Origin of the sequence: uncultured Helicobacter sp. (genome assembly GCF_937906905.1) — a bacterium.
Classification (GTDB): domain Bacteria; phylum Campylobacterota; class Campylobacteria; order Campylobacterales; family Helicobacteraceae; genus Helicobacter_B.
Genome location: NZ_CALERY010000002.1, coordinates 57,672 through 115,342 on the forward strand (window position 1 = coordinate 57,672; position 57,671 = coordinate 115,342).

Consider the following 57,671-nt stretch of genomic DNA (forward strand, 5'->3'; position numbering starts at 1 on the left):
CCCCGGCAAACGAACCAATCCCACCAATAACTTCAGGCGAAAAAGTGCTCTGCACAAGAGGCTTTAGCGCGGAGACTAGGGCATTTCCCTCATCTATATCGACACCAGAATCTTTGTAGGTGAGTGTGTTGCTAGGCATTTGTATCCTTGGGATTTTTGCATGGCATTATAGCCAAAGCGCGATAAATATATGAAAAATCCCAGAATCTACTTTATCACCATGCTACAAAAGTGCGCTTGTATTTTTTTGAAGCTCGCAAAGCTACACTTTAATATTGAGCAAATGCGTATCATTTACATGCGCGAAATCTTGCGTGCTGGATTCTGTGCTATCCTCTTCATTAGCATCTTTGGGCTCTTTTTTGGATTCTTCTTCACCCCAGTTTTGATTGCCTTTGGAGTCTTTATCGACTTTGTTGTTTGTCTCTGTGGGGCGCACTTCTTGGATTTCTTTGAGTTTGTCTTCAAACTCTTGAGGGATCATGTCGCCCCGCTGCATGGCATTAGCATGGTTAGCGGAGGTGGTTTGCATGTTTTGGTTGATATAAGTGATATTCCCGATAGTTGAAATCGCCATGTTTGCTCCTTCCTTACGCCAAGCGATAGTGCAAGCTCTGGGCTTTGGTATAAAACACCTGCGCACCATGCGTGATTTTCACAAATTTGCGTCTTGTATAATCGACACAAAAATCCCCCTTATTAAACCCACTCACCCCCAAGAGAATCTCCCCCGCCTTATACAGCACAGATTCTGGGACTTTGTGCTTACCGCAGTGGATTATCATGTGTGAGGAGGGGACATCACGCACATGGAGCCACATATCATCTGCGCGGGCAGCTTGGAGGAGGGCTTGATTCTCACGCTCATTGCGCCCGATAGAAAGCTTGAAGCCTTGGATAAAAAGCACTTGGGATTTTGGCTCTTTGGGGGCTTTAGCAGGCTTTGCGGATTGCTTTGGAGAGAGGAGCTGGAGGGTTTCTAGGCTCTGTGTGGTGGCGATGAAATCCAGCTGATGAGCAAGGAAGTCAATCTTGCTGGTGAGATTCTGGGCTTCTTTGTAGATATTTTGGGATTTTTTAGCAAGTCTTTTAGCTTCTTTGAATAGCCCATTTATCGCGATTTGTGGCGCGGATTCTGGCGGGATCTTAATATGCTCGCCATTGACACAAACACTGCTTTGATAAGGCTTTAGCGTATGGATAACAGAGAGTAGCGCATTTGCCTGATGATAAAGCGCGCTAGATTTGGCTTCTAGCTCATGGGATTTGGGCAGAGAATCTAGCAGCTCTCTGGTGCGATCCAGGCTGCGCGAGTAGTGCGCCAGGAGTGTGGTGCGAAGCGCTTCTTTGGTGCGGTCTTGCTCGATGATATAGCGCTGCTGGAGCGCATAAGCGAAGTCGATGAGCGTAGGGTCTTGATTGGGCTCTTGCCTAGACTCCGCACTGGATTCTGGCATGAGAGATCCTCTATCTGGAGCGATGGCATATTTGGTGGCGCGTGGGTTTGGCGGCATGGGGGATAATGGCGCACCCACGCGCACAGGGCGGCAGGACTGGGCTGGGGAAATGTGGCGGAGTGCTTCTATCACAATCCCTTCGATAACTGCCGCTGATTCTGGCTGGGGTGGAGTGAGCAAAATCACATTGGTATGCTTCCCGCTAAACTCACACTGCATAATGACGCGCTCGCGTTTGTAGCTAGAAGCACGCTCAAGCTCAAGACGCAGGATTCTGTCATTATTATGCAAAGTGCTATGTATGATCTGTGCGCGCGCAAGTTTGGAGAGAGCAATATCAAATGGCGCGCCATAGCGCCTACTGCCCAAAATCTCATGGGGCGCGATGAATGCGTGGCTAGTGCTTTTTGTCATGTCAAGATATATCTCACAGACTCCAGATTCTGTGAGGATTTTAGACTCTTTTAGCGCGCGTGCGAGCCCATCACTCCCCTGCACCCCGCGATTGCCAAACTCACGCAAAGTTAGCCGTAGCACCATATCCTGCACGCGCACAACCTCATCAAGCCGCTTAAAGCTGCCGATAAATCGCGCTAGCTGTGCGATGTGGGCGATGTTCATTTCTGCTCCTGCTTTTGTGGTGCTCGCATGATTGTGGATTCCCAGATGAGTGCGTGTCGTGTGTTATAATGCCATAAATCTTATTCAAAGCCGCTTGCCATGATTGGATTCTACCGCTGTGCATTTATCGGGGATAATGTCATCGCTCTGCACGCGCTCTACGCCCTGCGTGTGTGCTACCCAGATGAGCCTATCTGTATCTATACCAATGCGGAGGGTATGCAGATTTTCCAGCCATTTGCAGTATGGCTGACAGATAAGAGTCTAGGCAATGGCAAAATCGTATGCGTAGATACAGAGACGATGAGCAAGCAAGAGCTTCTAGCACATATCAATGCGCAAGATTTTTCAAGCTTTATCCTAACCCAGCCAAACCGCTGGCGCTGCAAGCTACTTAATGCAAGCAGGGTCAAGCGGATTATCACACTTGCCACGCTTTGGAATCTCCCGCGCCCACGCTTTGAAAAGCTCTTGTTTTCACGCAGCTTCTCGCGCTTCCCCTACCAGCAAGCCTTGCTAAAGCTCGTGCGCATGATTGATAAATCCCGCTATGACAGCACGCATATCGACTTTTCACGCCTGCAATTTCCTATCGACACTACTGCGCGCAATCGTGTGCTGCATGCAATCTCCCGCGCCCTAGAATCTAATAGCATACATATTTCCATGGACCCTACCCAAGATTCTCCCCCAGATTCTCCAAAGGGATCTACGCTATTTCATGCTGGGCTAGATTCCAAGGAGAGCTCTGCAAGCCTGCCGCCAATCATCTGCTTAAATCCATTTGTGCGCTCAAGCCAAATAAATCTCCCACTTCACGCCCATATCGCGCTTGCTACTCATCTTGCCCATCGCTTCCCTACTACGCTTGTCCTCCTGCTCACACATAAAGGTGCTATGCGTATTGATATAGATTCTGGGACTTGCGCAGAATCTACAAGCTCCAGCAGCACAAAATCTCGCTGCAACCCCTTGCCCAATCTCAAAATCTTCCAAAATAACGAAAATCTCGCCAATCTCATCGAGCTACTACGCCTCTCATCGCTGTTTATTAGCCCTAGCACTGGTCCTATCCATATCGCCAATATGCTACGCATACCAATCATGGGAATCTACAACCACAAAGACGCTCGACTATGGCTTGGTGATGCTATGAAGCGTGAGTGGCTACTACTGCTAGAGACTCCCTGCGCACATCTCACTACACACCAATGCCACACCGCACTAGAATCTGCCAAATCTCTTTGTGAAAGCATTTTGCACGAGCTTGGCATACAGCCTCAAGCACGAGAGAATACCTCTGCGAACAATCCTACACATCAATCTGCGCAAGCACGCATGCTATGAGACCAATCCTAGATCCCCACTCACGCAAGCACACTGGCAAAAGCACCAATAAGCGCGCGCGCTTATCTAGTGCCTTTACTCGCCCAAGCCCGCTGGCACTCTCACGCGATTTGCATTTATTTGGGATCATGCTTCAAGCTGCTCTGCCACTGAAAGATGCGCTTGAAAATCTCTCCCACACCAGCACAAACCAAACCCTACAATCCACCTACGCCCACATGCTAGCCCAAATGCGATCTGGTGCTTCTTTGCAGGTGGCAATCGCGCCTTTTGCACATGTGTTTTCCCCACTAGGCGTGGCGCTTATCCAAGCAGGCGCAGAATCTGGCAATCTCCCCCAGATTCTCTCCGCACTCTCAAGCTATTTTGACCAAATCGCCAAAACCCGCGCAAGCTTTCTCAAAGCCCTGCTTTATCCCATATTCGTGTGTGTAAGTATTGTAATCGCATTTGTGGTGATTGCAATGTTTGTGATTCCAAATTTCGCCGAGCTTTTTGCGAGTTTTGATGTTGAGCTACCCTTTAGCACGCGCTCCTTGCTAGCAATCTCTTGGGCGATGAATGAGCTTTGGTGGGTGTGGGTTGGTTTGCTAGGGGTGCTGGCTTTGGTGCTACTTCTTGCGCAAAAATCACAAATCTTAAACGAAAATCTCAAGCGCATGGGCTTTGGCATTATCCTGCGCGCGCCACTTGTAGGGAAGCTGCTGGTGTATAGGGATTTGTGGGGGTATTTTCTGGGATTTTCTTATCTCTATAATGCACATATCGAGTTTGACAAAGCCCTGCCCATCGCGCTACTAAGCCTACAAATCCCTCCAGTGCAAAAATCCATTGCAAGCGTGAGTGATCGTATTAGCAAGGGAGAGGCGCTTGATAGGGCGTTTGGCGCGTGTGGCTATATCGATAGTAGCCTACGAAGCTTCCTTGCCACTGCGCAGAGCTCTGGCGAGCTTGGAGAGATTCTAGGGCTGTGCGCAAACTACTGCCAAAGCATGTATGAGCAGCAAATTTCTAGAATGCTCGCGCTCATCGAGCCACTCTCTACAATCGCTATCGCGCTAGTGGTGGGCTGGCTGGCATTTGGGATATTTTTGCCTATTTGGGAGCTTGGGAGTATCAATCTATGAAGCATGCCATAAACCCTTGCACAAGCCCACAATCCAAACCACCAGAACTCAAAGCCAGCCAGCACACAAAGCGCACCATTGCCATTAGTATAGGCGATGTCAATGGCGTGGGCTGTGAGATTTTGCTGCGCTGCCTTGAGTGGCTACATACACATTGTGAGCCAATCATCTGCGCCCATCAAAGCATACTAGAATCCGCGCTGCAAACGCTTCAAGCCTTGGAAGCATACTCACCTAGCTTTTGTAGCACTTGTCGAGATTTGCTTGCGCACACGCACTTCTGCCCACCGCAATCCCCAGAATCCAGTTTCGCCCCCCATACCATTGCGCCTGCTATATCTGCGCCACCTACCATAGAGATTGGGCGTGTGAGCGCACAAAGTGGGGCATACAGCTTTGCAAGCTTCCAACAAGCCATTGCACTTGCGCAATCTCGCCAAGCCCATGCTATCGTAACTCTCCCTATCCACAAAGCCGCGTGGCAAGCTGCTGGGGTGCATTATGCTGGGCATACAGAATATCTGCGCGCGTATTTCAAGCGCGATGTGCTTATGGTGCTGGGCTGTGAGCGCATGTTTGTGGCGCTTTTTTGCGACCATGTGCCGCTAGCTCGTGTGAGCGCGATGATAGAGCCTAGCACATATCGAGATTTCTTGCTCACCCTCGCGCGCACACTACCACTAGATTCTAATAGCCAAGCTCTCGTGCTAGGCTTCAATCCGCATTGCGGTGATAATGGCGCAATCGGTGGCAAGGAAGACGCGCTCATTCAAGCAGCACTTACCCAAGCCAATACAATCCTAGGGCGCGAGACATTTGTAGGGGTCTGTCCGCCAGATAGCGCATTTACTCCAGCTATGCGATCGCGTTTTAGGGTGTTTGTCGCGCCTTATCATGACATCGGGCTTGCGCCACTTAAGGCGCTGTATTTTGAAGAGTCTATCAATATCAGCCTAAACCTCCCTATCGCGCGTAGCTCGGTGGATCATGGCGTGGCGTTTGATATCGCGTATCGTGGGTGTGCGAGTGTGCAGAGCTTCAAAAACGCCGTGCTATTTCACTGCTAGAATCTATGGACTCTAGGCTAAAAAATCGTATAAATAAATGGCGCGATGGCAGAGCCTTTGGCAAGCACGATAAGCACACCAAGGAAAAGCATGACCAAAATCACTGGGAAAAGCCAGAATTTCTTACGCGCTTTGAGAAAGCTCCATAGCTCTTTGATGATACTCATTGCTGCTCCTTAAAATTGATTTCTCATACTTGCAGGCTGGGATTCTCGCACGATCAAGTAGCTATCAGCCGCCTTATCGTAGTGCGGAGCAAGCACATCGCGCTTAAATAGCCTAAATAGCAGCCCCACAGGACAAAATACCGCGACAAACAGCACAAGTAGCGTCGCCCTAGAGATACACCAGCCAAGCACGCTACCAAGCTTCACCTGCGCAATATATAGCGGCATGCTGGCTCTAGGGTAAAGCCACAAAAGCAGCGCAAGCAAAAGCCCGCAAATTGCCCAGATTCTATATGTATCGTGCAAAACCACACCACTTAGGACAAAAACCCCAAAAATCCCCGCCCAAATCCCAAGAAATACACGCAAATCACGCGTTGTGGTTGATTTGGGCTTTAATATCGCAGAATCTAAACTCATATCATTCCTTAGTCGTTAAAAATTTTGCAAGCTCTGGGGCAAGCTTGCGCGCGATTTGCTCATTTGCCAACGCATTTGGGTGCATATCGCATGGGTGTAGGGCATATTTTTCTCTCTGCGTTTTGTAGTTTTCTAGTAGCTGGCTTACCAGCAAATGTGGCAAAGAAGCAGATTCTAGCCATTTGGTAATCGCAGCAGATTCTAGGCGTTCGTTTTCCATAGATTTGGCATGCTCGTCCCAAAGTAGCAAAATCAAAGGAGAATCTAGACGAGAAGCAAGCTCATCTTGCAAAGTAGAGAGAATTGCAAAATACAGCGCATTGTATGATTGGTCATAACTATAGCTTGGTTGCAGGAGCTTGAATAAATAGCTCCTGCTTACGCGAGATAGGATCTTGATTTTTATATTTGCGCCTAGGCGCTCTAGGTGAGATTCTATGCGATTATTCCAGATGACTTTGGTGTCGCTTGGCGCGCTAGATTCTGCACTACTTACTATGGAAAACCTGGGTGCAGGTGTGCCTCTCTCCCACTCTGAAAATCCATTTGCTCGCTCGATATGCCCCGGCAAGCTTTCATATATGCTTACTATGGATTTGCACTCTTGCGCGCTGGATTGCAGCATAGACTCTACTTCGCCACTTTGGAGCAGAGCCAAGGCTTGATGAGGTCCATAGCCATGGAAGCCAAAGTTATAAATTCTCACATTTTTGTTTATGTTAGCCTTAGTGTTTAGAATCTCACCAACATAGTGTGGGAGAGTTTGAGTGTCTTCGACTCCCTCGCCAATTGTGAAGCTATCACCAAAAAACAGCACACACACTCCATCTCCTGCTTGGCTGGAATTTTGATTACTGGGTGTGATTCTCCAGCCAAATTCATCAGTGTGGTAAGTTACCTGATAGACACTATCCCCGTTTGCCGTGCGCTTATGCGCAGTTGCAGCGACATTTGGCTTTCCTTTATAGCCTGTAATAAGGCTTGGGGTGAAATAATCACTCCCATAAGTCCCCTCTGTATGCACATTGCAGGTCGTGCTAGATTCTGGATTTTTAGCTTTTGTGAGCGCATAAAATCCATACACTTCCCCAGCAGCCAAGCAAAGTGGTAACGCACTAAAATAGGCAAAAGCAAGCTTCATGCCCTGTGAATTTGAGCGCCACGCAATATAAATACATATCCCAGCACCCACAAGCGCTATCCACACAAATGGCAAAATCGTGCTAATCCCCAAGCGGTTTGCAAGCGTTGAATCAAGCTTTAGCACCGCTATACTAAATACCATAAAACCTAGAACCCACAGAATAGCTCGTATGAGCCTATTTTGCAATAATCGCTTACAAACTTCTTTCATCTCCACTCCTTTTGGTAGTTTAATCAAGCTCATATTTGTCTTTGATACCGCGATAGCGCGCGAGTAGCTGTGGATTCTGGTGCTCTTTATAGAGCAGGAAATCCTCAACCCACAGCACATCTATTTCTGTTCCCATAAAGCAGGCGAAGCTATCTAGTGGCGAGCACACCATAGGCTCTCCGCGCACATTAAAGCTCGTATTTATCAGCACAGGCACTCCTGTGCGCTTGGCAAACTCCTCTATAAGCGCGTAGTAGCGGGGATTGGTCGCAGCACTCACACTTTGGATTCTGGCGGAATAATCCACATGCGTAACGCTTGGGATCTCGCTACGCACGACATTAAGCTTCTCAATCCCAAAAAGCGCCTCTTGCTCATGAGTAAGTGCAAAGCATTTTTCACGCTTCACAGGTGCGACTAGTAGCATATATGGGCTAGGGTAGTCCAGCTCAAACCACTCTGCTATGGCGCTCTCTAGCACGCTTGGGGCAAATGGACGAAAAGACTCTCGGTATTTGATTTTTAGATTCATTGTTTTTTGCATGGTGGTGTTGCGCGGGTCGCCCAGGATTGAGCGTGCCCCAAGCGCCCTAGGACCAAACTCACACCGCCCCTGGTGAAACCCCACGACCTTACCCTGCGCCAGTAGCTCTGCTACGACTTCTTTCGCACGGCAGAATTCTATATACTCATACACAGCCCCCGCAGAATCCAAGCTTTGGCGCACCTCATCGTTTGTATAGCTTAGCCCAAGATAGCTGCCTTTCATGGAGTCATTCATAGAATTTTGCATGGAGTCTTGCGCGACAAAATTCTCTGGCACAGAGTTGCTATTTACTCTGTTTGCGATTCTTGGCTTGCCGCATTCCATATAGTAGTAGCTTAGCGCGCACCCAAGCGCACTTCCAGCATCGCCGCTGGCTGGCTGGATCCAGAGATTATCGAGTATCCCCTCTTCTACGCAGAGCTTTTGGTAGATTTTGCCATTGCCCACGCAGTTTAGCGCGACACCGCCGCTAAGTGTTAGATTGCGGCTATTGGTAAGCTTAAGTGCAGTGCGCGAGAGGGAGAGCATAATCTCCTCTGTTATAGCTTGCAGGCTCGCAGCGATATCCATATGCACCTGCGTGAGCTTAGATTCTGGCGCTCGCTGCACCCCGCCAAAAAGCCCATCAAACTTCGCATTTGTCATTCTAAGCCCATAGGTATAAGAGAAATACTCCATATTAAGCGCGAAACTACCATCAGGCTTAATGTCAATCAAATGCTGCTTAATCGTATCGACAAAGCGCGGCGTGCCATAGGGAGCTAGCCCCATGACCTTATACTCACCAGAATTTACCTTAAACCCAAGATAATAGGTGAAAGCAGAGTAAAGCAATCCTAGCGAGTGTGGGAAATGCAGCTCTTTTAGAATCTCTATGTGATTATCCATGCCTTTAGCGATGGTCGTGGTGCTCCACTCGCCTATGCCATCGAGGCTTAGAATCGCGCTTTGCGCAAAAGGACTTGGAAAAAACGCGCTGCTGCAGTGGCTCAAATGGTGCTCACAGAAATGTAGATTCTCTAGCACTTTTTTCTTAAAGGCTTTGGCGCGGGACTTGGGCGCGTGAGGGTAGAGCTGGATATAGAGAGATTCTAGCTCCCTTGCGATGGTTTCTTTCAAAAAAAGCTTGGTAGAGAGCCACACAGGGATAGCACGGATAAAGCTTAGAAAGCCTCGCGGTGCAGTGGCGAAGTAGGTCTCAAGCAAACGCTCAAATGTCAAAAACGGCTTGTCATAGAAGACAAAGCTATCAAAGCTCTCCAAACTCCACGCATTTTGACTATCTTGATTCTGGGCGAGAGATGTTTGGGCTTGCAATGTAGAATCTAATGTGGCAGAGGACTTTGGGCTAGATTGTGTGGATTTCGCAGGAGCTAGATTTTGGAGAGATGATTTGACGCAATTATTTTCGCCCCCCCCCCCGTATTGGCATTAGACACTACTTGCGAGTTAAGAAATGCGAGTGCTTTGGCGATAGAATCTCTAGGAAATGTGCTATCAGCTTTCACGCGAGAGAGCCGCTCCTCTTGCAATGCAAAAAGAATATCACTATTCTCCAGCACAGCAATCGCACTATCATGGTAGTAGGCAGAAATCCCTAGAATCCTCATACTCTCTCCTTATATTTTTAGGGGCTCGTGGTAAATATTGTCATAATAATTTGTCTTAGGTGGCGGGATTATAGCCAAGCGTGCTTAGATTCGCTTTAAGCAAGAATGCAAGTGCGCTTAGCTAGAATCCACTGCAAAATCAAGCTAAATAAGTAGGCGAGATAGTCTCGCCCCACACTACAATCACCCCAGAATCACAAGGAGCGCACATGATATTTATCGATGCAGCACTGCGTAAGCCCACACCATACACACCTATCTGGCTTATGCGCCAAGCAGGCAGGTATCTAAGCGAGTATAGAGAAAGCCGCAAGCGTGCAGGAAGCTTCCTAGAGCTCTGCCAGAATGTAGAGCTCGCCACAGAAGTAACACTCCAGCCTATCGAAATCCTAGATGTAGATGCGGCGATTTTGTTTAGTGATATTTTGGTGCTGCCTATGGCTATGGGGCTAGAGCTGGAGTTTGTCGCTGGGGAGGGACCGCGATTTCCCCACCCTACGCGCGATGCACGCGCTATCGCTGCGCTAAAAAGCAGCGTGCAAAATGAGCTAAGCTATGTCTATGACACAATCTCAAGCGTGCGTGCCAAGCTACCAAAAGATAAGGCGCTTATAGGATTCTGTGGGGCGCCATGGACGCTAGCCACCTACATGATCGAGGGACAAGGGAGCAAAACCTACACAGAGTCCAAGCGCTTGCTCTACACTGATCCGCAGCTTCTTCACACCCTGCTAGAGAAAATCACACGCGAGCTCATCGCCTATCTGCGCGCCCAGATTCTCGCAGGAGCAAATGCAGTGCAGATATTTGACAGCTGGGCAGGGGCGCTCGCACCTCGAGCGTATGTGGAGTTTGGATTTCGCTATATGTGTGATATCGCGCGCGCAGTCAAAGAGGAGTTTCCGCACATTCCTGTGCTGCTTTTTCCTAAGGGTGTGGGCGCGTTTCTCGAGGAGCTGCGCTATGAGGCAGATATGTGCGGGGCAAATTTCGATGTGTTTGGCGTGGATTGGGGTGTGGGAATGTCTCGTGCTAAACATATCCTAGGCGATCGTTTCGTCCTGCAAGGCAATCTCGAGCCAGCCCTACTCTATAATCGTATGGCTATGGAAGAGGGTGTGGAGGAAATCGTGCGTATCATGGGGAAAAACGGCGGGCATATCTTCAACCTAGGTCATGGCATGCTCCCAGATCTCCCACGCGAAAATGCAATCGCACTTGTGCAAATGGTGCGCGAGAAGACAAAACGATAAGCATTATCCGCCAGAGACAGGGCTGCTAGATTCTGTGATTTGGATTTATGGGGATAGAAGTAGAAAGTGGTGGACGCGCAGAGGATCGAACTCTGGACCCACTGATTAAGAGTCAGTTGCTCTACCAGCTGAGCTACGCGTCCGCAGGGCGCAATTATAGCAGAAATCTCAAAAATCGCACCAAAAGGGCGCGACTTACCTCCCTTTTTACTTGCCCTAGCGGATACGGAAAACATAGCTCTGGGCTGGGAGGCGGTAAGGGTTGCCATAGTTGCTTAAAGGGTGGGAGATATGGCAATCTTGCAAAAGCTTTGCCCCTATGCTCATAAGCGTGTATTGTGGGAAATAGGGGTGGTTGCTTGTTTTGAATAGTAGCTCGTGGCTAGATTCTAGCTCTGCAATCCTAGAATCTAGCACACCTACATCGCTAAGTGCTGTGATAACGAGCAAGTCGCTAGAATCTGGCGTGCGCACTTCCTTGGAGTTGAAAAAGCTTAGTGGTGATTTGGGATCTAGGGTGAAGTTTTTGCCATTTGGCTCTTTACTAGCGATGTCAAAATTATACACGCCATACACACTGGGTAAAATATTGAAAAATGCCCCATAACTCCAACTACCATAGTAAAGATCTCGCCCACGCCCAAAGCCTTCAAAGTAGATAGTCGTGTGAGAATGGTTGCGAATATAGTCTGCCAAGAAGCTCATTGTATCGTTGATATTGCGATTTTGGGCTTTATTGAGCGTTAGATAGTGAATGCCTAGTGGCACGCTTGAGGTGCAGAGAATAAAGCCTGTAAATGCTAGCACAAGATTTCTAGCGAGCTTTTCTAGGCGTGTGAAGTTGTGATTAGCAAGGAAAAAGAGCAGATAGAGAGCGGCTAAAATATTTGCAGGCATGAAATAATGAAAGCTCCCCATGCCAAGCACAAGAAATGCCCCCATATAGCCAAGCGCGATGAGTGCCAAAGAGTCCCAAAACACATTAACCTCCGCCTCGCCAGAAAGTAGCGATCGCACACGCAGCACCATAATCACAGGGAGTGCGAGACTTAGGAATGGTGCGCTAAGGAATAGCACGATGATTGTGCGAAGCGGAGAGAATACCTCGACCGCACTTGCATAGTTATTTTGCGCACCATGCGTGGCGAGTGCATAGACAAGCAAAAATACCACACCAGAGAGCATAAGCAGACTATCAAAGATAATTATGCGCTTAGAGAGTGAGCATTTCTCTAGGGAGTTTGCGCGGCGTTTCTGGGCAAGATAGGAGAGCGCTACATGCAAAAATCCAAAGCCAGAGATGATGATAAAGGACACTTCTTTAAGATAAATAACAGCATTGCCAAACACTAGCGCCAATGCACCAAGCCCTAAGATTTTCCAAGAGCGCTTGCTATCTGCGCTAGATTCTGCTTTCGCATCTAGCCGATACACTCCAAAGCAGCAGCATAAAAATAGTAGCATAAACATCGTTTGTGTCGTCTCTGGGAAGACGATTTCTACAAGTAGCTTAGTATAACCAGCACTTAGCACGATACAGATAAGCATTACCAGCGACCACCATGCCCTAGCCCCACTCATGCGCGCTAGATAGATAAAACAGAGCGAAAACACCACAAGCACGCAGGCATTGCCTAGCATAAAGGCATAGGGGCTTAGAGAAAATTGCGCGATTAAGGCGAGATTCCACCCAGCAAAGGGAAAAAATCGCTTCATATCTGTGTCAAGCCCGTGCCACGCGCTTTTGGATTCTAACAACTGCTGATAGAAAGAAATGCTATCGCCATTTAGCATAGGGAAAGCAGAGTCCGCGATGATAAAACAAGCATAGGGCAAGAGAAACAGAGCAAATACGATATAAAACCAGCGTGGGTAGGGGGCTGGATTGTGGGAGGCGTTGGAGTTACTAGGGGTATAGCTTAGGTGGGCGTTATTCCCCCCCCCCCCCTAATCGCGTTTAGTGGTGTTGTCATACTTGTCCTTTGTGGTGAGATTGAGTTATGCTATCTAGTGCGGCGTTTGCGCGTGCGAGATAGGCGGTAGATAGCACTTGGCTTATCTTCATACAGCCCCCTAGAATCTAGGGCGATAATATCAGCTACTTGCAGGGCAAACTCTAGGGAAAATGGCTCTTTGGTGCGATTGGCAGAGGTGGAGTAAAGCCCCCCAAAATAGCGCAAAAACTCCCTATGTAAAGGGTCTTTAACAACGCGGAAGGATTTTTTATTAGGCAGGATAGTGCTTATCTTGCTTGCTTGGCGGATAAAGCGTTTATGCGCGTTTGGGACTCGGCTACATCGCATAAGATCAGCAAAGCTCCCAAAGGTGCGTAGGATCTCTTGGTCTTCTTGGCGGTTTTTGGCGCGATTGAGCCTGCGCTTATCGAGTGAGAGAAAGCCCGCGGTAGTGTCAGTTTGCGCCAAAATAATTGGCGAAAAATCTCGCACTTCCTTGCTAGCAAAGTGCTTAAGCCACGCGTAAGCGAGATCTCCGCGATACCACAGGCTAAATTTAAGCGCGCAAGATAGCTCTAGCCGCACAAAGCCCCTTTGGATTAGCAGGCACTCTAGCTGCTTGCAGCTATGCGCTTTGCGCTGCCCTAGCTGACTTGGGCGTTGCGCGTATTTTTCGCGCTGCTCTGTATCTACGCTCAAGCAAAAAAATCCTGCAAGGCTCGTGGGGTGTTGATGTCATTTTGCTGGATTTCGCGGATAGATTCTGCGCCCACAAGCGCGGCGGCTATGGTGGTGAAGTATGGCACAGAGCTTTTAAGCACTTGGCGGCGGATTTCTCTAGCGTCATCTTTGGTTTGACTATCATCGCTGGTGTTTATCACAAGCGCGATGTCATTATTCATTATCAAGTCTTGGATATTGGGGCGACCTTGCGAGATTTTTAGCACACAAGTTGAGGGAATCTCTGCGGATTCTAAAATCTTGTGCGTGCCTTCAGTCGCACACACGCTAAAGCCTAGCTCAATGAAGCTTTTGGCAATCTGTGTGGCATAGGGCTTATCGCAATCTGCTAGGGAGATAAAGAGCTTGCCAGAGGTTGGGAGGGTGTTTTTACTAGCATTTTGCGCTTTGGCAAAGCTTATCCCAAAGCTTGTGGAAATCCCCATAACCTCGCCTGTGCTTTTCATCTCTGGTCCTAGCAGCAAGTCTGCGCCACTAAGCTTGTGGAATGGGAAGACAGAGTCTTTGACTGCGATATGTGTGTAGGGCTTGGATTCTAGGGGGGATTTGGTGAAGTCTATGCGCTTATGCTTGTCATAAAATTGCAAGGCTTCGCGCAAATCGCCCTGCCACATCACGCGTGTAGCGACCTTTGCTAGCGGGATTCCGCTAGCCTTGCTCACAAATGGCACGGTGCGGCTTGCACGCGGATTTACTTCGATGATATAGAGCGTGTCTTTGTGGATAGCGTATTGGATATTGATAAGCCCTACAATGCCAAGCTCTAAGGCGATTTTGCACGTGCTTTGGCGGATTTCATCAAGCAGATGCTCCGCGATACTGACACTTGGCAGCACGCTCGTAGAGTCTCCAGAATGCACCCCAGCTTCTTCGATATGCTGCATAATCCCGCCGATATACACTTCCTTGCCATCGCTTAAGGCATCGACATCAAGCTCGATAGCGTGGTCTAAGAATTTATCAATCAGCACAGGAGAGTCCTCGCTCACTTTCACCGCTTCTTCCATATATACGCGCAGCTCATCAGCATCTTGCACGATCCGCATAGCCCGCCCCCCTAGCACATAGCTAGGGCGCACAAGCACAGGGTAGCTAATCTGGCTTGCCACGCTGAAGGCTTGCTCTTTGGTATAGGCTATGCCATTTTCTGGCTGCTTTAGCCCAAGCGCATTGATAAAGTGGGCAAATTTCTCTCTATCTTCGGCAGTGTCGATGACTTTGGCACTTGTGCCGATGATGTTGGCGTGGATTTTAGTAAGTGAGTGGGCAAGCTTTAGCGGCGTCTGCCCCCCAAAATGCACGATAATGCCATCTGGATTCTCTCGCTCAATCACTGCGCGCACTCGCTCAAAATCAATTGGCTCAAAGTAGAGCATATCGCTGGTGTCATAATCGGTGCTCACGGTCTCTGGGTTGCAGTTATACATTATGCTTTGCACGCCCAAATCTGCTAGGGCGAAGCTGGCATGCACGCAGCAGTAGTCAAATTCGATGCCTTGACCGATGCGGTTAGGACCGCCGCCGATAATCATAACCTTAGCTGGCGTTGGCTGCTGCTTGGTGGATTCGGCTTTGCGCGATAAATCGGCGATTCTACGCGATTGTCGGCGGTCATTACCGCTAAGGTAACTCCCTTGCCAATCGCTTGAAAGCCCCGATTTCTCATCGCAAATCCTAGAATCCTTTGCTTGTTCGCTTAGATTTTTGTCATTGCGAGATTCTGCGCTAGCAGAATCGTGGCAATCCATACTAGAATCCACTTTTGCTGCTGCCTGCGGTGTTTTTACACCTTCAGCTTTATCGCCAGAATCTATTTTTGCATTTTTGTCAAAAGTGGATTCTAGGGCAATATTCTCGCGGAAGGATTTTTTGCTCTGTGCTTGTTCTGTGTCTGTTTGGGATTCTAAGATTTTGGAGCTAGAATCGTGGCTTTTCGAGCCGCGCGCGGAGATAAGCCTTGAGTGGCTATCGCACAAGCGCGGCGATGAAATCCGCGATTCTAGCCCAAAAGCTGAATCCATTAAGGTGAAAGTGGAGTAAAGATAAGGCGTCTTCGCTTCAAACTCCGCCGCACAAGTATCCACCTCCTCATACACCGCCCCCACGCCCATTTCTTTGCGCAAATTATACAGCTCACTCTCGCTTATCTCTAGCCGCTCCTTTTTGCCTAGCTCGTAGCAAATCATCTTATCGCTAAAGCCTTGTGATTTTAGGCGGCGCAGGGCTTTTGGGTCATTGAGCACATCGCTAGTGATAGACTCTTGCGCGGCGACTAGCTCGCTAATTTGGTGGAGAAACCACCTATCAATCTGGCAGAGACTCTGCACTTCTTCTACACTAAGCCCCAAGCGGAAGCAGTCCGCCACATAGAGTAGCCGCTCTGCATTAGGGCGGCGGCTCTCTTTACGCGCTAGGCTTAGGTCATCTGTGAGTGAGTTTAGCCCATAGTAGCCACACTCTAGGCTGCATAACGCCTTTTGCAAGCTCTCTTTGAAACTCCCGCCTATTGCCATAACCTCGCCGATAGACTTCATACTCGTGCTAAGGGTAGAATCCGCTTTTGGAAACTTCTCAAAGGTAAAGCGCGGGATTTTAGTAACGATATAATCAATGCTAGGCTCAAAGCTTGCCGGCGTGCCGGTAATGTCGTTTTGTATCTCATCTAGGCTAAAGCCCACCGCTAGCAAGGTGGCAATCTTGGCGATGGGGTAGCCTGTGGCTTTGCTCGCAAGCGCGGAGCTGCGCGATACGCGCGGATTCATCTCAATCACCGTCATTCTGCCATTTTTGGGATTTATGGCAAACTGCACATTGCTCCCGCCTGTATCTACGCCAATTTCGCGCAGGATTTTGAAGCTCGCATCGCGCATTCTTTGATACTCTTTATCTGTAAGTGTGAGTGCTGGGGCTATGGTGATAGAATCTCCTGTATGCACGCCCATAGGGTCAAGATTTTCGATACTGCATACGATTATGCAGTTGTCATTCCTATCGCGGATAACCTCCATTTCATACTCTTTCCAGCCTAGCAAGGACTCTTCGATGAGAATCTCACTAATAGGGCTTGCCTCTAGCCCCGCCTTTGCCAATGCCTTAAACTCCTGGATATTATACGCCACGCCGCTACCCCCGCCTGCTAGCGTATAGCTCGCGCGGATAATGAGCGGGAAGCCGATGTCATTAGCAGCCTTTAGGGCTTCTTCTTCTGTATAGGCATAGTGGCTTTTGGGCAGATCCATTCCTATTTTTAGCATTGCTTCTTTGAATGCTTGGCGATCTTCCCCCTTTTTAATCGCCTCTGGCTTTGCCCCTAAAAACTGCACGCCCTCTAGCAGCCCACTCTCGTGCAGCTCCATAGCGATATTAAGCGCGGTTTGTCCGCCCATCGTGGGCAAAATCGCATCGACTCTCTCAAGCTTGATAATGTTATGCACGACTTCTTTAGTAATTGGCTCGATATAGGTGCGATCGGCTAGCTCTGGGTCTGTCATAATCGTAGCGGGGTTGGAGTTAATAAGCACCACACGATACCCCAAGCTTTTAAGCGTTTTAGCCGCTTGCGTGCCCGAGTAGTCAAACTCACACGCCTGCCCTATGACAATGGGACCTGAGCCGATGAGCAAAATCGTTTTAATATCCGTGCGTTTAGGCATGGGGATCCTTTAAGTGCGTTAGGTTGATAGCCAGAGATAAAATCTGCGGATTCTAGCTAAAGTATGCTTAAAATGCCAAGATAGGCACAAGGAGCCCAGAGTATCCACAAACAGAATAAGCGCAAGTGGTAATAAATCTGGCTACAAGCTACATTTTCTTACTACGAAGCAAAATCTCGCGGCAGATGAGATTGCTTGAAAATGCACATTTAAAAGCAGGCTGGACACTAAAATCACTGGGCTCGAGTGTGAAATTCACCGATTGTCCAAGCACATTGGCGCGAAAACGATTGCGGACAAAAACTAGAGAGCAGGTATTGGATTCTAGGGAGTGGGCTTGGATAAGGGCTTGCACCGCAGCAGGATCTGGCGCACTGCCTAGCAACGCATGACGCGCATAGAGAAAAGAGAGCTGCTCTTGAATGGTATTTAGGGTATTGGCGAGCTTGATGTAGCAGGATTTCTTACCAAAATCTAGCTGCTTTGGCACCACCATAAGTAGCACCCCACACACCGCAATGACAAAGACCAGCTCAATGAAGCTAAATGCACCAGAGAACCCGTTTCTAGCGACTTTGCTGGATTGCCTGCTCAATCTTTTGTAGGACATATTGGCACGCGGTTTTAAGGAACTTTTGCCAAATGCTAGCTTGCACTGCTTGCTAGGCGAGAATCTAGTTTGGACGCTTGATGATATAGGGCACACCTTGCAAGCCAGCTTGCTGGAGATTCATGCCAATAAGCGCAAGATCTGCGTATATCTCATCTCGCTCCTTTTTCGCATCGTCATAGCGCACGGAGCTTGGTGCAAACCCTTTGTCAAACACGCGCTTTAGCACAGCTATCTGCTCTTCTTTTGATTTTGTGTTTTTGATAAGCTTGGCAAATGCAGCAGCTTTGTCCAAAGAATCCTGACGCAAAATCCCCACCACCATGATAACAAGGCTAGAATCCTTGGCGTATTCTTGGAGCTTTTCTACTTCGTTTTTGCAGTAGGGGCAGTTTGGGTCAAGCACCATGTAGATGGTGTATTTGGCAGATTTGTTTGGCAGGGTGATAGTGTTACTACTATGTGTGCTAAAGATTTTTAGCACACTATCATCGACGAGTTGTTTATTGTGCTCTTGGGATTTTTTAATGGCTTTGGCAAGATTTTTCTCCACGATGCTATCAGTGGAGAGGATCAAATCTGGCGTGGCGATGATGATTGTTTTGCCATTTTCATGCGCAAGCAGCGGGACCCAATAGCCCTCACGCTCCAAAATCACAAACGAAAAATCCTTAAGTCCAGAAGCCTCAGTAGAAATCATTTTCATGGAGACTTCTTTAGATTCTGGGGTGGATTGGAGCATCTTATTGAGCGTAGAAAACAGCTGCTTGGAATCTAGTCCATGAGCATAGAGACTTAGTAGCATGCAGAGAAGACAAGATTTTACTAGAATCTTACAAGTGTTAGTTGTGTTGCTTATCATGTTTATCCTTTGTGGTGGATTGGGCTTGTTTCTGTGCTTGGGGCTTGAGCTTGCCTTGGGCGACTAGCTCTTTTACGATTTTTTGAAATACGGGGGCAGAGGTCTGGGCACCATAGTAATGCTGCCCTGATGAGCCAAAGGTTACTATCCCTATGACATAGGTGTTCTCACTATCTTTGGCAAAGCCAAAAAACGAGCCATTGTAAGTCTCTCCATAGCCACCAGATGATGCTGCGACCCTGGCTGTGCCTGTTTTGCCCCCGACAATAATATTCTCCACTTTAGCAGCTTTTCCTGTGCCAGACTCTACGACTTTGATGAGCAGATCTTGCATTTTTTGCGCAGTAGCGCTTGAGATTACGCGTTTGGGGGCGGGAAGATTTGGCAAATATATAGAGCCATCTTGGGCTTTGAAACTTTGTGCGATATGTGGTGCAACCAGATGCCCCCCATTGACAAACACCCCATACGCGCGCAATAGCTGCATAAAAGTAACACGCACATTATAGCCATAGGAAGCAGAGGCTTTTGCCGCAGAGGATTCCCTGCTAAGCTCGCGCACAGATGGGATAAGCCCGATTTGCTCATAGGGAAAATCCACGCCTGTTTTTTGGTTAAGCCCAAAAGATTTTAGCCCATCATAAAATTCTTTCCCGCTAAAAAGCATGGAGAGCTTGACCATACCCACATTGCTCGAGCGCAGAAGAACATCTTCTATGGTAGGATTTTTGGGCATAATTGAATCATCCTTGATAATGTAGCGCCCCACGCGATAGTAGCCGCCATTTAGATCAATTGAACTAAGTGGATTTATAAGCTGTTTTTCCAAAAGCAGAGCATAGATAAGCGGCTTAATCGTGCTGCCAGGCTCAAATGACTCTATGGCACGGATTTTGAGATTAGGGACATCTTGCTTGCGTATGGCTTTGGGATTAAAACGATTAGAACTTGCAAGTGCCAAAATTTGACCATTTCTAGGGTCAAGCACACCCGCGATAACCTGCTCGGAGTCAAACTCCTTAATCGCTGTGTCCAAGATCCCCTCCACCCTCTGCTGCAATCGCAGCGATACGCCAAGCCTCACATCAAACCCATCATAGCGCAGCTGCTGCAGGGCGCGCTTATCCTGAATAATGTTAAATCCAATATCACGCCTGCCAGATACGCGACCCTGACTCACAGGGCGCAGGATATTATCATAGAACTTCTCGATGCCATCTACGCCCTCGGGCATGGTAATCCTAGAATCTAGCTCTTTTTTGGTTGTGTAGCCCACGAATGGCTCAAGCAAATCTGCGTAAGGATACTCCCTATCCACACCGCTCACTTCAATACTAAGCCCAGATTTCTGCATAAGCTTACCATCATGCTCATATTCTCTAAATACATCATATGCGAGCAATTTGGCATTAAGCGATTTGAGATTGGCAGCAGTTTTGGGGCTGATGTCATAGGAGATTGTAGTGTAGCTTGGACGCCCGAAAGCCTGCTCGATTTTGGTCATGGGGATTTGGCTGTAAATCTCTAAAAGCGTGGTAAAAAGCTCTTTTTTATCCGGGTCAATGGAGCGAGGGTTGAAGCTTAACTTGTAGAGCTTTTTGCTCCTAGCTAGTGAAAACCCCTCTTGCACACCCTCATCAGTATAAATAGCACCTCGCACAGCAACATCAGCTTTAGTAACAATGAGTGTAGGCATTTTGTCGCGCGGGAGAACGATTTTGGCATAGACTACGCCCAGAAATACAATAAATCCAAGCAGTAACAATAAGAAAAAAATAAGGATATTACGAGATTTCTCCAGCTGCATGCGCGAGAATCTAGACTTGTGTGCGGAGAATTTCTTTGTATGCGCTTAGGGCTTTGTTGCGCACCTCGAGCATAAGCTTCATGCTAGTTTCTGCTTTGCCTATGGCGATAGCTGCTTGGTGGAGATCCTTGAGCTGACCACTTGCCATATCCGCAAGCGCCTTGTCAGATGTCTCTTGGACTTGGTTTAGCTCATCAATAGACTTCTTTAGCAGTTTAGAAAACTCCCCATTCTCACCAGAGCCAGAGACACTTGGGGCTTTCATCGAGCTTGAAGAAAGCGCTTGGTTTAGCCCAACCTTTTTAATCTCATTCATTTCGCTTCTCCCGCGTAGCTTCCGCTATCTTGTATTGGTATGATTATATCGACTTTTGGTAATTTTATTCTAGTTTGTCCCAGAATCCAGTGTAAATTTTTCCCTGGAGCTGGACTAAAATCTGGCGCCCTCATATCTAGGGTAGGTCTAAGCTTGCATCATCAAAATCGCATTTCCAGCCATGGTTTTAGCACTCTGGAATGCTGCGACATTTGCCTGATATGCCCTTGTGGCTTCGATGAGATCAGCCATTTCTACCACAGGATTGATATTGGGATATGCCACATAGCCCTCAGAATTTGCATCAGGGTGATTTGGCTCATATTTCATCAGTGGCGCACGATCATCGCGCACGATTTTATCGATATACACGCCCATGATCGCAGGCTTTGGAATCTTGCCCAAATCACCCTCATTTAATGGATCTTCATACTCTGTGCCATTGGAATTTTTGGCAAGCTTTTCATTAAGTGCTTTATTGAAATCAAATGCACGGAATGAAAGCATTTGCCTCCTATAAGGTCCGCCCTCATCGGTGCGCGTGGTGTTGGCATTAGCAATGTTTGAGGAAATCATATTTGCACGGATTCTCTGCGCAGAGAGCCCATAGCCGCTAATGTCAAATGAGTTGAAAAAATTCATTTCTTATCCTTTGGTTGTTTATGTTTAGCTACTGCCACTTACCACGCTAGATGTTTTTGCCAGCTTCAATCGCGTAGTTTAGGATACCCTTGTGCTTTTTTAGTGCAGTAGTGATACCTTGATAAACGACAGAGTTTTTTCCCATTTCTGTCGTTTCAATATCCAAATCTACGCTATTGCCGTCGTTTCTGGCTAAATGCCCATCACGGAAAAACATATCGGGCTTGTGGATATGCCGTGATGTGCGGCTAGCATCAAGTGAAAAATGCATACTGCTAGTTTGTGCCATATGGAGGATTTCGGGTTTTTTGTGCTCCAGAATCTCAGCCTGCTCCTTTGCTAGCATGTCGGTAAATTCGATATCTCGTGGGCGATAGAATGGGGTATTTTGGTTGGCGATATTTCCTGCTATCAAATCCTGTCGCAATGAGCGATAGTCAAGCGCTTTGTATGCAAGGGGATAAACCTTGGACTCCACAGCAAAAGAAATCATGCACACTCCTTCACAAAATCTACGAAACTATAAGCAATATATATTCCAAATACACGCTACACTTTGAAAGTTTTTAGACAAAAGCAGTTTGTGAAAATTTCTAAGCTTTTATGAACAACCAAGAACGCTTGATAGAGTAATTTTAGCCAACAGAATGAATAAAGGATTTAGCAGAATTAAGGAAATGGCGACCCTTGAAAGATTCGAACTTCCGTGACTGCCTAGAAAGGGCAGTATCCTTGACCGCTAGATGAAAGGGTCGTATGAGCGAGAGTAGAACCCATAGAATCTAAATCTAGGAATCTTGGGAGGGTTCTACCCCAAGATTCTGTGCTATGGAATCTCCACTGGCATTGGATTTTCTTTGAAAATTTCAGCGATTTCTTCGCGGCTTGGTGCTTGAGCTTTGCTTTTGTATGGACCTAAGAGATAGCGGGTATTTGGCTTATTGTCAAAGACGACATGTTGGACTCTGTAAGAGTATTTTTTGATAAGAGCTAGGAACTCCGCACTTGGCTCTTTTTCAAACACGCCAAGCTGCCAGTAGAATCCTTGTGTAGGTGCGCTACCATTTGTAGCCGCTGGAGCTGGAGTAGTAGGCTTCTGGGCTACCATATTAGGAGCAGGCTTTGAAGCTGACTCTTTGGATTGAACGCGAGTAGATTCTGGCTTTTTGGCAGGCTGAGGTTTGGGCTCTGGCTTTTTTTGCTCGCTATCTTTTGTAGATGCTTGGGTAGCAGGCTTTTGTGTCGATGTGCTAGCGGCTGGTTTGGAAGCCTGTGCTGACTCTTTGGATTGGGCGAGAGTAGATTCTGGCTTCATAGATCCAGCAATATTGTTTAGCGCGTCATCAATTTCGCTTGTAGGGCTATTTGAGTTCTGTGGATCTTGCACGCTTTGCTCATCAAATCCCATAGTAAAATCCTGTGGCAAGCCACCATAAACATCATCAACCTTGTTATCCGGCTTACTAGATTCGTTTTGCTGGAAGTCAAACCCACCAAAATTACTACTAAATTGATCATCTGCTGGCTTCATAATCTCTGTGTCAATCGACTCGCTAGGCTTGGAGAGAGGCTCTTCTTTGCCCGAGAGAAATTTCCACATCAAAAATGCCATGATGACGATAATCGCAATCGCGGCTAACACAACAAAAACTGCCTTTTTCCCACTAGATGATCGCTTGTTGTTTCCTAGTAGAATCTCACTTAGTTCTTTTTTTTCTTCCATGATACACGCTCCTTTCTTACATATGTCGAGCCCACGAAGCTCCACGCTCTTTGGCATACACATCATAAGGCAATACAAGAATATTGAAATCTCTTGGCAAATCCATATTTGGAAAAACCCGCCACTCTAGAGGCATTTTCTGCCCGAGCTTCAGTGATAGCGTGCGAGCAAGACGCTGCCCCTCGCCCAGATCTGTATGACCTTTGTGGATATAGAGATGCAGATGACCAGGTGTTTTTGTCTTATATGCCGTAAAGTTGATAAACCCCTCATCGCGCAAAAGTAGCTGGGCTTTGTGATAGAAACGCTCGGGATTCCTGCCATTGTAGTCAAACACGATATTCTCTATCTTATCCGCTGGTAGGATCAGGCTGTGGGCGATGGTAATTTTTTTAGCAAGATGATCGCGGATAATTTGGCTTGTAAGCATGCTATTGACGCGCTGGAATTTATCAAACAACAAGCGCCCATTATAATGCACCTTTTGTCCAAGCCCATCAAGCTTTTTGAAGTAAAACGCGCTGTGCATTTTAATGAGTTTTAATTCCATTTCTGTCATATTGCAGTCCTTAAAAGATTGGTTGCTGATACACCACAAAGCCCCTATTCAGCGTCTTAATCTCCTGTTTTATGTTTGCTTGGAGTTCCGTATTAGTAATATTATCCAAAATATCTGCGATTTTATGCGCTATCCATTCAAATTCTGCTTCTTTCATTCCTCTGGCGGTGAGTGCTGGGGAGCCTATGCGGATACCGCTTGTTACAAATGGGCTTCGTTTTTCGCCTGGCACGGTGTTTTTATTGACGGTGATTCCGGCATTGCCCAGTGCTAGATCAGCATCTTTACCGCTAAACTCCCTATCCAAAAAGCTCATCAATATAAGATGATTATCTGTCCCACCACTCACAAGCTCATAGCCACGAGAGACCAGCACGCTTGCCATTTTAGCGATATTGGCTTTTACTTGCTTGGCATAGAGCTTCCACTCTGGTTTTAGATTCTCTCTAAATCCCACCGCTTTGGCTGCGATGACATGCATAAGCGGTCCGCCTTGGAGTCCTGGGAAGACACTTTTGTTGATTTTAGCAGCGATTTCTTCATCGTTTGTAAGAATCATGCCGCCTCTGGGTCCGCGCAGAGTTTTGTGCGTCGTGGTAGTAACAACATCGCAGTAGGGAAATGGATTTGGATATTCACCAGCGACGATGAGTCCCGCGACATGCGCAACATCAGCAAGCAACAGCGCCCCCACTTCATCAGCAATTTCACGGAATTTGGCAAAATCCAACTCCCTCGTGTAAGCCGAGAATCCACATACGATGATTTTTGGCTTCACAATCAGCGCTCGCTCACGCACTTTGGCATAGTCGATTCGCCCATCTAGCTCCACACCATAGAAGAAGCTTTGATACATCTGCCCTGTAATGCTCACTTTCGCGCCATGGGTTAGATGCCCACCATGACTTAGATCCATGCCTAAAATCTTATCATAGGGCTTGAGCAGCGCATTATACACTGCGCCATTTGCCTGGCTGCCAGAGTGCGGCTGGACATTGGCAAATTTGCAGTTAAAGAGCTTTTTAGCTCGCTCAATAGCTATGGATTCTATAGCATCGACAAACTCACACCCACCATAGTAGCGCTTATGCGGGTAGCCCTCGGCATACTTGTTTGTCAGCACACTACCCATAGCCTCCATGACAGAGGGAAATGTATAATTTTCGCTCGCAATCATCTCCAAATGTTCATTCTGGCGTGTGAGTTCAGCATTGATAAGCTCATAAATTTCTCTATCTGCCTGCTCTAGCACATACCCCATTTTTTCTCCTTTATATAGAATCTAGCTTGTTTCATAGCCTTGTATCCAATCATGCACACCATCTATAGGATACTTATAGCTCTCATGCCTGTGGCTTCATGGCAGGGAATAGCAACACATCTTTTATGCTTTTTTGCCCAGTAAGCAACATGACAAGTCGATCGATCCCTATACCTTGCCCAGCAGTAGGGGGCATGCCATAACCAAGCGCAGTAACAAAATCCTCGTCCATATACTGCGCTTCCTCATCACCCGCATCTTTCTCACGCACCTGGGCGAGAAACCGCTCATATTGATCAAGCGGATCATTAAGCTCGCTAAATCCATTAGCAATTTCCTTGCCACCGATAAAAAGCTCAAATCGATCGGCAATAGCTGGATTATCGTCATTTCTGCGCGCAAGAGGGCTTATTTCAATAGGGTATTGAGTGATGAAGGTAGGGTTTATGAGTTTGGATTCTACAAACTCACCAAACGCGACATCTTGGAGCTTGCCAAAATTAAGATTGGCTTCTAGCTTCACACCCCTTTGGCGCAAATACTGCTCAAGCCCCTCTCTATCTTGCAAACACTCGCGCGGGATTGCGCCGATTTTTTCTAGGCTCTCTTGATAGCCCAGCACACTCCATTTGCTAAAATCTATCTCGCTCTCCCCCTGATCTCCTTTCGCACCTTGAGTATTTGTGATAATGTGCGAGAATCCAAGCTCCCCTAGCACATAGGCGAAAAACTCCTTGGTTAATTCAATAAGATCCTCATAAGTATGATATGCCCAGTAGAATTCAATCATGCTAAATTCCGGGTTATGCGAGTGATCCATACCCTCATTACGGAAATTACGATTAAGCTCAAATACCGCTTCAAATCCACCGACAATCAGTCGCTTGAGATAGAGCTCGGGCGCGATACGCAGATACCGATCCACCGCAAGTGCATTATGGTGCGTGATAAATGGTCGAGCATTCGCACCGCCTGGGATTGGGTGGAGCATGGGCGTTTCAACCTCGAGAAAGCCCTTTTGCTCAAAAAACTTCCGCACCAAGCTTACAATCCTAGATCGCAGCACAAAAGTTTCTTTGACTTCTGGATTCATGATAAGATCGACATAGCGCTGGCGATAGCGCGCTTCGATGTCGGTTAGCCCATGAAATTTCTCCGGTAGGGGGATAATGGATTTTGTAAGGATTTTGCATGATTTGGCATGAATACTAAGCTCACCGGTTTTTGTAACAAACGCATATCCTACAACATTAACAATATCACCCACTTCAAGCAGCTTTTTGACAACCTCAAACTCCTGCTCGCTTAAGTCATTTTTAGACACATAGGCTTGCAAGATCGCACTTTCATCTTGGATTTTGATGAAACAAGCCTTGCCCATCATACGGATAAATTTCACGCGCCCGACGACTGACTCGGTTGGCATTTCAGCTTGGTCGGTGGATTCGGCTTGTAGCGATAAATCGTGGATTCTGCGCGATTGGCTGCGGTCATTACCGCTAAGGTAACTCCCTTGCCAATCGCTTGAGAGCCCCGATTTCTCATCTACAATCCTAGAATCCTTTGCGGAGTTGGCTAGAATTGGGGCGTTATCAAAAGTGGATTCTGGGGCTTGGCTAGAATCTAGTAAATGCGCATAAGTGCGCAGGAATGTCGCATTATCCATAGTGCGCGTAAGATCGTTGGAGTAAGGGTTTAGATTCTGTTCGCGGAGAGCTTGGGCTTTTTGGATACGCTGAGTAATGTAGAGATTATCAAACATACGCTACTTGCCACCTTTATCACCGATGCTTTGACTTACGATGTCTTTTGCTTCCTGCACTGCCTCTCCCACACTTGCGGCGCCAGCTTTGCCATCAGTGATATCTTCAAGATTTTGCATTGTGGCTTTGACTGCTGGGAAATGCATAATCTTTTGCGCAATTGTGATCATATTGACATACATTTGGCTTTTTTCTCTAGCGGTTTGGGCGAAATTTTCTTTGATAAATGTGATCTGCGAGACTGCATACGCAATAAAACTAAAGATAAAAAACACTTTCACACAAGCAAGCACAAAGCCCAGCCCTTTATTGATAAATTCCAAACGCAGGAACTCGACTTTTTTTGCCAGCAGCACGCCAATAAGCACAAAAAACGCCCAGCACACCAGCAGCACGATGACAAACCCGAGCGTTACATGAATCGTATCGCTACCAAAATCATAGACACCCTTAAGCCCATTGCCCACGCTATGAGCAAATATTGAGGCTAAAAACACGCCAAGCAATATCCCCGCCAAGCTACAAAACTCTGCTACAAATCCAGAAGCAAACCCGCGAAATCCAATTACGACAATAACAACAATTAACGCGACATCAATATAATTCATCTCCACTCTTTTACGCAAAATTTAGCTTAAAAAGGCTACCATTGTAGCCAAAGATACATAAAATCAAGGTAAATATTTTGAAAAATCGCTCCGCGCAGCCCGCCGCGCCCGCCACTCTCTTGGCTATTTTTTCCCCTAATATTTTCTCCCCAAGCCGTAGAATCTCCTTTCGCTCGCTACTGCGCTTAGATTCTGGCGCGCTTAGGCTTTTTGCTCTACGCATACTTTATGGCGCACTCTATGGTGCCGGATTTTGCGCATGGCTGTATGCTTTTGCGTTGCTTTGCCCTAACTTCACACTAGAATCTACTACACTAGATTCTAGCACCACGCTTCAAGTCTCCATGCGGATTCTATGCTTGCTTGGACTAAGTGTGCTTGTGTTGTGTGCATTTTGGATTTGGCTTAGTGTGCCAAAGGTGCTGCGTGCATATTTTGGATTTTTTGCTGGGATTTTGCTGTTTTATTGGATTGGACTCTCGTTTCGCTTCTCTGTCGCACCTGCACTTATGCCTGTAGTGTGGATTGGGGTTGGCACAATTTATGCGCTGCTGTGGTATGTGGGATTGTATTTTAGTAGCAAGCTTTTTCGTATTGTAAGTCTCTTTGCGCTTGGATTGTTTGCGCCATTTGGGTTTGACTGGTTTGTGCCACAATCATGGCTAGCTTATAGCATTTTTAGCGTGCAAGATTGGGCGTTTATCGCTATTCTCTGTGCGATTGGAATAATATGCAGTGGATTCTCGCATACTAGATTCTCCTATGTGCGCGTGCTATTTGGAGTGGGGATTTTGCTCGTATGCGTGGATTGGGATCAAAGCGCAAAACACACTATTACACACCCTGTATCAAGCAAAATCGCCATTATAGAAAGCTCAATCGATCAAGATGTGAAATGGAAAATAAGCATGATAGAAGCAATGCGAGATAGTGTGCTTGGTGCAGTGGATTCTGCTATTGCGCAGGGAAGAGATCTTGTCGTTTTCCCGGAGACAATTTTGCCACTTGTGTTAAATGAGCCCCAATCATTTCAGCGCGATATAATTCTAGCCCTACTAGAAAAAAGCGCACAAATCACAATCGTGCTAGGCGCTTTTAGCCAGCAAGACTCTCTTAGCTCTCCAAATGCTACTCCAGAGGTGCGCAACTCAACTTATATTTTCAGCAATGGCAAAATGCGGATTTTGCACAAAGTCATTCTCGCGCCCTTTGGCGAGAAAATCCCCCTCCCAGACATACTAGCAAAGCCACTATATAAGCTATTTTTCGGTATAGATGTGCCGCTTGGGCAAGCAGAAAAGCCACAGGATTTTGAAGCACTAGGTAGAATCTGGCGCAATGCAATTTGCTATGAGGGCACAAGCAAGCTGCTCTATACAAACGCCCCACAATATCTTATGATGATAAGCAATAATGCGTGGTTTTACCCAAGTATAGAGCCCTATCTCCAGCGCGTGCTACTTAAATACTACGCGCGTAAATTTGGCACTCTCATCGTGCATTCGGCAAATCTCTCTAACGCCATGATGATTTCGCCTATGCTTTTTGGCGATAGCAGGGAATCTGTCATACCACTTACCACCACAAGCCCATGAAGGAGCAGTGCAATGGAATACCTACTGCAAGCACACAATCTTACTCACCACTTTGAAACCTTGCTATATGAGGGCATAGATTTAGCTATCGTGCGGGGTGAGAGTGTAGCAATCCTTGGGGTCTCTGGCTCGGGGAAATCCACCCTGCTAGCCAATCTCTCCACCATGCTAGCTCCAAATGGCGGACGAGTGGAGATTCTAGGGCGTGATATTTATACACTAAAGCCAGCCCAACGCCTCCAGCTCCTGCGCCATGAGCTTGGGATAATCTTCCAGTCGCACTATCTCTTTCGCGGGTTTAGCGCATTGGAAAATCTCCAAGTAGGTGCGATCCTCGCGCAAAAGCCAATCGACATGGCACTCCTAGAGAGTCTTGGCATAGCCCACACGCTTAACCAAAACTCCGCCGACCTCTCTGGCGGACAGCAGCAACGCCTATCAATCGCACGCGTGCTAATGAAGCAGCCCACCATAGTCTTTGCCGATGAGCCTACAGGGAATCTCGACAAAGCCACTGCGCACCATGTCATGGACGCATTGCTTGAATACATCGCGCTTAAGCAAGGTGGGCTGATTCTTGCCACCCATGATGAGAGTATCGCAGCAAAATGCAGTAAAATTTACCGCTTAAAATCCCAAAGTCTCGAGCAAATCGCACTATAACCTAGCCTAAATCCATCAAGTTTAAAGGAGATCTATGCAAGCTCATTCCTCTATTTCATCATCTGCTAAAATGCCTATCTCTGTGTGGATTGGAGCTTCGATTCTGCTTAGTGCAATTGTGATTGCCGCAAACTATGGCGTGCAGTTTCACCTAGGCAATAGCCCACTTACCTTTGGTGCGCTTACTTATCCTTTTAGCTTCTTACTGCTTGATGTGCTAAGTGAAAAATACCGCCGAGCCGATGTTACAAAAGTCATAGCTCTTGCTATTTGTATCGCATTCTATCCCTCTTACACCTCCTCCACACCCCAAATTGCACTCGCTTCGATTCTAGCATTTTGCATCTCCCAGCCCGTAGATGTGGCGATGTTTTATACATTTAAGCGATTTTTTCCTAGGCTCTGGTGGCTACGCAATGGATTTTCTACGATTTTTGCCCAAGCTTTTGATACGATGATTTTCTTTGGTATCGCTTTCATTGGGGTTAAAGCCTTTAGCGAGTGTATGGAAATGGCAGCAGCAGACTATACGATTAAGGCGATTGTTGGGATTATGAATACCCCACTTTTCTATCTACTCGCCATAAAAGCAAAAAACATCTGGCGCTATCTCACATAGTGCTATAATGGACTCCTACTTAGAAAGCATTTCAAGGAGCGGCTCATGTTAATTGTCAATCTCGATACCCTCACACTTGGTGCAGCAGCGGATTTTAGTGTGCTAGAGCAGTTTGGCACCTATAAGAGCTATGATCTCACAAGCCCCGAACAAACGCTCGATCGTGTCAAAGATGCAGATATTATTCTAACCAACAAAGTCGTGCTAGATTCTACTCTCCTAGCCCAGCTACCAAACCTCAAACTAATCGTCGTAACTGCCACAGGCACAAATATCGTCGATGTAGAATACGCCACGCAACGCGGAATCCCTGTCAAAAATGCCGCAGGCTACTCCACGCTAAGTGTCGCGCAGCACACGCTCACTATGGCACTAACCCTCCTTAGCCAAATGCCCTACTATGACGCGTATGCCAAGCAGGGTGAATGGAGCAAGAGCGCGTGCTTCACTCATTTAGCCAAAGGGCGCAGGGATATTGATGGACTCGCATGGGGGATTATTGGTTTTGGCAGTATTGGACAGAGAGTGGCAACTCTTGCAAGTAGTTTTGGTGCGCAGGTTAGCTATACCTCAACTAGCGGGAAAAACACCAGCCAACCCTACCCACATTGTGATTTAGACTCTCTGCTTGCCCAAAGCGATATTGTCTCTATCCATGCCCCGCTAACCCCCGCGACAAAAGGACTAATCGACGCCTCAAAGCTAAAGCTCCTGCGCGATGAAGCTATCCTCATCAATGTCGGGCGCGGTGGGATTGTAGATGAGAGCGCAGTAGCCACTCAGCTGCAATCTGGTGCGCGATTCTCCTACGCCTGTGATGTGCTTGAGATTGAGCCTATGAGAAAGGACCACGCATTTTTGGATTCTGCTATCCAGGATCGTCTGCTGCTCACGCCACACATCGCCTATGCCTATCGCAACTCGCTTAAAACACTTGTGCAGATGAGTATCGATAATGTCGTAAATTTCATCAGGAGTGGTAAATAGTAGTGTATAGTTCCACGCCAGAGTTTCTTTGCAAATCCAGCTCCAAATACTCACTAGGAAGCGCGCATGCAGCAGCTCTACACCGCCACCGCCAGTCTCGATAGCCGCGCTATAAGCAAATATCTCCTAAGCGATGAGCTGCTAATGGAGAATGCTGCTAATGCGCTGCTAGGACTTATCGAGCGTCTCACACATAGGCAAAGTGTTGTTTGTATCGTATGTGGGAGCGGGGATAATGGCGCAGATGGCTATGCACTAGCACGCAAGCTTCAGGGAAACCATCGCGTGAGAATCTATGAGGCTAAAGAGCCCAAATCCCCACTCTGCAAGCTCCAAGCCCAGCGTGCAAGCTTGGCAGGCGTAGAGTGGAGTAAGAAAATCCTGCCTTGTGATGTGATTGTAGATTGTCTCTTTGGCTCTGGGTTTAGCGGGGAGCTTAGCCCAGAATCTAGCAAACTTATCGAGCAAATGAATAGTGCTGCGCGCCTCAATATCGCGTGCGATATCCCAAGTGGGCTAGATTTGCAGGGGCGCGTGGGCTCAATCGCCTTTCGCGCGGATTATACCATGAGCATGGGTGCGCTCAAAGCTGGGCTGTTTGCTGATAGTGCCAAAGACATCGTGGGCGAGGTGATCGTGGGCGATCTTGGGATCTCTCGCGCACTTTTTGAAGTGCAAAGCCCATTTTCTCTGCTTGAAGCCAGCGATTTACACCTGCCTGCACGCACAAAGCACAACTGCCACAAAGGGAGTTTCGGGCATGTGGCAGTTGTCTCTGGAGAGAAGATGGGCGCAGCAGAGCTGTGTGCGAGGGCTGCACTACGCATGGGTGCTGGGCTTGTAAGCATTCTAACACGCCAGAGCCTAGAATCTAGCGCGAAAAAGGTGGCAGATGCGACGCTGTTTGATGATTTTGCTAGCCAGGGCTTTATGGATTCTGGTGTGCGAGATTATGACAGACTAGAATCTTGGCATGCGCGCTTAAACACGCTAGGTTCTAGCGTGGAGATTATGCACACACACGAGATTCCAGCAAATGCCAATGTCCTATGTATAGGCATGGGACTAGGGCGCACAAATCCACATACCAAAGCCAGCAAAACTATATCAGCCACCCATCAAGCTACCCTAGCCACGCCAGACAAAAGCCCCCTAGCACTTATTGCTGCAAGACTGGATTCTGGGGAGCTTGGCTGCTCTTTGGTGCTTGATGCTGATGTCTTCTATGACAAGGCAATTATCTCACTGCTAAAGCGCCATGCCGCACGCCTTGTGCTGACCCCACACCCCAAAGAGTTCGCCTCGCTCTTGCAGCTGTGCGGACTAGATTCTCCCAATACGCTAGCAGAAATCCTAGAGCAGCGCTTCGAGCTCGCTCTAGGATTTAGCCAAACTTATCCAGAAGCTACCCTCCTGCTTAAAGGCGCCAACCCCATCATCGCCCAAGGCGGAAAGCTCTATATCAATCCACTTGGCACACCAGCTCTAGCTAAAGGTGGCAGTGGCGATGTGCTCTCTGGTCTTATTGCTGGGTTTCTGGCACAAGGATATGGTATGCTAGATTCTGCGATCAATGCTTCTTTAGCGCACGCACTAGCAAGTAAGCGAGAGAAAAATGCTTACGCTCTAACACCTCTGCGCCTTATCGAGCATATCGGCGAGCTGTGAGCTAGGTCTTGGGGCTGTTTTGCTAAGTTTATTTTAGTGTTTTTGTCATGATTTCTATCATCACCTTGGCGGGGTCGATGATAGGCAGGTGCGTGATGGTGCGTAGCTCATGGATTATAGATGGAAAATGCGTGCAACCTAGTAGCAGGGCTTTATTCTCCACCTCTGGCTCAATTCGCTCAAAAAACGCGCAAAGCTCCCTAAGCCCAGAATCCTGCACAATAAGCCCCTGCTCTATGACTTCACGCACACTAGATTCTATTATCTCCACAAGTCCCAGCCAGCCTACCGATATAAATCGCATGGCTGGATTTGCGCACTTGATATGCTGCTCGATATGCTTGGTAGCAAGGCTGTTTGCCGCTAGAATGTAGAGTAGCTCATACTCCATAGCAATGAGGCTATACGCATCAAATGGCGTGATGATGGGGAAATCCCAATCACGCGCGAGCCTAGCGAAATCCACTGCCGCGCTTAGGGAATTGCAATACACCATGCAGCCATCTAACCCATGCATTTTCTCTAATCTCTGCACCACCATACGCTCTAGCTCATTTGCGGAGAGAAACTGCAGAGAATCTTGCTCATAGCAGCTTGTGGAGATAGGATATCCCTGCGCACAAAATCCATGCCGCTCCAGCAGCTCCACGCCCATGCGCGTGTCTATCATCGTCCCAGCGATGACTCCAATATGTGGCATGATTCTCCTTTGCCCCTGTTTCACCCACTCTATCTGCCTAGATTCTAGTCCTAGACGGAATCTACTACTAAAATCTAGCTCCGCAACGAGCACTCAAATTCATACGCACTTCGCACAATTGTGCGCAAATCATCAAATTTTGGCTGCCAATTAGTGTGGCGTTTTAGCTTTTGATTACTAGCGATAAGCATGGCAGGGTCGCCCGCTCTGCGCGCAGCCATGGCAACCGGAAAATCCACACCACTTATCTCTTTGACCACTTGGATAACTTCTTTGACGCTGTAGCCGTGATTGTAGCCGACATTAAACACCGCGCTCTCTCCATTCTCACGCAGGAAGTCTAGCGCACTCACATGCGCTGCGGCAAGATCGTCGATATGAATATAGTCGCGGATACAAGTGCCATCACTCGTGTCATAATCTTCACCAAAAATACTCATTCCATTGCGCTTGCCTACCGCGCATTCTAGGGCGACTTTGATAAGATGGGTGGCATTTTTGCTCCGCTGACCAAGCCCTAGCCCCCGTGAGAGAAGCTCGGGGGTATTTTTCATACTAGCCCCAGCGACATTGAAATACCGCAACGCGACATAGCGTAGCGGAGAGATTCTAGCGATATCTTGGAGGATTAGCTCGACCATCATTTTAGATGTGCCATAGGGGTTTATGGGAGCGAGAGGGGCGTCCTCGCGAACTGGGATAAGCGCAGAATCCGGCTCACCATAGACAGCTGCTGTGGAGGAGAAAATAAAGTATTTCACCCCAAATCGCGCGCAAGCTTCAAGCAGCGCAATCACATTGGCGACATTGTTGTGGTAGTAGGAGAGTGGCTTTTGGACAGATTCTCCCACAATAAGGCTTGCACCAAAATGCACCACGCCATCGATTTGCACACGAGAAAATAGTGTCTCTAGCGCATTCCTATCGCCAAAATCCATCTCTACAAACTCCACACGATCCCCAAACCCCCGCTGCAAAAGTGCGATATTTTCCATAAAACCTGTGCGCAGGTCATCAATAATGATAAGTCTCGCATCTGTTTGCTCAAGGAGAGTTAGTGCTGTGTGGGAGCCAATGTAGCCAGCGGCACCTGTGCATAGCAGTGTCATAGTGTTGTCCTTACTAGTGATTGTGTGTTTGGCATGCTTTTTAAACGGGTGGATTCCCAGTCTCACGATTGCGAGCTTTAGTTTCGCACGCCTAAACATGCCTGCTCATCTATAATTTACGACCCTTAACATCATCGCAAACTATTGCCACTAAATGTTGCATGGGCACTGAAAACCTAGACTTTGAAAAACGCCAATTATAGCAAATATGCTACAATGGATTCCCTATCACTTCATAATCAAAGGACACACTATGGAACACGAACAAGACCTAGCCCAGCTCCACGCCAGCTCCCTTGATAATCGATCGCTTACTATGAATATCCTTGTTACCCCATCGATGTCCAATTTCAGCGGACTTATGCATGGCGGCGAACTGCTAAAAATCCTCGATCAAGTCGCTTACGCCTGTGCGACACGATATTGTGGTGTAGGGGTTATTACGCTTAGTGTAGATTCAGTAACTTTCCGCCAGCCAATCCCAATTGGCACGCTACTGACATTCCTAGCAAGCGTCAATCACACTGGTAAGACAAGCTGTGAGGTAGGGATCAAAGTCATTAGCGAGAATATCAAAGAGCGCTTTGTTACACATTGCGTGAGCTGCTATTTCACCATGGTAGCGTTTAAAGATGGCAAATCTGTGCCTATCCCTCCGCTCGAGCCACGCACGCCCGATGAAAGGCGACGCTATGAGGCTGCGATTAAACGCCGAGAGATCCGCAATCAATCTCGACCAAAATCCTAGAATCTATTCACACAATCTGCTGCACAAAATAGCGCGGACGCGCCTTAGTCTCTTGGTAGATTTTGCCGATGTATTCACCAATCATACCAAGACTTAGAAGCTGAATCCCGCTAAAAAAGCTAAGTGGGACAAGTGTAGAAGCCCAGCCATACACAGCCCAGTCAGTAAAGATTCGCACAAATAGCACATATCCGCCAAGAATAAGCGAGAGAAAGAAAAACAAAAACCCCAGCACACTCACCACACGCAGCGGCATGATAGAAAAGCTTGTAATCCCATTCCATGCAAACGAAAGCATTTTGCGCAGAGGATATTTAGACTCGCCCGCTTGGCGCTCAAGTCTATCATACTCTACAACCGCGCTCTGGAAGCCAAGCAAAGGCACAATCCCCCGCAGAAATAAATTCACCTCTTTAAATGCAAAAAGTGCGTGTATGGCACGCGCAGAGAGTAGGCGATAGTCGGCATGATTATGCACGATTTTCACGCCCAAAAGCTCCATGACATCATAAAATGCTACCGCCGTAGATCGCTTAAACGCCGTGTCGCTCGCACGACTTTTTCTCACGCCATAAACAACCTCACACCCTGCAATAAATTTCGCGATAAACTCATCAAACACCCCAATATCATCTTGCAAATCCGCATCAATGCTAATAGCACAATCACAGCGCGCAGAAACGAACTCCAGCCCTGCTAGCAAGGCATTTTGATGACCGACATTGCGAGAAAGCTTGAGGGCGTGGATTTTTAGATGCCTATCTTGGCTGCTGCTATGCGGGGGGGGGGGGACAGAATCTGGCGTGAAATTCTGGCTAGATTCTGGGGATTTTGCATAGACTTCAAGCATCTCCCAAGTTTTATCTCTGCTACCATCATCAACATAGCACAAAAAGCTTTGAGTGCCAATATGCCCAGAATCCATTAGTGCCATTAGCTTGGCGCTAAGCTTAGTATGAGTATCTGGCAACACAGCTTCTTCGTTATAGCAGGGCACAACCACAGCAAGCGTGGGGGCAGAATTACAAACAGGAATGGGATCTCGCAAATCTTTAGAAATATTTGCATGGCTTATGGGAGTTTTGTTAAAAACCTGCTGCGCTATGCTTGCACTGCTTTGCTGGTTTTCTAAAGGATTTTTGGAGTGTAGGCACATATTGACTCGCTCATTGTGTTTGCGCAGATTCTAGCATAAATGGAATTTTGTTACAATGTGGGCATTGTAAGTTTGTGCCACACCAAGGAGTGTCCATGCCCCAGCTCTATATCGCCGGAATCCACACAGATGCTGGGAAAACACACTTTTGCGCGCTTTTTTGCAAAGCATTTGGCTATGACTATTTTAAGCTTATTCAAGCAGGAAACCCGCAAGATCGAGACTTTATTGCGCGATTCCTACCAAAATCTGCCATTTTGCCAAATGGCATTACACTAGAAACTGCCGCCTCCCCACATATCGCCAAGCACATCGAGCAGCGCGAGTATGCAGGGCTAGACATTTTGCTACCAAGCGTGCCAAACTTACTTATCGAGCTTGCAGGCGGGCTTTTCTCTCCACTTGATGAGCAAGTTTGTATGATTGAATATATGCAGCACTTTCCGCGCGCGTGCATTTTGGTCGGGCGCAATTATGTGGGCAGTATCAATCACCTACTTCTAAGCGTGCAAGCCCTGCGCATAAGTAAAATCAAGCTGTTGTGCGTGGTTATAATGGAAGACAAGGATAGCGCACACAGCAAGCTTGTGAATGAGTTTTTGCAAGGACATGCGCTTTTACAGGGTATCCCGCTTATGCGCGCGAGCTTTTTTACACCCCAAACATTCCTGCAAGCTGTCAGCGAATTAGAAGCAACTCTCTCCCCAATTCTTGATCGAATCTAATGTTGAGACTCTGCTTATGCTAGCTCCTTTACCTTATCGCCATACTGCTTGAAAATATCTTGCGTGATTTTGTAGCTGCAAAACTTAGGACCACACATCGAGCAAAACTCCGCTTCTTTAAACACTTCTTGCGGCAGGGCTTCATCGTGGTATTCTCTGGCTCTATCTGGGTCTAGGGCTAGCTCGAATTGTCTGTTCCAATTAAAGGCATAGCGTGCATCGCTCATCGCATCATCTCGCTCCCTAGCTTTGATCCTACCGCGTGCGATGTCTGCGGCGTGTGCGGCGATTTTGTAGGCTAGAATCCCCTCTCGCACATCTTTGGCATTAGGCAGCCCTAAATGCTCCTTTGGCGTTACATAGCAGAGCATCGCCACGCCTTTCCACGCTGCCACGCACGCACCAATGGCACTTGCGATATGGTCATAGCCTGCGGCGATGTCTGTTACAAGCGGTCCTAGCACATAAAAGGGTGCTTCACTGCAATACTCCTTTTGCAGCTTGACATTGCGCTCGATTTGATTAAGCGGAACATGCCCGGGACCTTCAATCATCACTTGCACATCGGCTTGATAGGCGCGTTTGGCTAGCTCACCTAGCACCTTTAGCTCGGCGAACTGCGCTTCATCGCTAGCATCTGCCAAGCAGCCCGGGCGTAGAGAGTCCCCTAGGCTTAGGCTCACATCGTATTTTTGACAGATTTTTAGGATCTCATCAAAGGCTTCATAGAATGGATTCTCCCTATGATAATGCAGCATATAGCTTGCCATAAGGCTGCCGCCGCGCGAGACTACGCCCATTTTGCGCTTAGAGACTGCTGGCATATGTGCTAGCAAAAATCCGCAGTGTATGGTGAAGTAGCTCACCCCTTGCTGGGCTTGTTTTTCAAGTGTAGCGAGCATTGTGGGAATATCGAGCTTTAGCACATCATTTTGCACATCGTGCAGGATTTGATACATCGGCACAGTGCCAATAGGCACGCTAGAAGCCCCGATGATAGCGGTGCGGATTTTGTCTAAATCCCCTCCGGTGCTTAGGTCCATAACGGTATCTGCGCCGTATTTGATAGAAACCTTGAGCTTTTCTACCTCCTCATCTGCGGAGTTGCAAATTTGGCTTGAGCCGATGTTGGAGTTGATTTTGGTGCGCAGTGCCACGCCTATGCCCATAGGGACAAGGTTTGTGTGGTTGATATTTGCTGGGATTATCAGGCGACCTTTGGCGACTTCTTTGCGCACAAGCTCTGGCTCGATATGCTCGATATTAGCGATATAGCGCATTTCTTGCGTGATGATTCCGCGCTTGGCGTAGTGGAGCTGGGTTTTTATTGGGTCATTTTGACGCTCTTGTATCCATTGTGTTCGCATTAGATTCTCGCTTATATTAAAGTAAAGGCTTGCATTATAGCAGAGTTTAGATCAGTGGATTCTAGGAGAAATGCCCCCACTACTCCGTCATTGCGAAGCTTGGGACAAGCGAAGCAGTCCATAAGGAAAGCACCAAAACACTCTGCCTCTAGAATCCACTTTTGAAAAAACGCAAATGGATTGCCGCGCCTTGCGGTGCAAGGCTCGCAATGATGGGAAAGTCCGCGCAAGCACTGCGCAGTAGAGAGTGGGTAAAAAGCTAGAATTTCTTGGTATTGACATCTTTGATGATTTCTTCTGCGATGTCGCCGACTTTTTGCGTGATGTCGTTTGTATGGCTGGCGATGGTGGCGTTCTCTTGGGTCGATCCCTCGATTTGGGCGATAGACTCATTGATCTGCGCTAGCCCTTCGGTTTGCTCTTTGATAGACTCGCTCATATCTACGATACTTTGGGCAAGCAGATTGACATTAGCTTCAATCTCGCCTAGAGACTTTGTAGTGCGCTCTGCTAGCTTGCGCACTTCATCTGCCACCACGGCAAAGCCCCGCCCGTGCTCGCCAGCGCGCGCTGCTTCAATGGCGGCATTCAACGCTAGCAAGTTGGTTTGGTCAGCGATGTCTTTGATAATGCCCACGATATTGCGGATATCTTCTGTCTGCTGGGTTACTTCTTGTGCCTTGGAGCTGACATTTTGCATAGATGAGCTGATTTCTTCCACGGCGGTGGCACTCTGCCCTAGTGCTGCTGCTTGCTGGGAGCTAGACTCTGTGAGCCGCTGCATAGACTCTGCTAGCTCGTTTGATCGCTCGCTTAGGCTATTGGCAAAGCTAGCAGATGAGCTTAGCATTTTCTTAATCTCCTGCCCTAGCGTGTTTGTTACAAGCTCGACTCGCCCATTTGCATTGGCGATCTCTGTGGTGAAGTCAAGCCTTACAAAGCTATCAAACACGCGCTGGATCTCGTTCATATCGCGCCCGATGTGGTTCTGCAAGACATCGAGCATAGCATTTAGGACATTTTTTAGCTCCACTAGCTGGGGGTTATGGGGTATAGCGGCGATCCTAGCACTAAACTTGCCAGACTCTATATCCTTGGCAGTTTGGGCAGACTGGGCGATTGCCTGCTTATCTTGCTCTAAGCCTTTTTGCGTGTTGGCGATGTTTTGGTTAATCGCTAGCACCATACCGCCTATCTCGTCATTTGCCTTTGGGGTTACAAGGCTAGGTGGCGTGCTTGTCTCGTGGTTTAGGTATTTGAAGAAATTTACTAGCAGATTTGAGACGACTTTGAGCCGCGAGACTACTGCTTGCTTGATGTAGAAAAACACAGAGATGATCACAATCAGCAGGGAAATCACCACGCATAGCACGATCAAATTGCGCAGAGAATACACCGGCTGCATAATCACATCTAGCGGGACTACCACCATAGCACTCCAATATGTCCCTGTATTGTAGAGCTGCAAGGAGGATAGCCCTACTAGCGCGTCTCTTTTGTCTATGGTTTTGTATTCATAAATGCCTGAGTCGTGAGCTTTGGCGACTTGCTTTAGGGCTTGGGCGTGCTCATCGGTATTGACTTCTAAAATGTTTTTGCCAAGCGCGTCTTGGCTTGGATGCACGCCTATATCGCCATCTTCTGTCATTATGAAGCGATAGTCTCCATCAAACACGCTCAAATTGCCATTTTGCATCCAAGAATTTACTCGATCCATACTTATCACTAGCCCCAAGACCCCTATAACCCTGCCTTGTTTGTCTTTGATAGGGATATTGAGCCCAGAGAGTAGCTTCTGCCCCTTGCCATCAAGATCGGCGAAAGTCGGTGTGCCGATGGTGTTGCCCTGTGTTTTTAAAGCCTTTTGCAAGCTTTGGGACTGCAGGATTTGCTCGCTTGCTGGGATTGTGTATAGCCCACCTTCGTTGTCGATATCGCTATCACCTCGCACGATCATAAACTCGCCGTTTTTCAGGGTGTTGATAGACTTGGAGGGCTTGAAGTGTTTAAGATACAAGTAGCCGAAGTTGGCGTTGTCGTTGGCATCTAGCATATCTTCGATGACTTTTTCTAGCTCGGCTTCTGTGGTCGTGCCGCCACTCAAATTTGCCTCGATAGAGTTATGCACGCCATCAAGAAATGCGAAGGTTTGATTCACACTTCCCCTAAGCAAATTGCTCATACGCAAGGAGACATTGCTAAGGAGCTTTTTCGCCTCGCGCTTTTGGATAGCGGTGGAAGAGCCTATGATGACGAAAGTCATAGTCGCCATACATACGATGATGATAGCAGCAAGTAGTAGCGATACTCTTGTGCCTAGGTTTAGGTTTTTTAGCATAGAAGCCTCCTGTAAGCATTTGTAGTGATTTTGGTAAAAGCCAAAAGCCCAAAAGCATTGTAAAGCTATAAACCGCAGAATTTAACACAAAAAAAAACGCAAGGAAGACCAAGAAAACTTGCCATATTTTTCACACTACTTGCTATAAAGTAGCATTTTTGTGCGAGATAGAATCCTAGAGCAGCCTAGAGAGTAGTAGTGAAAATTGCAAATCCCACCGCGAGCAAAGAGCTAGAATCTAAATGCAGTGTAGGGGGGGGGGCAGATTCTAGCATAGAGCTTCAAAAACCCAGCACACCAATACACCAGCGCAAAGCACACAAGCCCAGCCACAAGGGCGCGCTGGATTCTAGCGATATACAACACCCCAAGAATTGTAAGCAGCGCGAAAAGCCATAGTGTCCTAGCGTTGCCACCTAGGACAAAATCCCCAATAGCTGGCAAAAACTGCCCAAAAATCCACCGCACAAGCTCTAGCGGGTTTATCGGCGGGAATCCAGCTAGAGAGCCCCACCACTGCTTAAACTCCGGCACGGCTTGAGGGGTAATATAGTAGAAATACAGCAGCGCGAAATACACGCCAAATGCCAAGGCTGCAAGCACATTGTGCTTGATAAAATGCGGCAGATTCTCTCTGTGGCGGTAGATATAGCCAGCACCTAATCCACAAATCAAAAATATCCCACCATAAGAAAACAAAACGACCACCGCGCTTAGAAGCAAAAATGTAGAAAAGCTAGCCCCTCTAAGAAAAGCTAGCAGCAAAATCGCGCTACACAAAGCTTCAATCTCGTATTGCTTAAACTCTGCAGCGTAATATACAAGCGTTTTACTGCCGACAAAGATCACCATCGCCACAAGCTGCCACTTAAGACTAAGCAGCTCTTTGACAATCGCCCAAAATACAAAAAGCAACGCCACAGAAGCAGCAAATGGCACAAACCGCAGCACCATTTCTCCGTGCCCAAACATCTCGCCAAGCCCCTTGGTGATAAGCAAAAATCCAAGCGGAGTCGCCTGACCCCACTCAAGCGGCTTGCCTAGCAGCTGCCCCCAAGGCGTGTGGTAAATACTTTTTGCCAAAAATGCTTCATCTAGCCATAAATTTTGGCAATCAAGATAGACAAAGAGCCTAGAGACCACACCAAGCAGCACAAAGCCCCAAGTAGCCACAAGCCAAAGATTAGGGGAGGAGGATAGCTGATTTAGATTCTGCTTTAAGCGCGATAGCTGCGGCATAGACCCCCCTACACCAACGCCAGAGCAATTTGCGGGATATAAGTAACAAGCAAAAGCCCCACAAGCATCACAGCAAACCACGGCAGCACTGATAGCACGACTTCTTTTAGATCAAGCCCTGTGAGCGAGCTTGCGACAAAGAGATTAAGCCCCACAGGCGGAGTAATCATACCAAGCTCCATATTTAGCACCATAATGATCCCAAAGTGTATAGGGTCAATCCCAAGCGACACGGCGATTGGCAGTAGTAGGGGCGTCATAATCATCACCACAGAGCTAGGCTCCATAAACTGCCCCATCACAAATAGCACGATATTTACCACGATGAGAAACACCCACCAGCTCATGTGCTGCTGAAGGAGAAATTCCGCTATCATGTGCGGGATACGCTCGCTTGTGAGAAAATGCGCAAACACCACCGCACAACCGATGATAAGAAAAATCATCGCCGTAGTAATGGCAGCATCAAGACACACGGCATAGAGATCTTTTAGCCGTAAATCCTTATAGACAAACACAGAGATGATAAAGGCATAGACCACCGCTATCCCAGCAGCCTCTGTGGCGGTAAATACTCCGCCATAGATTCCGCCAATGACCACAGCGATGATAAGCAACGCCCAAAATGCCCTCCCAAAGGCTCTTATGCGTGCTTGTAGGCTCTCTTTCTCGCCGCGCTTAAAGCCTAGCCTTTTAGCCCCAAAGTATGTGTAGAGCATCATAAGTCCCCCTACAAGCAGTCCGGGCAGCACACCGGCTTTAAAGAGAGCTTCGATAGAGACGGCGATTTCTTTTCCGTGCAAGTCGCTTAGCCCGCTTGCAGTAACCCCATAGACAATCATCACCACAGAAGGCGGGATCAAAATCCCAAGGCTTCCAGCCGTAGTGATCGCCCCCACAGAGTAGGATTTGGGATAGCCTGCTTGAGAGAGCGCGACAAACATCACCGAGCCTATGGCGACAACCGTGGCAGGAGAGCTGCCGCTCACTGCAGCAAAGATAATGCACGCCAAAATCGCGCTCATAGGCAGTCCACCGGGCAGATGCCCCACAAGCGATTTAGCAAAATCCACAATCCGCCCCGCCGCACTGCCTTTACTAAGCAAAGAGCCCGCTAGGATAAACATAGGGATCGCCATAAGCGTGGGCTTAAAAGCGGCGATAAAAATATCTGGGATTCCCGCTATATCGTGGCTTGTGAAAAGCAGCAAACAGATAAGGGAGCTAATGCCTAGCGCGATTGCCACAGGCACGCCCAAAAGCAGCAGCACAAAAAGCAGCAAAAACAGCACAGCAAGGCTCATAGTCGCTCCTCTTTAGTAGAGAGATTTTGGGCAGAGTTTTTGATAGGCAGACTTTTAGCAAGCAAGCTTGGGGCGGAAAAGTTTGAGATAGGAAAACTTCGCATTCTACTCCTTAATGGCAGTATCGTGGATAATTTCATCTTGCGTTTTTTTCGCCACAAGCTCTGCTGGTGTGAAAGAGACTTCATAGATTTTCTCACATACGCGATAAGTTGCCCCGATAAATGCCAAAGGCAAGCACAGCAGAAATATCCACAAAGGCACTTCGTGCAAGGCTTCAGAATATCGCCCAAGATCATAATAAAGCTCACAAGTTACAAACCCAGCCCACGCCATAAACGCCAAAAACCCAGCGCTAAGGATATGAGAGAATAGCACGCTAGCTTTCGCCCACTTTGGTGGGAACTTCTCCACAAGCACCATCACAGAGATATGCACGCCCTTGCGGAAGCCATACGCCGAGCCAAAGAGCGCGCTCCAAATAAAGCAGTAGCTTGAGACCTCTTCGCCCCACGCTAGAGAATGCACGCTAGGATAAAAGCTTGAGACAAAGCGCAAGCAGACATTGATAGCCACGATGATCACTCCGGCTACAAGCCCTAGGACAGCGATGTTTTTGTTGATTTGTGCGATGATGGTGTCAAGGACTTTGAAGAATTTTTGCACGCTAGGGTTTAGGTGTGCCCACACAAAAGGCGCACCTAAAAATCGCAACACTCTTTTCACGCGCGATTCTCTAGTTTGTTTCTAGGGTTTTTTGGATTAAATCCTGCCCTATGATGTCATAGAACTTAGGATAAATGCTCTTCATCACGCTCTCCCACTGGGCTTTTTGCTCGCTAGTGAGCGTGTAGATTTCAAGCTTGCCACTATCTTTGGCGTAAGCATTGAGACTTGCTAGTAGCTGGGCTTCATCTTTTGCGCTTTCTTCTCGCTCAAATTCTGTGGCTTCTTTGATAGCTTGCTTCACTACGCCTTGTAAATCGCTTGGCAGCTCACTCCAAAACTTCTCACTCATCACCACAAGATAGCCCAAATAGCCGTGGCTAGAGAGTGTTAGAGACTTTTGCACTTCGTAGAATTTGGAGTTGTAGAAGTTTGAGAGTGGATTCTCTGTCCCATCAACTACGCCTGTTTGCAAAGCAGAATACACTTCGCCAAAGTTGATGACCTGCGGATTTGCGCCGATGGCTTTCATCTGCTCTTCTAGCACTTTTGAAGTTTGGATTCTAAGCTTTTGCCCCTTGGCATCTTCTGGCAGGACAATGGGCTTTTTATTAGAGCTAAAGTGCTTAAATCCAGCGTCCCAATAATCCAGCGCGATAAAGCCCTTTTGCGCGATTTTTTCCTTCAAAATATCGCCCACTTCGCCGTCCATCACTTTATGTAAATGCTCGTTATCTCTAAAGATGAAAGGCACATCCCAGAGATTAAACTCTTTGACAATGGGGGTGAATTTGGAGAAGCTTGGGGCTGCCATTTGGACATTGTTGCGCTTAAGCTCTTGGAAGACCTTATCATCATCGACAAGCTGCGTAGAGGGGAAAACTTCGACCTTGATTTTGCCGCCACTAAGCTCTTCCACACGCTTGGCAAAGAAATCTGCCGCCTTGCCCTTAGGCGTCCCAGCACTAACAACATGGGAGAATTTGATGGTGTAGCTTTCTTGCTCTTTAGGCGTATCGCCACAGCCTAGAAGCCCCACACTAAGCACGCTTGCCACAAGCGCAGCACCACATACTTTTAGCAGACTAGTAAGTTTGGAATCTCTTTGCATTTGCACTCCTTGGTAGTAAAGTTGCTTTATTCTAGCGCAAAATCTAGCCATTTAGCAGGCTTTTATAAGGCTTATAGGTATGTTTCTAGCTTTTGTAACGCTTTTTGCAGCTCTTTGGGGCAGATATATGCGTTCTCTTGCTGGGGGTGCGGGGTGGTATCTGTGGTTTGCGCCACCATATAGAAATATCTACACCCCATAAGCAGAGCGCAAAACTGCGGGCAAGAGTAGTGATAATACTGCGGGAAGATTTCAAACACCACCGCGCCTTCTTGCATAAAAAAGGCATTGCTAAGCCCTGCGCCGTGTAGGCTTGCGATAATGCTACTCTCCCTAGCCATACAAGCTTGCTCCACTAGGCTTAACTCATCTGGCAGGACAATCTCATAGCCAAAGGCGGTGAAGATAGATTCTACTTCTTTGGTGTTTTCTAAGTGGCGATTAGAGCCGCTTGGGCGAGTGAGAAAGATTTTGCGCTTTTTGCTTGGTGAGGGCAGAAGTGTGGCAAAGTCTCTATAAAACTGCTGCAAGAGTAGCGGCAGCGCAAGCGTGCGATGATGTGTAACCCCATCGCGCCACTCCACGCTCTCAAAGTTGGCTATAAAAGTCGGCACGATTAGGGCTTGGGCTTGGATTAGGCGGTGTGGGCTTAGGGGGAGGATTTTGGATTCTGGGATTTGCAGGAGCTGCCACATCTGCCTTTGATAGGGCATATCTTGGGCTAGGAGATAGTAGTCTGGCTCTAGCCCGCTGCGGCGGATTTGCTCTAGGGCGGCTATGCTTTCAGCTAGGAAATGGTAGTAGTTGGTGGCTTGGTGGAGCAGGGCTAGAGAGCCACTAATTTTGTGGAGCTTGAATAGCTTTTGATAGTAGAATCTAGCCCAGAGCTTGCACTGCTTTAAGGACTCTAGAATCTTGTGCGCTTTTGATGCGTTTCTAGGCAGGGCAAAGGCGTGGGTGGGGTAGGAAGTTTGAGAGATGATAGCCTTATGCGATTTGGTGATGACTATCTCGCTATCATCGCTATAGCAGTAGCCTTGCGGATAGACTCGCACAAATAATGCGCGGAAGTGGTAAGTATAAGGGCGGAAAAAGCGGTGGAAGTTGCCAAAGATGTCTTGGAAATGGAAGTTGTTGTAGGGCTTGGGTGCTGGCTTTTGGCTAGAATCCACTTGCGTGGATATGGATTGCCGCGCTTTGTCTTGTGCCAAAGCTCGCAATGACGGAGAATGGGTGTTGTTTGTAAGAATGCTTAGTGATTGAAAAGTGGATTCTGGGGTTTGGGCGTTCTTTGTGATGTGTGTTTCGCTGCCGCTGCAATCGTCTTTGTTGCCTTGCTTTTCGCCACCGCTGTGAGATTCTAGGATTGTAGATGAGAAAGGCTTGCTTTGCGTGCTTTTTAGTGCAACTTGCTCGCGGAAAGATTGGTGCTGTTCTCTAGGCTTGCTCTGGGATTCTAGGATTTTTGCGCTAGAAATGGCATTTTTCAAGTCGCGCGTGGGAGATAAGACTGATGGTCTATCGAGCTCGCGCGGCGCAGAAATCGCCGTTTCTAGCCAAAAAGCTGAATCCTTATCTACGCCCCCCCCCCCCCCGATAATTGCGATTGCAGCAGTGTTTGCAAATCATGCGCACTTGCATAAGAGAAAATTCCGTTGCCACATACAAGGAGATCCTGCGCTTCGCTTACTGGGATCTCGTGCGACATCTCACCAGAATTTAGGGCTTGATTAAAAGTCGCTCTACGCTTTTGCAGTGGCACAAAGAGACATATATCAAAGATTTTGGAGATTATAGACATAAATGCTCCTTAGGCTTGGGGATTTAGAAGTAGATTCCAGTATTACAACCAGAACCAAGTATTATAACAAAATGAGTGCCTGAAGCACCTTCTGCTATAATAGCAGCCCAGATCACACCTAGATCAAGGACTATTGTGCATCACATAAAAAGCTTTATAAAATACATTATCGTCGGTGGGAGTGCAGCGCTTATCAACTGGGCAGTGTTTTATGTTTGTTTAAAGCTCTCCATGCACTATCTGGCTGCCTGCGTGGTGAGCTTCGTGCTAGCAACTTTGTGGAATTTCTTACTCGCGCGCCACTTCATCTTCCACACTCGCACACACTCTTTGCTCAAAGAAAGCATGCTTGTATATATCGCTAGCCTCTGTGCGCTACTTATCGATATGGTGGTAGTGTGGGGCTGTGTAGAGTGGCTTGATATGCAACCAATGCTAGGCAAAATCATCGCCACAGGCGTGGCGTTTGTGTTTAACTTCCTTGCACGCTACTTGCTTATCTACAAATCCCACACACAAATTAAGCCCAACACATAAACTCCAGAATCTAAAGGCGCTTTTCATAGATGAGTCTGCCCTCTGGCATGTCGAAAAATACTCGAGGGAAGAGATATTTACCGCTCCATGTAGGCAAATTAACCTCATCATAGACAAGATTTAGCGCGATATGGGGTGCGAGCACAGATTCTACAAATGTCGTACAATACAGCGCTTCGCTTCCTTCGGCTATCACAAACGCCCTACCCTGCTCTGCGCGCGCACTTAGTGCAATGGATTCTTGTTGCGCATTTGTTAAAGGCAAGCGCTTTATGGCAATGGAGCGCGCGTGGAAAAGAAACTCATCAAGCGGACTTATAATAACTTGGTTTTGGGTGCTGGGGTTATCATCGGTTGTGGCATGGATTATAAGCAAGGGATCTGCGGAGATGACAAGCCCCAAATGTGTGTAGTGGTGGTGCGATACCTGTGAGATGATCACACTCTCAAGGCTATCGCCACGACGGAAGACAAGGTCGCCCACCTCAAGCGGTGGCAGAGCAAGATCTTGCGCACGCAGGGTTTTGGGCTTTGACAACAAAGAGTGCGGAAAAAATGCACTGATGATAGAGGATACAGAGGGGGTAGAATTTGCCGCCATAAAACCAATTACAAGCAGCGCCAAAGCACCAAGCACGCCAACAAGGAAAGCTCTAGAAGTGAAAATTTTACGCATTTGTGGTTTTGCCTAGCCAAAGCTAGGCTTTAGAATCCAAAGAGAGTGTAAGCTATTTAATCTCGATCTTCCAATCATCTTTAATTTTTGTGAGATCGAGATATTCATTTTTCGTCGAATCATCAGCGAAAATCACCTTGACTTCCACTTTTGCCTTATCACCATTAGTCTCTTCTTTTGCTATTTCAACAGATTTTAGCCCGCCTTTTTCATCTGCCATGGCTTTTGCTCGCGCACTTTGGGCTTTAAACTTGCCATCGATCATCTCTCTTATGCCCTCTTTTGCGCCCTCTTGGTCAGGTATATGGATAAATTTAATGAGCACATCGCCATTGCCTTGATATGCGTTGGTCATAAAATCTTTTGCCACTTCACCCGGCGTGCTACTGCCACCACAAGCTGCCAACATCGCTACACCAAGCACCATGCCTAGACCCAGAAAGAATTTTTGCACGATTTTCATTCAATCTCCTTATGATAATGAAATTAAAGCGCCATGATTATAGGCGAGAAAAGCTAACGCATTAGCGATTTTGCTTTTCTCACGCGTTGTCCTCTAAACGCTTTTTAGCAAAATCTAGCGCCTCTTGCGTGATATGACTGCCAGAAATCATACGCGCAAGCTCCTGTATGCGCCCCTCTTTATTTAGTAGCGTTACACTACTTGCGCCATCGCTTTTCTGGACGAGAAAATGATGATCTGCGAGACTTGGCATGTGTGGCTGGTGCGAGATTGCAAAGATTTGATAGCTTGCGCTTAGCTCTTTTAGCACATGCGCCACTCCCTCACTCTCCGCCCCACTTAGATTCGCATCAATCTCATCAAGGATAAGCACACCTTGACGCTTTTGCGTGCGCGCACTTAGACACATCACTGCTAAGCGCAAGCGATTAAACTCCCCGGCAGAGAGCGTGGCGATTTCACTAGTGTGCAGGCGGATATGTAGCACATCACTCCCACTCTCACTCATCACAGCAGAATCTAGCCGTGCATAGGGAGCTGGAAGCTTTAGCTTCTCACAAAGCTGTGCCAATGCCGCCTGGAGTGTGGGCAGGCATTTCTGGCGTGCAGTGTTTAGGGATTTGGCGCTAGATTCTAGGGCGGATTCTAGAGCAGTGATTTGAGACTCTAGCTTGGATTTTGTCGCGCTCGTGTCGCTAAAATCTTGGAGCTTCTTCGCCTGTGTTTCGCGGTGCTCTAGGGCTGCTTCGATACTGCCATAGCGGTGGATAAGGCTTGAGAGTGCTGAAATCCTATCAAGCAGATTTTGCGCTTCAATCTCATCGAGAGCCTCGAGCTTTTGTTCTTCCTCTTGTATGAGCGCATTTGCATCGCTTAGCGCTTGTTCGAGCGCACTTCGTGCCTCCACACATTCAATCTGCCCAAGCGCACTTAAAATGCTATCAACTTGCTCGAAGCTCTCTTTGGCTTTAGCGATAGATTCTAGGAGCTTTTCTTTGCGCGAGAGAGATTTTTTGAGATCAAGCAGCTTTTCATATTCACCAGGATTTGGCGCGATTGTATCGATTTTTTGCACTTCAAACTCCGCTATCTCACGCAGACTTGCTAGATTCTGCTCTGCTTGTAGTAGCTCGGCAAGCTCTTTTTTGTAGCGGTGAAGCTCACGAAATCGCGCAGTATGAGTGGCGAGATTTTCTCTATGCGCGCTAGAATCCACACTAGAATCTAGCAATGCTAGTAACGCAGCACTACCTAGCTCATCACCCCCTCGAGAATGGATATGCTGGATATAGGTGGAGAGCATATCAAGCAAATGTTTTTTAGCAATTGGCGCGAAATTCACAAAATAGCGGATTTTGTCTTTTTTTATAATTTTAATATTGATAAGCCCGCCCTCAATCCCAAGCTCCTCTTCAAATACCTTGACCAGTGCAGGGGAGAGCAGAATATCTGTCTCGATAATCGCAGCATTAGGCTCTCTAAGCCCAAAACACGAGAGCAATGAATCCATAAGCACGCTTTTCCCACTTCCGCTAGGTCCGCTAAACACACAAAACCCAGCTCCAAAGTTTAGCTCGAGTGTGCCAAAAATCTCTGATCCTTCAATGCTAAGCTTTTTTATCATATTTGCTCCTTTGGCGGATTCTGGGCTGGATTCTAGTCATACATCAGCCCCCAAGCCCAAATTTCTCCTCCAGCACAGCAAAATAGCTACGCTTGGGGTGTTGGATCAGCTGGATAGGGAAAGAGCCTTGCACGATGAGCGTGTCGCCCTTGCGGAAGTCTATGCGCTCTTGCCCATCAAGCATAATCACCGAGTCTTCTTCTACGCTAAATTGCAGGCAAAAATTGTCGCTTACAATCATTGGTCGCTGTGTGAGAGAGTGCGCGCATACGGGCGTTAGCAAAATCACTCGGCATTGTGGATGCACGAGCGAGCCGCCTGCGGAGATATTATACGCACTAGATCCTGTGGGCGTGGCGATGATAAGCCCATCTGCACGATAGGTATGGAAATGTTCATTGTTAATCGAGGCGGTGATTTTAATCATACCAGCGATGTCTTTTTTGGTGATGAGAATTTCGTTTAGCACATAAAATGGCGCGCTGGAGGTGGGTGGATTGGTCTTTTTAGATTCTCTGGTGCTAGAATCTAAGTCATCACAATCTGCACCACTTGATTCTACACTACCAAATTCTAATTTGCCCTGCAAAAGATGGTGAGAATCAAGCGCGTATTCCCCGCTTAATAGCAGTGGGATAAAGCTATCAAGCTGCTCTGGCGTGATAGCAGTAAGGAAGCCAAGCCGCCCCATATTGATCCCAAGCACAGGCAGCTTGTTTGCCGCACTCCCACTTGCGATACCCCCCACGATACTCTGGCGCACAGCCGAGATAAGCGTGCCATCACCCCCTAAGCTAACGAGCGCTTGAGCGCGACTAGACAGCTCTTGTGGCGTGCAAGCAAGCGCACGATCTAGCCCTAGGGCTCGCACGCTAGATTCTAGCGCACAAACCTCTATGCCATGTCGCTGGAAGCACGCAATAAGCGCCTTGCATGCGCTAGATAGCTCGGGAGACTGGGGACGAAAGATAAGCGCGATTTTGTGGATTGGTGGATTCATCAAAACTCTTTATTTAGATTCTGGATCATAGATTCTGCCTGCTATGGGCAGGCTATGATATTGGCTAATAGTTTGGGCAGAGCCATTCTAGCATACTCGCGCTTATGCTGTGGCGCGCTTATGCTGCTTGGCGTTTTTAATTGTTTTGTAGGCTTGGGAGATTTTTTTGAAGCGGTCTTGGTAGAACTCCTGCGTTTGCGCGTCTTTATCAAGTGCATTATCTGGGTGAAATATCTTAGCAAGCTTGACATACTGCTTCTTCACAATCTCGAGTGGCTCATTATAATCAACATTGAGCTCGCTGTAGCATTTGCGAAGCAAGTATTCTTCGCGTGTGAGAAATGTATCGCCAGAATCCGCTTTCTGGTATTCAAACTCCAGCGCGACATTATGGATTACACGCGAGCTAATAAGCCCTATCACACTCTCCCACATAGATTCGCTATATCCTGCTGCGTTGATGCAAAATTCATTCTCCACTTCATAGACGATTTTATCCCCAAATAGCGCATGAATATAGCGACGCGCCACGCGGTCATTCTCCTCTAGTCGCAAGATAACTTGCCCTAGACTGGAGAGATGGATATGGACCTTGACCTTTTTTAGCATGGTGTTTGGATTGGTGATTTTAATACGGATAGGCAGATGGCTATGGCGCAGAATCCGCTCTAGCTCGCTAGGCTTTTGCGCAGCCTCTTCCTCGATCCCATTGGCATTTAGGGCATTTGAGCTAGATTCTGGACTTGGTAGGAGCTTGCTTGATTCTTTTTCTGCTTGGAGCGTGGCATGATATGTCCAGTTAATGAGATAGTCTTTTTTAAAGCGCTCACCATCATCGAGGATAAGCAAGGAGCTAGAGAGGCGGTAATGCTTGGAGAAATGCTTTTGTGCGTATTCGAGGACTTTGTCCAGCAAGCGTGTATTTTTAAGAAGTTCGATTTGCACATAACGATCGCAGTAAGTGATGTTCATCTTTTCCTTCTTTAGACTCTTCTTTTGCTCTTGCTTTTAGCTACTTGGTAAGCTTAAGCGACTATGCACGCTACTGCTTCGCCCTAGACTCCAGCAACAATCATTCCGCCCACTCCGCCAAGGCTCTTTTGCCACTCTCAACTCATGCCCTGATCATTTGGGCTTGTAATTATAATTCGGATTTTTTATGAGATTTTTAAATTTACCAAATTAGACTGCCAAATGATGCCAGATCAATCTAAAACCCTATAAGCTTCTCTAAATCAAGCTCTGTGATGATTTTTACACCAAGCTCGCGGGCTTTTTGCTCCTTGCTTCCAGCATCGCTACCACACAGCACATAATCTGTCTTTTTACTCACGCTCCCACTCACGCGCGCACCTAGATTTTCTAGTCTCTCGCGCATATCATCACGCGGCACGCTTAGTGTGCCTGTGATGACAAATGTTAGATTCTCTAGCGGACGCTTGGCAGAGCTTGCAAAATCTCCACCACTAGAATCCATAGCAGAATCCATATTGCTGCCGACAGCAGAGCCAGTGGGGAGTGGCTCGATAAGTGCAAGTAGCCTAGAGATTAGCTCGTGATTCACAGCGCTAAACTCCACAAACGACTCTGCCATCTCCTGCCCGAAGCCCACAATCCCGATAATCTCCTCATAGCTCTTGGCAAAGCATGCTAGCCCAAAGCGCCTATCGAGCTCCTTGCTTGCCCACTCGCCAATATGCGTAATCCCAAGCGCATTGATAAATCGCCAAAGCGCGATATGCTTTGTCGCAGCAATTGCGGTGATAAGATTGGCTGCTTTTTTGTCTTTGAAGCCCTCAAGCTCGAGCAAATCTTCTACGCTAAGCGCATAGAGATCAATGATTGAAGCAATTTTACCCTCCTCATAGAGCTGGGTGATGATTTTCTCACCAAGCCCATCGATATTAAGCGCGCGCTTACTCGCAAAGTAGATGATAGATTCCACAATCCGCGCCTTGCACGAGAGATTACAGCAGCGCAGGATTACTTCCTCCTGCACAAGCGCACAGCCGCATTCTGGGCAGTGTGTAGGCGGTGCAATTGGGGTCTGGCTGCCATCACGGCGGGATTCTATGGGTTTTATGATTTTAGGGATAACATCGCCACTGCGGATAATAATGACACAATCCCCTATGCGAATGTCTTTCTTCTCTATGTCTGTGTAGTTGTATAAGCTTGCGCGAGAAATCGTCGCGCCCTCGATCTCCACAGGCTCTAGCTCCGCCACTGGAGTGATGACACCTGTGCGCCCAACTTGGTTTGTGATAGAAAGGATTTTTGTGATTTTCTCCACAGCAGGGAATTTATAGGCACAAGCAAAGCGCGGGGATTTGATCGTCCAGCCTAGACGCTCTTGCAAAGCAAAATCATCTACCATGACAACCATACCATCTAGCATCATGGAAAAATTCTCGCGCTCTTGCTGGATTTGCTCGTAGTATGCGTGGATTTCCTGGGTGCTTTGGGCTTCTAGGATTTTTGGTGCATAAAATCCAAATCGCTCAATCGCCCTCATACTCTCATAAAAACTCTGGCTCAACGCCTCGCGCACAAAACCAAGACCCCAGGGGACAAACAGCAGCCTACGCTCTGCGGTAATGCTGCTATCAAGCTGGCGTAATGAGCCTGCTGCGGCGTTGCGAGGGTTGGCAAAAAGCGGGAGATTTTGTTTGGTGCGGGCGGCATTTAAGCGCGCGAAGTCTTCTTTGGGAATGACAACCTCACCGCGGATTTCTATGGTAGATTTGTGTGGTATGGTAAGAGGGATAGAAGCAATTGTCTTGGCATTATGCAGCACTTCCTCACCGATAATCCCATCACCGCGCGTCGCAGCACTCACTAGCACGCCATTTTCGTAGCAAAGATTGAGCGATGCACCATCAAATTTAGGCGAGCAGGTAAAATGTGCGTTTGGGTAAGATTTGTGTATGCGTGCAACCCACTCCTCTAGCTCGGCAATATCAAACACATCATCTAAACTCCACATGCGCTGCAAGTGTGTATGCTTTTCAAAACTCTCCAAAACACTCCCGCCCACGCGCTGCGTAGGAGAGTCTGGCGCGATATGATCTGGGTGCGCATGCTCATACGCCTTGAGCTCGTGGTAGAGTATATCGTATTCCTCATCGCTGGCGATTGGATCATCTAGCACATAGTAGGCATGGGCGTAGGAGTTTAACTGCGCTACAGCGGCGCGATAGTGCTCGTGGCTGGCAAGCATTTTCGTCCTTTATAAGTGTTTTTTAAAATCAAAGTAGTAGAATTATACATTTTTTACCATAGTTGTGGTGGGTTAGCACTTGGGCTAGATTCTAGGTCTGTGATTATGGAAGTAAGGAGATTTGAGGTGATACGAGACATCGATCAAACCACCAGTTTGCACTTAAATAATGAAGCGCAGTTTTTGTGTTTCACGCTTGATGATCCGCAGTCGCTGGAGCTCCAAAATGGCAGTATCGGCGAGCAGCTCTATGCTATCAATGTATTCAAAGTCCGCGAGATTATCTATTATGATGGCGATCTTACGGAAACTGCAGGGGAGAATGATGGGCTTGTGCTTGGATTTCTTACCGTGCGTGGAGAATCTATGCCACTTATTGACATGCGTCGCTGGCTGCATTACAACTCCCAAGACCCCAGAAAAGATCTTCGTCCATTTTCTATCAGCTCACAAAAAAGCCTTGTAGTGATTTGTAATTTTTCCAATCAAGATATAGGGCTAAAGATTCTGGGCGTAAAGCGCATTATCAACAAAAACTGGGGTGAAATCACAATTGGTAGTGAGTTTGGATTTGATGGGGAGAGTAAAGTAACTGCCACAACCAAATACGATGATGGATCTGTGATCCAGATTCTAGATGTAGAGCGCATGGTTGCAGATGCGTTCCCAGATCAAGAGTTTGGTCGTAAGCTCAAAATCGATGTGCTAGGCACAATCAATAGCGACAAGCTCGTGCTTATGGCAGAAGATTCTAAATCTGCATCAAAAGCACTGGAGATGATTTTAGAGAAGCTTAATGTCCGCTATATTTCCTTTAGCAATGGGCGTGCGCTACTAGATTATCTCCACTCTGAAGGCGTGGTAGAGCAGGTGGGCGCAGTGATTACCGATCTTGAAATGCCAGTGATTTCAGGGTTTGAAGTGCTAAAACAAATCAAAAACCACCCAGAATCTAGGCATCTTCCCGTGATTGTAAATTCCTCTATGAGCAATGATTCCAACCTTGAAATGGCTTCAAGCCTGCATGCAGATGGGTTTATCTCAAAGTCTGATCCGCTGCAGGTAGAGAATCTACTACGCAAATTTTTGGGCACAAACTAAGGAGTATCCTAACTATGCTAAGAACGCATGTCTGCGCTGAAATCACAGAAGAGCTTATCGGGCAGGAGGTGGAAGTCTGCGGTTGGTGCAATACCTATCGCGATCATGGTGGTGTGGTGTTTATTGATCTGCGCGATTTTAGTGGGGTTGTGCAGCTTGTGAGCGACCCTAGCTCAAGTGCCTATGAGCAAGCAAATCTCGTGCGTGATGAATTCGTGCTATTGGCTCGCGGCAAGGTGCGCGCACGCGGTGCAGGACTAGAGAACCCCAAGCTAAAAACCGGCAAAGTCGAAATTGCCCTAGAATCTCTCATCATCGAAAACAAAGCCAAAACCCCACCAATTCTCGTAAATGACGAAAACACAAGCGAAGAGCTACGCCTCAAATACCGCTATCTCACCCTGCGCTCCAACAAATCTTATGAAATTTTCAAAAAGCGTAGCGATATTAGCATGGCTGCAAGAATCGCACTACAAAACATGGGGTTTCTCGAGGTGGAGACGCCAATCCTCACTAAGCAGACCCCAGAGGGTGCGCGTGATTATCTTGTGCCAAGTCGTGTGCATGATGGGAGCTTTTTCGCACTGCCCCAGAGCCCACAACTTTTCAAGCAGTTGCTTATGGTGAGTGGATTTGATCGGTATTTTCAAATCGCGCGCTGCTTCCGCGATGAGGATTTGCGCGCTGATAGACAGCCAGAATTCACACAGATTGATGTGGAGATGAGCTTTTGCACGCAAGAAGATGTCATCAGTGTATGCGAGAATCTACTGCGCGAGATTTTTCGCGCGGTGGGGTGTGAGATCAGCACACCATTTATGCGTATGCCCTACCAAGAAGCCATGGAAAAATACGGCAGCGATAAGCCAGATCTGCGCTATGGGCTAGAGCTGGTCGAAGTGGGCGATGCGTTTGCAGATTCTAGTAATGAAATCTTTGCCAATATCGCTAAAGACACGCACAATCAGCGCATTAAAGCACTTTGTGTCAGTGGGGGCGATAGCTTTTTCACACGCAAAAGCTTAGGTGAAGCAGAAGAGTTTGTGCGTGGCTTTGGTGCTAAAGGACTTGCCTATATCCAGCTAAAAGAAGAGCCTAAGGGACCACTCGTAAAATTCCTAAGCAAGGAAGGTTTAGAGAAGATTCTAGAGCGCACAGGTGCCAAGCAGGGGGACATTATATTTTTTGGTGCGGGGGCAAAAAAGACGATTTGGGACTATATGGGGCGCTTGCGACAAAAAATCGCTAAAGACATGGGACTTATCGATGAAAAAATGCTCGCATTCTTGTGGGTGGTGGATTTCCCGATGTTTGAGTATAGTGAAGATGGCAGTATCACCGCACTGCACCATCCATTTACCATGCCAAAATCTCTCCCCACACAATTCATTAAAAAGCTCGCAGAATCTAGCGAGAATCTCTCACCAAGCGAGATTGCAAGAGAAATTGAGAGTATAGAATCTATCGCTTATGATATTGTGCTAAATGGCGTGGAGCTTGGTGGAGGGAGCATTAGAATCCACACAGATTCTATCCAGAGCCAGATTTTCACACTGCTTGGGATCACACCAGAGCAAGCGCGCGAGAAGTTTGGATTCTTGCTTGATGCGCTAAGTTTTGGCGCGCCACCGCATGGCGGGTTTGCTATCGGGCTTGATCGGCTTGTCATGCTTATCACTGGGGCGGCAAGTATCCGCGATGTGATCGCATTCCCCAAGACACAAAAGGCTGCTTGCCCACTCACAGAGGCGCCAAGTCCAGTAGATGAACAGCTGCTGCGGGAG

At 47.5% G+C, this 57,671-nt stretch carries 54 protein-coding genes and 2 tRNA genes (2 of these 56 cut by a window edge); 14 read left to right on the top strand and 42 right to left on the bottom strand.

What is annotated here, in order from left to right; all coding sequences use genetic code 11:
* From purM to Q0171_RS00390, 3 genes are all read right to left on the bottom strand, one after another.
* Positions 1-139, bottom strand: the beginning of a protein-coding gene (gene purM / locus Q0171_RS00380) for a phosphoribosylformylglycinamidine cyclo-ligase (RefSeq protein WP_299325561.1). It extends 860 nt beyond the left edge of the window; 139 of the gene's 999 nt are visible here — the first part of the coding sequence; the start codon lies at positions 137-139; its stop codon lies beyond the left edge, outside the window.
* A gap of 123 nt (positions 140-262) precedes the next feature.
* Positions 263-577 carry a hypothetical protein gene (locus Q0171_RS00385; RefSeq protein WP_299325563.1) on the bottom strand — a complete coding sequence of 105 codons (315 nt, stop codon included), beginning with the start codon at positions 575-577 and terminating at the stop codon, positions 263-265.
* A 13-nt stretch (positions 578-590) separates the two neighbouring features.
* Positions 591-2,078, bottom strand: coding sequence for a hypothetical protein (locus Q0171_RS00390; RefSeq protein ID WP_299325565.1), 1,488 nt, complete (start codon positions 2,076-2,078; stop codon positions 591-593).
* A gap of 99 nt (positions 2,079-2,177) precedes the next feature.
* On the opposite strand from Q0171_RS00390, the gene Q0171_RS00395 reads away from it, so the two are divergent.
* The 3 genes from Q0171_RS00395 to Q0171_RS00405 are packed head-to-tail and all read left to right on the top strand — an operon-like array spanning position 2,178 to position 5,619.
* On the top strand, positions 2,178-3,425 hold the full coding sequence (locus tag Q0171_RS00395) for a hypothetical protein (RefSeq protein WP_299325567.1): 1,248 nt from the start codon (positions 2,178-2,180) through the stop codon (positions 3,423-3,425).
* Positions 3,422-4,552: a type II secretion system F family protein gene (locus Q0171_RS00400; protein WP_299325569.1), complete on the top strand. Its 1,131-nt coding sequence runs from the start codon at positions 3,422-3,424 to the stop codon at positions 4,550-4,552. The genes Q0171_RS00395 and Q0171_RS00400 overlap by 4 nt, the downstream gene beginning before the upstream one ends.
* On the top strand, positions 4,549-5,619 hold the full coding sequence (locus tag Q0171_RS00405; protein WP_299325571.1) for a 4-hydroxythreonine-4-phosphate dehydrogenase PdxA: 1,071 nt from the start codon (positions 4,549-4,551) through the stop codon (positions 5,617-5,619). The genes Q0171_RS00400 and Q0171_RS00405 overlap by 4 nt, the downstream gene beginning before the upstream one ends.
* Before the next feature lie 17 nt (positions 5,620-5,636).
* Here the strand turns inward: Q0171_RS00405 and Q0171_RS00410 are convergent, their stop codons facing one another.
* Genes Q0171_RS00410 through Q0171_RS00430 form a run of 5 tightly spaced genes read right to left on the bottom strand, consistent with a single transcriptional unit; the run spans position 5,637 to position 9,717 of the window.
* The gene (locus Q0171_RS00410; protein ID WP_299325573.1) at positions 5,637-5,786 is read right to left on the bottom strand and encodes a DUF5989 family protein; all 150 of its coding nucleotides are present in this window, start codon (positions 5,784-5,786) and stop codon (positions 5,637-5,639) included.
* A 9-nt stretch (positions 5,787-5,795) separates the two neighbouring features.
* Entirely contained in the window at positions 5,796-6,206 is a 411-nt protein-coding gene (locus Q0171_RS00415) for a hypothetical protein (protein WP_299325575.1), read from the bottom strand.
* A gap of 1 nt (position 6,207) precedes the next feature.
* Entirely contained in the window at positions 6,208-7,560 is a 1,353-nt protein-coding gene (locus Q0171_RS00420) for a hypothetical protein (protein ID WP_299325576.1), read from the bottom strand.
* 19 nt (positions 7,561-7,579) lie between these two features.
* Positions 7,580-9,424 (bottom strand): carbamoyltransferase N-terminal domain-containing protein, encoded by a 1,845-nt coding sequence (locus Q0171_RS00425; protein WP_299325577.1) that lies wholly within the window; start codon positions 9,422-9,424, stop codon positions 7,580-7,582.
* Between the two features lie 56 nt (positions 9,425-9,480).
* The gene (locus Q0171_RS00430) at positions 9,481-9,717 is read right to left on the bottom strand and encodes a carbamoyltransferase N-terminal domain-containing protein (RefSeq protein ID WP_299325578.1); all 237 of its coding nucleotides are present in this window, start codon (positions 9,715-9,717) and stop codon (positions 9,481-9,483) included.
* A gap of 209 nt (positions 9,718-9,926) precedes the next feature.
* On the opposite strand from Q0171_RS00430, the gene hemE reads away from it, so the two are divergent.
* Positions 9,927-10,970, top strand: a complete 1,044-nt coding sequence (gene hemE, locus Q0171_RS00435; RefSeq protein WP_299325579.1) for a uroporphyrinogen decarboxylase — start codon at positions 9,927-9,929, stop codon at positions 10,968-10,970.
* 67 nt (positions 10,971-11,037) lie between these two features.
* Here the strand turns inward: hemE and Q0171_RS00440 are convergent.
* The 16 genes from Q0171_RS00440 to Q0171_RS00515 form a co-directional block, all read right to left on the bottom strand.
* Positions 11,038-11,113 (bottom strand) — tRNA-Lys (locus Q0171_RS00440).
* A gap of 73 nt (positions 11,114-11,186) precedes the next feature.
* Positions 11,187-12,806: a hypothetical protein gene (locus Q0171_RS00445; RefSeq protein ID WP_299325580.1), complete on the bottom strand. Its 1,620-nt coding sequence runs from the start codon at positions 12,804-12,806 to the stop codon at positions 11,187-11,189.
* Between the two features lie 167 nt (positions 12,807-12,973).
* Positions 12,974-13,624, bottom strand: a complete 651-nt coding sequence (locus Q0171_RS00450; protein WP_299325581.1) for a hypothetical protein — start codon at positions 13,622-13,624, stop codon at positions 12,974-12,976.
* Complete coding sequence (carB, locus tag Q0171_RS00455; protein ID WP_299325582.1) at positions 13,621-17,319, bottom strand: carbamoyl-phosphate synthase large subunit; 3,699 nt, start codon at positions 17,317-17,319, stop codon at positions 13,621-13,623. Before carB ends, Q0171_RS00450 begins: the two co-directional genes overlap by 4 nt.
* Positions 17,320-17,467: 148 nt before the next feature.
* Complete coding sequence (locus tag Q0171_RS00460) at positions 17,468-18,025, bottom strand: hypothetical protein (protein WP_299325892.1); 558 nt, start codon at positions 18,023-18,025, stop codon at positions 17,468-17,470.
* Entirely contained in the window at positions 17,994-18,791 is a 798-nt protein-coding gene (locus Q0171_RS00465; RefSeq protein ID WP_299325584.1) for a hypothetical protein, read from the bottom strand. The genes Q0171_RS00460 and Q0171_RS00465 overlap by 32 nt, the downstream gene beginning before the upstream one ends.
* A complete protein-coding gene (locus Q0171_RS00470; RefSeq protein WP_299325586.1) occupies positions 18,772-20,598 on the bottom strand; it encodes a penicillin-binding protein 2 in 1,827 nt (608 codons plus the stop codon). The genes Q0171_RS00465 and Q0171_RS00470 overlap by 20 nt, the downstream gene beginning before the upstream one ends.
* 10 nt (positions 20,599-20,608) lie before the next feature.
* Entirely contained in the window at positions 20,609-20,863 is a 255-nt protein-coding gene (gene fliE / locus Q0171_RS00475) for a flagellar hook-basal body complex protein FliE (protein WP_299325874.1), read from the bottom strand.
* 198 nt (positions 20,864-21,061) lie between these two features.
* On the bottom strand, positions 21,062-21,556 hold the full coding sequence (gene flgC, locus Q0171_RS00480; RefSeq protein WP_299325588.1) for a flagellar basal body rod protein FlgC: 495 nt from the start codon (positions 21,554-21,556) through the stop codon (positions 21,062-21,064).
* A gap of 46 nt (positions 21,557-21,602) precedes the next feature.
* Positions 21,603-22,049: a flagellar basal body rod protein FlgB gene (gene flgB / locus Q0171_RS00485; RefSeq protein ID WP_299325590.1), complete on the bottom strand. Its 447-nt coding sequence runs from the start codon at positions 22,047-22,049 to the stop codon at positions 21,603-21,605.
* 185 nt (positions 22,050-22,234) lie between these two features.
* Positions 22,235-22,310 (bottom strand) — tRNA-Glu (locus Q0171_RS00490).
* A gap of 72 nt (positions 22,311-22,382) precedes the next feature.
* Positions 22,383-23,279 (bottom strand): hypothetical protein, encoded by an 897-nt coding sequence (locus Q0171_RS00495; RefSeq protein WP_299325592.1) that lies wholly within the window; start codon positions 23,277-23,279, stop codon positions 22,383-22,385.
* Between the two features lie 16 nt (positions 23,280-23,295).
* Positions 23,296-23,838: a DUF1882 domain-containing protein gene (locus tag Q0171_RS00500; protein WP_299325593.1), complete on the bottom strand. Its 543-nt coding sequence runs from the start codon at positions 23,836-23,838 to the stop codon at positions 23,296-23,298.
* Between the two features lie 10 nt (positions 23,839-23,848).
* Positions 23,849-25,099 carry a serine hydroxymethyltransferase gene (locus Q0171_RS00505; protein WP_299325594.1) on the bottom strand — a complete coding sequence of 417 codons (1,251 nt, stop codon included), beginning with the start codon at positions 25,097-25,099 and terminating at the stop codon, positions 23,849-23,851.
* An 82-nt stretch (positions 25,100-25,181) separates the two neighbouring features.
* Positions 25,182-26,861, bottom strand: coding sequence for a lysine--tRNA ligase (gene lysS, locus Q0171_RS00510; protein ID WP_299325596.1), 1,680 nt, complete (start codon positions 26,859-26,861; stop codon positions 25,182-25,184).
* A 3-nt stretch (positions 26,862-26,864) separates the two neighbouring features.
* A complete protein-coding gene (locus Q0171_RS00515; protein WP_299325598.1) occupies positions 26,865-27,470 on the bottom strand; it encodes a CvpA family protein in 606 nt (201 codons plus the stop codon).
* Positions 27,471-27,547: 77 nt separating this feature from the next.
* Here Q0171_RS00515 and lnt point away from each other — a divergent pair, with 77 nt between their 5' ends.
* From lnt to Q0171_RS00540, 5 genes are all read left to right on the top strand, one after another.
* Positions 27,548-29,065 carry an apolipoprotein N-acyltransferase gene (lnt, locus tag Q0171_RS00520; protein WP_299325599.1) on the top strand — a complete coding sequence of 506 codons (1,518 nt, stop codon included), beginning with the start codon at positions 27,548-27,550 and terminating at the stop codon, positions 29,063-29,065.
* A gap of 12 nt (positions 29,066-29,077) precedes the next feature.
* Positions 29,078-29,728, top strand: coding sequence for an ATP-binding cassette domain-containing protein (locus Q0171_RS00525; RefSeq protein ID WP_299325601.1), 651 nt, complete (start codon positions 29,078-29,080; stop codon positions 29,726-29,728).
* Between the two features lie 34 nt (positions 29,729-29,762).
* Positions 29,763-30,347 (top strand): queuosine precursor transporter, encoded by a 585-nt coding sequence (locus Q0171_RS00530; RefSeq protein ID WP_299325603.1) that lies wholly within the window; start codon positions 29,763-29,765, stop codon positions 30,345-30,347.
* A 45-nt stretch (positions 30,348-30,392) separates the two neighbouring features.
* Positions 30,393-31,334, top strand: a complete 942-nt coding sequence (locus Q0171_RS00535; RefSeq protein ID WP_299325605.1) for a D-2-hydroxyacid dehydrogenase — start codon at positions 30,393-30,395, stop codon at positions 31,332-31,334.
* A 66-nt stretch (positions 31,335-31,400) separates the two neighbouring features.
* Positions 31,401-33,002, top strand: a complete 1,602-nt coding sequence (locus Q0171_RS00540; protein ID WP_299325607.1) for an NAD(P)H-hydrate dehydratase — start codon at positions 31,401-31,403, stop codon at positions 33,000-33,002.
* A gap of 28 nt (positions 33,003-33,030) precedes the next feature.
* Here the strand turns inward: Q0171_RS00540 and Q0171_RS00545 are convergent, their stop codons facing one another.
* Together Q0171_RS00545 and galE are read right to left on the bottom strand one after the other, a co-directional pair.
* Complete coding sequence (locus tag Q0171_RS00545; protein WP_299325608.1) at positions 33,031-33,702, bottom strand: aspartate/glutamate racemase family protein; 672 nt, start codon at positions 33,700-33,702, stop codon at positions 33,031-33,033.
* A 74-nt stretch (positions 33,703-33,776) separates the two neighbouring features.
* The gene (galE, locus tag Q0171_RS00550) at positions 33,777-34,811 is read right to left on the bottom strand and encodes a UDP-glucose 4-epimerase GalE (RefSeq protein ID WP_299325876.1); all 1,035 of its coding nucleotides are present in this window, start codon (positions 34,809-34,811) and stop codon (positions 33,777-33,779) included.
* Between the two features lie 253 nt (positions 34,812-35,064).
* Between galE and Q0171_RS00555 the strand changes: the two genes are divergently transcribed.
* Positions 35,065-35,559, top strand: coding sequence for an acyl-CoA thioesterase (locus Q0171_RS00555; RefSeq protein WP_299325609.1), 495 nt, complete (start codon positions 35,065-35,067; stop codon positions 35,557-35,559).
* 7 nt (positions 35,560-35,566) lie between these two features.
* On the opposite strand, the gene Q0171_RS00560 is transcribed toward Q0171_RS00555, so the two are convergent.
* Positions 35,567-36,715 carry a glycosyltransferase family 2 protein gene (locus Q0171_RS00560; RefSeq protein WP_299325611.1) on the bottom strand — a complete coding sequence of 383 codons (1,149 nt, stop codon included), beginning with the start codon at positions 36,713-36,715 and terminating at the stop codon, positions 35,567-35,569.
* A gap of 95 nt (positions 36,716-36,810) precedes the next feature.
* Between Q0171_RS00560 and bioD the strand changes: the two genes are divergently transcribed.
* The gene (gene bioD / locus Q0171_RS00565; RefSeq protein WP_299325613.1) at positions 36,811-37,440 is read left to right on the top strand and encodes an ATP-dependent dethiobiotin synthetase BioD; all 630 of its coding nucleotides are present in this window, start codon (positions 36,811-36,813) and stop codon (positions 37,438-37,440) included.
* A 14-nt stretch (positions 37,441-37,454) separates the two neighbouring features.
* Here the strand turns inward: bioD and thiC are convergent, their stop codons facing one another.
* The 9 genes from thiC to Q0171_RS00610 form a co-directional block, all read right to left on the bottom strand.
* Positions 37,455-38,807 carry a phosphomethylpyrimidine synthase ThiC gene (gene thiC / locus Q0171_RS00570; RefSeq protein WP_299325615.1) on the bottom strand — a complete coding sequence of 451 codons (1,353 nt, stop codon included), beginning with the start codon at positions 38,805-38,807 and terminating at the stop codon, positions 37,455-37,457.
* Positions 38,808-38,818: 11 nt separating this feature from the next.
* Positions 38,819-39,037, bottom strand: a complete 219-nt coding sequence (locus tag Q0171_RS00575; protein ID WP_299325617.1) for a hypothetical protein — start codon at positions 39,035-39,037, stop codon at positions 38,819-38,821.
* Between the two features lie 29 nt (positions 39,038-39,066).
* Positions 39,067-41,145, bottom strand: coding sequence for a methyl-accepting chemotaxis protein (locus Q0171_RS00580; protein WP_299325619.1), 2,079 nt, complete (start codon positions 41,143-41,145; stop codon positions 39,067-39,069).
* A gap of 231 nt (positions 41,146-41,376) precedes the next feature.
* Positions 41,377-42,384 carry a hypothetical protein gene (locus tag Q0171_RS00585; protein WP_299325623.1) on the bottom strand — a complete coding sequence of 336 codons (1,008 nt, stop codon included), beginning with the start codon at positions 42,382-42,384 and terminating at the stop codon, positions 41,377-41,379.
* Between the two features lie 8 nt (positions 42,385-42,392).
* On the bottom strand, positions 42,393-43,688 hold the full coding sequence (locus Q0171_RS00590; RefSeq protein ID WP_299325625.1) for a TRAP transporter large permease subunit: 1,296 nt from the start codon (positions 43,686-43,688) through the stop codon (positions 42,393-42,395).
* Between the two features lie 105 nt (positions 43,689-43,793).
* On the bottom strand, positions 43,794-44,405 hold the full coding sequence (locus Q0171_RS00595; RefSeq protein WP_299325878.1) for a TRAP transporter small permease: 612 nt from the start codon (positions 44,403-44,405) through the stop codon (positions 43,794-43,796).
* A 19-nt stretch (positions 44,406-44,424) separates the two neighbouring features.
* Positions 44,425-45,465, bottom strand: coding sequence for a TRAP transporter substrate-binding protein (locus Q0171_RS00600; protein ID WP_299325627.1), 1,041 nt, complete (start codon positions 45,463-45,465; stop codon positions 44,425-44,427).
* Positions 45,466-45,536: 71 nt separating this feature from the next.
* A complete protein-coding gene (locus Q0171_RS00605) occupies positions 45,537-46,955 on the bottom strand; it encodes a glycosyltransferase 61 family protein (protein ID WP_299325629.1) in 1,419 nt (472 codons plus the stop codon).
* Between the two features lie 86 nt (positions 46,956-47,041).
* A complete protein-coding gene (locus Q0171_RS00610) occupies positions 47,042-47,266 on the bottom strand; it encodes a hypothetical protein (RefSeq protein ID WP_299325631.1) in 225 nt (74 codons plus the stop codon).
* A 135-nt stretch (positions 47,267-47,401) separates the two neighbouring features.
* Between Q0171_RS00610 and Q0171_RS00615 the strand changes: the two genes are divergently transcribed.
* Positions 47,402-47,803, top strand: a complete 402-nt coding sequence (locus Q0171_RS00615) for a GtrA family protein (protein ID WP_299325633.1) — start codon at positions 47,402-47,404, stop codon at positions 47,801-47,803.
* Between the two features lie 10 nt (positions 47,804-47,813).
* Here Q0171_RS00615 and Q0171_RS00620 read toward each other — a convergent pair whose 3' ends face one another.
* From Q0171_RS00620 to ligA, 6 genes are all read right to left on the bottom strand, one after another.
* A complete protein-coding gene (locus Q0171_RS00620) occupies positions 47,814-48,479 on the bottom strand; it encodes a YiiX/YebB-like N1pC/P60 family cysteine hydrolase (RefSeq protein ID WP_299325635.1) in 666 nt (221 codons plus the stop codon).
* 52 nt (positions 48,480-48,531) lie between these two features.
* The gene (locus Q0171_RS00625; RefSeq protein ID WP_299325637.1) at positions 48,532-48,942 is read right to left on the bottom strand and encodes a DUF4878 domain-containing protein; all 411 of its coding nucleotides are present in this window, start codon (positions 48,940-48,942) and stop codon (positions 48,532-48,534) included.
* 79 nt (positions 48,943-49,021) lie between these two features.
* Positions 49,022-50,566 (bottom strand): DNA recombination protein RecN, encoded by a 1,545-nt coding sequence (locus Q0171_RS00630; RefSeq protein ID WP_299325639.1) that lies wholly within the window; start codon positions 50,564-50,566, stop codon positions 49,022-49,024.
* A gap of 43 nt (positions 50,567-50,609) precedes the next feature.
* A complete protein-coding gene (locus tag Q0171_RS00635) occupies positions 50,610-51,566 on the bottom strand; it encodes an NAD(+)/NADH kinase (RefSeq protein WP_299325641.1) in 957 nt (318 codons plus the stop codon).
* Positions 51,567-51,668: 102 nt separating this feature from the next.
* Entirely contained in the window at positions 51,669-52,538 is an 870-nt protein-coding gene (locus Q0171_RS00640; RefSeq protein WP_299325643.1) for a DnaJ domain-containing protein, read from the bottom strand.
* A gap of 238 nt (positions 52,539-52,776) precedes the next feature.
* Positions 52,777-54,786: an NAD-dependent DNA ligase LigA gene (gene ligA / locus Q0171_RS00645; RefSeq protein ID WP_299325645.1), complete on the bottom strand. Its 2,010-nt coding sequence runs from the start codon at positions 54,784-54,786 to the stop codon at positions 52,777-52,779.
* A gap of 126 nt (positions 54,787-54,912) precedes the next feature.
* Between ligA and Q0171_RS00650 the strand changes: the two genes are divergently transcribed.
* Both Q0171_RS00650 and aspS read left to right on the top strand, forming a co-directional pair.
* Entirely contained in the window at positions 54,913-55,887 is a 975-nt protein-coding gene (locus Q0171_RS00650; RefSeq protein ID WP_299325647.1) for a chemotaxis protein, read from the top strand.
* Positions 55,888-55,901: 14 nt separating this feature from the next.
* Positions 55,902-57,671 carry the 5' portion of an aspartate--tRNA ligase gene (gene aspS, locus Q0171_RS00655; protein ID WP_299325649.1) on the top strand. 30 nt of this gene lie beyond the right edge of the window, so 1,770 of the gene's 1,800 nt are visible here — the first part of the coding sequence; the start codon lies at positions 55,902-55,904; its stop codon lies beyond the right edge, outside the window.

Coding starts and splice junctions, on each gene's coding strand:
- Q0171_RS00545 (WP_299325608.1), bottom strand. CDS start 33,702: ATGCCACATATTGGAGTCATCGCTGGGACGATGATAGACACGCGCATG.
- ligA (WP_299325645.1), bottom strand. CDS start 54,786: ATGCTTGCCAGCCACGAGCACTATCGCGCCGCTGTAGCGCAGTTAAAC.
- Q0171_RS00515 (WP_299325598.1), bottom strand. CDS start 27,470: ATGAATTATATTGATGTCGCGTTAATTGTTGTTATTGTCGTAATTGGA.
- Q0171_RS00525 (WP_299325601.1), top strand. CDS start 29,078: ATGGAATACCTACTGCAAGCACACAATCTTACTCACCACTTTGAAACC.
- Q0171_RS00495 (WP_299325592.1), bottom strand. CDS start 23,279: ATGGAAGAAAAAAAAGAACTAAGTGAGATTCTACTAGGAAACAACAAG.
- Q0171_RS00610 (WP_299325631.1), bottom strand. CDS start 47,266: ATGTCTATAATCTCCAAAATCTTTGATATATGTCTCTTTGTGCCACTG.
- Q0171_RS00580 (WP_299325619.1), bottom strand. CDS start 41,145: ATGCTAAAAAACCTAAACCTAGGCACAAGAGTATCGCTACTACTTGCT.
- Q0171_RS00620 (WP_299325635.1), bottom strand. CDS start 48,479: ATGCGTAAAATTTTCACTTCTAGAGCTTTCCTTGTTGGCGTGCTTGGT.
- flgB (WP_299325590.1), bottom strand. CDS start 22,049: ATGATTTCTTTTGCTGTGGAGTCCAAGGTTTATCCCCTTGCATACAAA.
- Q0171_RS00535 (WP_299325605.1), top strand. CDS start 30,393: ATGTTAATTGTCAATCTCGATACCCTCACACTTGGTGCAGCAGCGGAT.
- Q0171_RS00400 (WP_299325569.1), top strand. CDS start 3,422: ATGAGACCAATCCTAGATCCCCACTCACGCAAGCACACTGGCAAAAGC.
- Q0171_RS00555 (WP_299325609.1), top strand. CDS start 35,065: ATGGAACACGAACAAGACCTAGCCCAGCTCCACGCCAGCTCCCTTGAT.
- Q0171_RS00540 (WP_299325607.1), top strand. CDS start 31,401: ATGCAGCAGCTCTACACCGCCACCGCCAGTCTCGATAGCCGCGCTATA.
- Q0171_RS00385 (WP_299325563.1), bottom strand. CDS start 577: ATGGCGATTTCAACTATCGGGAATATCACTTATATCAACCAAAACATG.
- Q0171_RS00410 (WP_299325573.1), bottom strand. CDS start 5,786: ATGAGTATCATCAAAGAGCTATGGAGCTTTCTCAAAGCGCGTAAGAAA.
- Q0171_RS00430 (WP_299325578.1), bottom strand. CDS start 9,717: ATGAGGATTCTAGGGATTTCTGCCTACTACCATGATAGTGCGATTGCT.
- Q0171_RS00420 (WP_299325576.1), bottom strand. CDS start 7,560: ATGAAAGAAGTTTGTAAGCGATTATTGCAAAATAGGCTCATACGAGCT.
- fliE (WP_299325874.1), bottom strand. CDS start 20,863: ATGAAAGCCCCAAGTGTCTCTGGCTCTGGTGAGAATGGGGAGTTTTCT.
- Q0171_RS00625 (WP_299325637.1), bottom strand. CDS start 48,942: ATGAAAATCGTGCAAAAATTCTTTCTGGGTCTAGGCATGGTGCTTGGT.
- Q0171_RS00405 (WP_299325571.1), top strand. CDS start 4,549: ATGAAGCATGCCATAAACCCTTGCACAAGCCCACAATCCAAACCACCA.
- thiC (WP_299325615.1), bottom strand. CDS start 38,807: ATGCGAACACAATGGATACAAGAGCGTCAAAATGACCCAATAAAAACC.
- lysS (WP_299325596.1), bottom strand. CDS start 26,861: ATGTTTGATAATCTCTACATTACTCAGCGTATCCAAAAAGCCCAAGCT.
- Q0171_RS00390 (WP_299325565.1), bottom strand. CDS start 2,078: ATGAACATCGCCCACATCGCACAGCTAGCGCGATTTATCGGCAGCTTT.
- Q0171_RS00500 (WP_299325593.1), bottom strand. CDS start 23,838: ATGACAGAAATGGAATTAAAACTCATTAAAATGCACAGCGCGTTTTAC.
- Q0171_RS00585 (WP_299325623.1), bottom strand. CDS start 42,384: ATGCCGCAGCTATCGCGCTTAAAGCAGAATCTAAATCAGCTATCCTCC.
- carB (WP_299325582.1), bottom strand. CDS start 17,319: ATGCCTAAACGCACGGATATTAAAACGATTTTGCTCATCGGCTCAGGT.
- Q0171_RS00530 (WP_299325603.1), top strand. CDS start 29,763: ATGCAAGCTCATTCCTCTATTTCATCATCTGCTAAAATGCCTATCTCT.
- Q0171_RS00415 (WP_299325575.1), bottom strand. CDS start 6,206: ATGAGTTTAGATTCTGCGATATTAAAGCCCAAATCAACCACAACGCGT.
- bioD (WP_299325613.1), top strand. CDS start 36,811: ATGCCCCAGCTCTATATCGCCGGAATCCACACAGATGCTGGGAAAACA.
- Q0171_RS00465 (WP_299325584.1), bottom strand. CDS start 18,791: ATGATAAGCAACACAACTAACACTTGTAAGATTCTAGTAAAATCTTGT.
- Q0171_RS00560 (WP_299325611.1), bottom strand. CDS start 36,715: ATGTGCCTACACTCCAAAAATCCTTTAGAAAACCAGCAAAGCAGTGCA.
- Q0171_RS00600 (WP_299325627.1), bottom strand. CDS start 45,465: ATGCAAAGAGATTCCAAACTTACTAGTCTGCTAAAAGTATGTGGTGCT.
- Q0171_RS00640 (WP_299325643.1), bottom strand. CDS start 52,538: ATGAACATCACTTACTGCGATCGTTATGTGCAAATCGAACTTCTTAAA.
- flgC (WP_299325588.1), bottom strand. CDS start 21,556: ATGAATTTTTTCAACTCATTTGACATTAGCGGCTATGGGCTCTCTGCG.
- Q0171_RS00590 (WP_299325625.1), bottom strand. CDS start 43,688: ATGAGCCTTGCTGTGCTGTTTTTGCTGCTTTTTGTGCTGCTGCTTTTG.
- Q0171_RS00635 (WP_299325641.1), bottom strand. CDS start 51,566: ATGAATCCACCAATCCACAAAATCGCGCTTATCTTTCGTCCCCAGTCT.
- Q0171_RS00630 (WP_299325639.1), bottom strand. CDS start 50,566: ATGATAAAAAAGCTTAGCATTGAAGGATCAGAGATTTTTGGCACACTC.
- Q0171_RS00505 (WP_299325594.1), bottom strand. CDS start 25,099: ATGGGGTATGTGCTAGAGCAGGCAGATAGAGAAATTTATGAGCTTATC.
- Q0171_RS00470 (WP_299325586.1), bottom strand. CDS start 20,598: ATGCAGCTGGAGAAATCTCGTAATATCCTTATTTTTTTCTTATTGTTA.
- galE (WP_299325876.1), bottom strand. CDS start 34,811: ATGACACTGCTATGCACAGGTGCCGCTGGCTACATTGGCTCCCACACA.
- hemE (WP_299325579.1), top strand. CDS start 9,927: ATGATATTTATCGATGCAGCACTGCGTAAGCCCACACCATACACACCT.
- Q0171_RS00395 (WP_299325567.1), top strand. CDS start 2,178: ATGATTGGATTCTACCGCTGTGCATTTATCGGGGATAATGTCATCGCT.